53 protein-coding genes (2 of these 53 cut by a window edge) are annotated in these 57,193 nt (G+C 72.7%); 31 read left to right on the top strand and 22 right to left on the bottom strand.

Annotated elements, in window-relative coordinates; all coding sequences use genetic code 11:
- From ABTZ99_RS15680 to ABTZ99_RS15665, 4 genes are all read left to right on the top strand, one after another.
- Positions 1-155, top strand: partial view of a glycoside hydrolase family 6 protein gene (locus ABTZ99_RS15680; RefSeq protein WP_499611876.1) — the 3' end only. It extends 1,186 nt beyond the left edge of the window; 155 of the gene's 1,341 nt are visible here — the last part of the coding sequence; the start codon falls outside the window, past its left edge; the stop codon is at positions 153-155.
- A gap of 52 nt (positions 156-207) precedes the next feature.
- Positions 208-696 (top strand): MarR family winged helix-turn-helix transcriptional regulator, encoded by a 489-nt coding sequence (locus ABTZ99_RS15675; protein WP_499611874.1) that lies wholly within the window; start codon positions 208-210, stop codon positions 694-696.
- Positions 697-769: 73 nt separating this feature from the next.
- Positions 770-2,206, top strand: coding sequence for an MFS transporter (locus ABTZ99_RS15670; protein WP_498772215.1), 1,437 nt, complete (start codon positions 770-772; stop codon positions 2,204-2,206).
- 20 nt (positions 2,207-2,226) lie between these two features.
- The gene (locus ABTZ99_RS15665) at positions 2,227-2,625 is read left to right on the top strand and encodes a pyridoxamine 5'-phosphate oxidase family protein (RefSeq protein WP_498772213.1); all 399 of its coding nucleotides are present in this window, start codon (positions 2,227-2,229) and stop codon (positions 2,623-2,625) included.
- A 52-nt stretch (positions 2,626-2,677) separates the two neighbouring features.
- Here the strand turns inward: ABTZ99_RS15665 and ABTZ99_RS15660 are convergent, their stop codons facing one another.
- Positions 2,678-3,436, bottom strand: a complete 759-nt coding sequence (locus ABTZ99_RS15660; RefSeq protein WP_499611871.1) for a HEAT repeat domain-containing protein — start codon at positions 3,434-3,436, stop codon at positions 2,678-2,680.
- Between the two features lie 156 nt (positions 3,437-3,592).
- Between ABTZ99_RS15660 and ABTZ99_RS15655 the strand changes: the two genes are divergently transcribed.
- Positions 3,593-4,792, top strand: a complete 1,200-nt coding sequence (locus ABTZ99_RS15655; protein WP_499611869.1) for an MFS transporter — start codon at positions 3,593-3,595, stop codon at positions 4,790-4,792.
- A 15-nt stretch (positions 4,793-4,807) separates the two neighbouring features.
- On the opposite strand, the gene ABTZ99_RS15650 is transcribed toward ABTZ99_RS15655, so the two are convergent.
- Positions 4,808-5,311: a hypothetical protein gene (locus ABTZ99_RS15650; RefSeq protein WP_498772207.1), complete on the bottom strand. Its 504-nt coding sequence runs from the start codon at positions 5,309-5,311 to the stop codon at positions 4,808-4,810.
- Positions 5,312-5,512: 201 nt separating this feature from the next.
- Between ABTZ99_RS15650 and ABTZ99_RS15645 the strand changes: the two genes are divergently transcribed.
- Both ABTZ99_RS15645 and ABTZ99_RS15640 read left to right on the top strand, forming a co-directional pair.
- Complete coding sequence (locus tag ABTZ99_RS15645; protein ID WP_499611867.1) at positions 5,513-6,394, top strand: helix-turn-helix domain-containing protein; 882 nt, start codon at positions 5,513-5,515, stop codon at positions 6,392-6,394.
- Between the two features lie 24 nt (positions 6,395-6,418).
- Positions 6,419-6,631, top strand: coding sequence for a DUF397 domain-containing protein (locus ABTZ99_RS15640; RefSeq protein WP_498772203.1), 213 nt, complete (start codon positions 6,419-6,421; stop codon positions 6,629-6,631).
- 50 nt (positions 6,632-6,681) lie between these two features.
- Here ABTZ99_RS15640 and ABTZ99_RS15635 read toward each other — a convergent pair whose 3' ends face one another.
- Positions 6,682-7,503 carry an alpha/beta fold hydrolase gene (locus tag ABTZ99_RS15635; RefSeq protein WP_498772201.1) on the bottom strand — a complete coding sequence of 274 codons (822 nt, stop codon included), beginning with the start codon at positions 7,501-7,503 and terminating at the stop codon, positions 6,682-6,684.
- A 76-nt stretch (positions 7,504-7,579) separates the two neighbouring features.
- Between ABTZ99_RS15635 and ABTZ99_RS15630 the strand changes: the two genes are divergently transcribed.
- On the top strand, positions 7,580-8,617 hold the full coding sequence (locus ABTZ99_RS15630) for a sigma-70 family RNA polymerase sigma factor (RefSeq protein ID WP_498772199.1): 1,038 nt from the start codon (positions 7,580-7,582) through the stop codon (positions 8,615-8,617).
- 2 nt (positions 8,618-8,619) lie between these two features.
- Here the strand turns inward: ABTZ99_RS15630 and ABTZ99_RS15625 are convergent, their stop codons facing one another.
- A complete protein-coding gene (locus ABTZ99_RS15625) occupies positions 8,620-9,144 on the bottom strand; it encodes a hypothetical protein (protein ID WP_498772197.1) in 525 nt (174 codons plus the stop codon).
- Positions 9,145-9,229: 85 nt separating this feature from the next.
- Here ABTZ99_RS15625 and ABTZ99_RS15620 point away from each other — a divergent pair, with 85 nt between their 5' ends.
- The 3 genes from ABTZ99_RS15620 to ABTZ99_RS15610 all read left to right on the top strand — a co-directional run bounded on the left by ABTZ99_RS15620 (position 9,230) and on the right by ABTZ99_RS15610 (position 12,602).
- Positions 9,230-9,673 carry a helix-turn-helix transcriptional regulator gene (locus ABTZ99_RS15620; RefSeq protein WP_498772195.1) on the top strand — a complete coding sequence of 148 codons (444 nt, stop codon included), beginning with the start codon at positions 9,230-9,232 and terminating at the stop codon, positions 9,671-9,673.
- A 10-nt stretch (positions 9,674-9,683) separates the two neighbouring features.
- Positions 9,684-10,094, top strand: coding sequence for a VOC family protein (locus ABTZ99_RS15615; protein WP_498772193.1), 411 nt, complete (start codon positions 9,684-9,686; stop codon positions 10,092-10,094).
- A gap of 117 nt (positions 10,095-10,211) precedes the next feature.
- Positions 10,212-12,602: an ATP-binding cassette domain-containing protein gene (locus tag ABTZ99_RS15610; RefSeq protein WP_499611865.1), complete on the top strand. Its 2,391-nt coding sequence runs from the start codon at positions 10,212-10,214 to the stop codon at positions 12,600-12,602.
- A 55-nt stretch (positions 12,603-12,657) separates the two neighbouring features.
- Here ABTZ99_RS15610 and arfA read toward each other — a convergent pair whose 3' ends face one another.
- From arfA to ABTZ99_RS15590, 4 genes are all read right to left on the bottom strand, one after another.
- Positions 12,658-14,160, bottom strand: coding sequence for an arabinosylfuranosidase ArfA (gene arfA, locus ABTZ99_RS15605; RefSeq protein WP_498772189.1), 1,503 nt, complete (start codon positions 14,158-14,160; stop codon positions 12,658-12,660).
- 7 nt (positions 14,161-14,167) lie between these two features.
- Positions 14,168-15,007, bottom strand: coding sequence for a carbohydrate ABC transporter permease (locus tag ABTZ99_RS15600; protein WP_498772187.1), 840 nt, complete (start codon positions 15,005-15,007; stop codon positions 14,168-14,170).
- A complete protein-coding gene (locus tag ABTZ99_RS15595; protein ID WP_498772185.1) occupies positions 15,004-15,969 on the bottom strand; it encodes a carbohydrate ABC transporter permease in 966 nt (321 codons plus the stop codon). Before ABTZ99_RS15595 ends, ABTZ99_RS15600 begins: the two co-directional genes overlap by 4 nt.
- A 67-nt stretch (positions 15,970-16,036) precedes the next feature.
- Positions 16,037-17,350 carry an ABC transporter substrate-binding protein gene (locus ABTZ99_RS15590; RefSeq protein ID WP_499611862.1) on the bottom strand — a complete coding sequence of 438 codons (1,314 nt, stop codon included), beginning with the start codon at positions 17,348-17,350 and terminating at the stop codon, positions 16,037-16,039.
- Positions 17,351-17,732: 382 nt separating this feature from the next.
- Here ABTZ99_RS15590 and ABTZ99_RS15585 point away from each other — a divergent pair, with 382 nt between their 5' ends.
- The 3 genes from ABTZ99_RS15585 to ABTZ99_RS15575 all read left to right on the top strand — a co-directional run bounded on the left by ABTZ99_RS15585 (position 17,733) and on the right by ABTZ99_RS15575 (position 24,782).
- Positions 17,733-18,761, top strand: a complete 1,029-nt coding sequence (locus ABTZ99_RS15585) for a LacI family DNA-binding transcriptional regulator (protein ID WP_499611860.1) — start codon at positions 17,733-17,735, stop codon at positions 18,759-18,761.
- Between the two features lie 244 nt (positions 18,762-19,005).
- On the top strand, positions 19,006-22,083 hold the full coding sequence (locus tag ABTZ99_RS15580; RefSeq protein WP_499611857.1) for a glycoside hydrolase family 2 TIM barrel-domain containing protein: 3,078 nt from the start codon (positions 19,006-19,008) through the stop codon (positions 22,081-22,083).
- Entirely contained in the window at positions 22,083-24,782 is a 2,700-nt protein-coding gene (locus tag ABTZ99_RS15575) for an exo-rhamnogalacturonan lyase family protein (RefSeq protein ID WP_499611854.1), read from the top strand. The genes ABTZ99_RS15580 and ABTZ99_RS15575 overlap by 1 nt, the downstream gene beginning before the upstream one ends.
- Positions 24,783-24,959: 177 nt before the next feature.
- Here the strand turns inward: ABTZ99_RS15575 and ABTZ99_RS15570 are convergent, their stop codons facing one another.
- A complete protein-coding gene (locus ABTZ99_RS15570) occupies positions 24,960-25,619 on the bottom strand; it encodes a response regulator (RefSeq protein WP_498772175.1) in 660 nt (219 codons plus the stop codon).
- A complete protein-coding gene (locus tag ABTZ99_RS15565; RefSeq protein WP_499611851.1) occupies positions 25,616-26,758 on the bottom strand; it encodes a sensor histidine kinase in 1,143 nt (380 codons plus the stop codon). Before ABTZ99_RS15565 ends, ABTZ99_RS15570 begins: the two co-directional genes overlap by 4 nt.
- A gap of 156 nt (positions 26,759-26,914) precedes the next feature.
- Here ABTZ99_RS15565 and ABTZ99_RS15560 point away from each other — a divergent pair, with 156 nt between their 5' ends.
- Genes ABTZ99_RS15560 through ABTZ99_RS15550 form a run of 3 tightly spaced genes read left to right on the top strand, consistent with a single transcriptional unit; the run spans position 26,915 to position 30,101 of the window.
- Entirely contained in the window at positions 26,915-27,838 is a 924-nt protein-coding gene (locus ABTZ99_RS15560; RefSeq protein ID WP_498772168.1) for an ABC transporter ATP-binding protein, read from the top strand.
- Positions 27,835-29,361, top strand: coding sequence for an ABC transporter permease subunit (locus ABTZ99_RS15555; RefSeq protein WP_499611848.1), 1,527 nt, complete (start codon positions 27,835-27,837; stop codon positions 29,359-29,361). The genes ABTZ99_RS15560 and ABTZ99_RS15555 overlap by 4 nt, the downstream gene beginning before the upstream one ends.
- Positions 29,358-30,101 (top strand): ABC transporter permease, encoded by a 744-nt coding sequence (locus tag ABTZ99_RS15550; protein WP_498772164.1) that lies wholly within the window; start codon positions 29,358-29,360, stop codon positions 30,099-30,101. The genes ABTZ99_RS15555 and ABTZ99_RS15550 overlap by 4 nt, the downstream gene beginning before the upstream one ends.
- Here the strand turns inward: ABTZ99_RS15550 and ABTZ99_RS15545 are convergent.
- A complete protein-coding gene (locus ABTZ99_RS15545) occupies positions 30,098-30,472 on the bottom strand; it encodes a hypothetical protein (protein ID WP_498772162.1) in 375 nt (124 codons plus the stop codon). The two genes, ABTZ99_RS15550 and ABTZ99_RS15545, sit on opposite strands and share 4 nt — an antisense overlap.
- Positions 30,473-30,659: 187 nt before the next feature.
- Here ABTZ99_RS15545 and ABTZ99_RS15540 point away from each other — a divergent pair, with 187 nt between their 5' ends.
- Entirely contained in the window at positions 30,660-31,778 is a 1,119-nt protein-coding gene (locus tag ABTZ99_RS15540) for a glycosyltransferase (RefSeq protein ID WP_499611844.1), read from the top strand.
- Here ABTZ99_RS15540 and ABTZ99_RS15535 read toward each other — a convergent pair whose 3' ends face one another.
- Complete coding sequence (locus ABTZ99_RS15535) at positions 31,779-32,543, bottom strand: response regulator (protein ID WP_499611841.1); 765 nt, start codon at positions 32,541-32,543, stop codon at positions 31,779-31,781.
- Entirely contained in the window at positions 32,540-33,652 is a 1,113-nt protein-coding gene (locus ABTZ99_RS15530) for a sensor histidine kinase (RefSeq protein ID WP_499611838.1), read from the bottom strand. The genes ABTZ99_RS15535 and ABTZ99_RS15530 overlap by 4 nt, the downstream gene beginning before the upstream one ends.
- Before the next feature lie 135 nt (positions 33,653-33,787).
- On the opposite strand from ABTZ99_RS15530, the gene ABTZ99_RS15525 reads away from it, so the two are divergent.
- Entirely contained in the window at positions 33,788-34,972 is a 1,185-nt protein-coding gene (locus ABTZ99_RS15525; protein ID WP_499611835.1) for a serine hydrolase domain-containing protein, read from the top strand.
- Between the two features lie 46 nt (positions 34,973-35,018).
- Here the strand turns inward: ABTZ99_RS15525 and ABTZ99_RS15520 are convergent, their stop codons facing one another.
- Positions 35,019-35,648 (bottom strand): response regulator, encoded by a 630-nt coding sequence (locus ABTZ99_RS15520; RefSeq protein WP_499611832.1) that lies wholly within the window; start codon positions 35,646-35,648, stop codon positions 35,019-35,021.
- On the bottom strand, positions 35,645-36,685 hold the full coding sequence (locus ABTZ99_RS15515; RefSeq protein WP_499611829.1) for a sensor histidine kinase: 1,041 nt from the start codon (positions 36,683-36,685) through the stop codon (positions 35,645-35,647). The genes ABTZ99_RS15520 and ABTZ99_RS15515 overlap by 4 nt, the downstream gene beginning before the upstream one ends.
- Before the next feature lie 104 nt (positions 36,686-36,789).
- On the opposite strand from ABTZ99_RS15515, the gene ABTZ99_RS15510 reads away from it, so the two are divergent.
- The 3 genes from ABTZ99_RS15510 (at position 36,790) to ABTZ99_RS15500 (ending at position 39,745) form a co-directional block, all read left to right on the top strand.
- Positions 36,790-38,148, top strand: a complete 1,359-nt coding sequence (locus ABTZ99_RS15510; RefSeq protein WP_499611826.1) for an alpha/beta fold hydrolase — start codon at positions 36,790-36,792, stop codon at positions 38,146-38,148.
- Positions 38,149-38,191: 43 nt separating this feature from the next.
- The gene (locus tag ABTZ99_RS15505; protein ID WP_499611823.1) at positions 38,192-38,560 is read left to right on the top strand and encodes an RNA-binding S4 domain-containing protein; all 369 of its coding nucleotides are present in this window, start codon (positions 38,192-38,194) and stop codon (positions 38,558-38,560) included.
- 180 nt (positions 38,561-38,740) lie between these two features.
- Positions 38,741-39,745, top strand: a complete 1,005-nt coding sequence (locus ABTZ99_RS15500; protein ID WP_499611820.1) for a hypothetical protein — start codon at positions 38,741-38,743, stop codon at positions 39,743-39,745.
- Here ABTZ99_RS15500 and ABTZ99_RS15495 read toward each other — a convergent pair.
- The 6 genes from ABTZ99_RS15495 to ABTZ99_RS15470 all read right to left on the bottom strand — a co-directional run bounded on the left by ABTZ99_RS15495 (position 39,742) and on the right by ABTZ99_RS15470 (position 47,164).
- Positions 39,742-42,000, bottom strand: coding sequence for a PQQ-dependent sugar dehydrogenase (locus tag ABTZ99_RS15495; protein ID WP_499611818.1), 2,259 nt, complete (start codon positions 41,998-42,000; stop codon positions 39,742-39,744). The two genes, ABTZ99_RS15500 and ABTZ99_RS15495, sit on opposite strands and share 4 nt — an antisense overlap.
- A gap of 594 nt (positions 42,001-42,594) precedes the next feature.
- Positions 42,595-43,329: an ABC transporter ATP-binding protein gene (locus ABTZ99_RS15490; RefSeq protein ID WP_499611815.1), complete on the bottom strand. Its 735-nt coding sequence runs from the start codon at positions 43,327-43,329 to the stop codon at positions 42,595-42,597.
- Complete coding sequence (locus ABTZ99_RS15485) at positions 43,319-44,050, bottom strand: ABC transporter ATP-binding protein (protein WP_499611813.1); 732 nt, start codon at positions 44,048-44,050, stop codon at positions 43,319-43,321. Before ABTZ99_RS15485 ends, ABTZ99_RS15490 begins: the two co-directional genes overlap by 11 nt.
- Positions 44,047-45,069, bottom strand: coding sequence for a branched-chain amino acid ABC transporter permease (locus ABTZ99_RS15480; protein WP_498772137.1), 1,023 nt, complete (start codon positions 45,067-45,069; stop codon positions 44,047-44,049). Before ABTZ99_RS15480 ends, ABTZ99_RS15485 begins: the two co-directional genes overlap by 4 nt.
- On the bottom strand, positions 45,053-45,931 hold the full coding sequence (locus ABTZ99_RS15475; protein WP_499611810.1) for a branched-chain amino acid ABC transporter permease: 879 nt from the start codon (positions 45,929-45,931) through the stop codon (positions 45,053-45,055). The genes ABTZ99_RS15480 and ABTZ99_RS15475 overlap by 17 nt, the downstream gene beginning before the upstream one ends.
- A 6-nt stretch (positions 45,932-45,937) precedes the next feature.
- Positions 45,938-47,164 (bottom strand): amino acid ABC transporter substrate-binding protein, encoded by a 1,227-nt coding sequence (locus tag ABTZ99_RS15470; protein WP_499611808.1) that lies wholly within the window; start codon positions 47,162-47,164, stop codon positions 45,938-45,940.
- 576 nt (positions 47,165-47,740) lie between these two features.
- Between ABTZ99_RS15470 and ABTZ99_RS15465 the strand changes: the two genes are divergently transcribed.
- On the top strand, positions 47,741-49,030 hold the full coding sequence (locus ABTZ99_RS15465) for an acyl-CoA dehydrogenase family protein (RefSeq protein WP_499611805.1): 1,290 nt from the start codon (positions 47,741-47,743) through the stop codon (positions 49,028-49,030).
- A gap of 64 nt (positions 49,031-49,094) precedes the next feature.
- On the opposite strand, the gene ABTZ99_RS15460 is transcribed toward ABTZ99_RS15465, so the two are convergent.
- Positions 49,095-50,024, bottom strand: coding sequence for an EamA family transporter (locus ABTZ99_RS15460; RefSeq protein WP_498772130.1), 930 nt, complete (start codon positions 50,022-50,024; stop codon positions 49,095-49,097).
- Positions 50,025-50,063: 39 nt separating this feature from the next.
- Between ABTZ99_RS15460 and ABTZ99_RS15455 the strand changes: the two genes are divergently transcribed.
- From ABTZ99_RS15455 to ABTZ99_RS15420, 8 genes are all read left to right on the top strand, one after another.
- Positions 50,064-50,594 (top strand): CGNR zinc finger domain-containing protein, encoded by a 531-nt coding sequence (locus tag ABTZ99_RS15455; RefSeq protein ID WP_498772128.1) that lies wholly within the window; start codon positions 50,064-50,066, stop codon positions 50,592-50,594.
- A gap of 142 nt (positions 50,595-50,736) precedes the next feature.
- Positions 50,737-51,993, top strand: a complete 1,257-nt coding sequence (locus tag ABTZ99_RS15450) for an ATP-grasp domain-containing protein (protein WP_499611801.1) — start codon at positions 50,737-50,739, stop codon at positions 51,991-51,993.
- Positions 51,994-52,144: 151 nt separating this feature from the next.
- Positions 52,145-52,981, top strand: coding sequence for a Rossmann-like domain-containing protein (locus ABTZ99_RS15445; protein WP_499611798.1), 837 nt, complete (start codon positions 52,145-52,147; stop codon positions 52,979-52,981).
- Positions 52,978-54,051 carry a PLP-dependent cysteine synthase family protein gene (locus ABTZ99_RS15440; RefSeq protein ID WP_499611795.1) on the top strand — a complete coding sequence of 358 codons (1,074 nt, stop codon included), beginning with the start codon at positions 52,978-52,980 and terminating at the stop codon, positions 54,049-54,051. Before ABTZ99_RS15445 ends, ABTZ99_RS15440 begins: the two co-directional genes overlap by 4 nt.
- On the top strand, positions 54,048-55,079 hold the full coding sequence (locus ABTZ99_RS15435) for a dipeptide epimerase (protein ID WP_499611793.1): 1,032 nt from the start codon (positions 54,048-54,050) through the stop codon (positions 55,077-55,079). Before ABTZ99_RS15440 ends, ABTZ99_RS15435 begins: the two co-directional genes overlap by 4 nt.
- Positions 55,076-56,257, top strand: a complete 1,182-nt coding sequence (locus tag ABTZ99_RS15430; protein ID WP_498772118.1) for an MFS transporter — start codon at positions 55,076-55,078, stop codon at positions 56,255-56,257. Before ABTZ99_RS15435 ends, ABTZ99_RS15430 begins: the two co-directional genes overlap by 4 nt.
- Complete coding sequence (locus ABTZ99_RS15425) at positions 56,254-57,048, top strand: class I SAM-dependent methyltransferase (protein ID WP_499611790.1); 795 nt, start codon at positions 56,254-56,256, stop codon at positions 57,046-57,048. The genes ABTZ99_RS15430 and ABTZ99_RS15425 overlap by 4 nt, the downstream gene beginning before the upstream one ends.
- Positions 57,049-57,058: 10 nt before the next feature.
- Positions 57,059-57,193, top strand: partial view of an ABC transporter substrate-binding protein gene (locus tag ABTZ99_RS15420; protein ID WP_498772112.1) — the start only. The gene runs 1,401 nt beyond the window's last position; 135 of the gene's 1,536 nt are visible here — the first part of the coding sequence; the start codon lies at positions 57,059-57,061; the stop codon falls past the right edge of the window.

Genomic DNA, 57,193 nt, shown 5'->3' with positions numbered 1-57,193 from the left:
GCGAGAACTTCAACCGGGAGTGCGACCCCACCTACGACGGTCGCCCGAACGCCAGCCCGGACCCGACCGGGGCGATGGGCGACTCGCCGTTGGCCGGCCACTGGCACTCGGCGCAGTTCCAGCAGTTGCTGCGCAACGCCCACCCGGCGCTCTGAACTCGGTTTCTTGCGGATAATCCAGTGTTGTACCGGTAGCTAGACTGGGGCCATGTCCGCCATGGCCCCAGCCCGCACCGAGTCCGACCTGTCGTTCCTCCTGGACCACACCGGTCACGTGCTGCGCACCCGGATGGCGGCGGCGTTGGCCGAGATCGGCCTGACCGCCCGCATGCACTGCGTCCTCGTCCACGCCTTGCAGGAGGAGCGCACGCAGATCCAGCTGGCCGAGATCGGCGACATGGACAAGACCACGATGGTGGTCACGGTGGACGCGCTGGAGAAGGCCGGCCTCGCCGAGCGCCGGCCGTCCGGCACCGACCGGCGGGCCCGGATCATCGCCGTCACCGAGAAGGGCGCCGAGCTGGCGAAGCAGAGCCAGGCGGTCGTCGACGGGGTGCACCGGGCCGCCCTGGAGTCACTGCCCGACAAAGATCGAGAAGCACTCCTGCACGCACTGAACCTGCTGGTCAGCGGCCATTTGTCGACCCCGATCCCGGCACCGCAGACGGCCCGTCGCGCCCGCGAGAGCACGAGGTAAGTCCGCGACAGATTGTCTGTAACAAAACTATCCGCTACGGTTCCTCCTGTCCCCACCGGAACAGGAGAGACCCATGTCGTCCTCGCTCGACGCACCGCACGACACCCCGGTCGGCACACCCCGCGCGAACCGCTGGTCGGCGCTGGTCGTGCTGTCCGCCGCGATGCTGATGACCATCCTCGACGGCAGCATCGTCACCGTCGCCATGCCCGCCATCCAGCGCGACCTGGGCTTCTCCCCCGCCGGCCTGAGCTGGACGGTCAACGCCTACCTGATCGCGTTCGGCGGCCTGCTGCTGCTGGCCGGCCGGCTCGGCGACCTGATCGGGCGCAAGGCGGTGTTCCTCGCGGGCAACGCGGTCTTCACCGCCGCGTCCCTGCTGGCGGGCGCGGCCGGCACGCCGGAACTGCTGATCGCGGCCCGGTTCCTGCAGGGCGCGGGCAGCGCGATGGCGTCGGCGGTCGTCCTCGGCATCCTGGTCACGCTGTTCACCGACCCGGCGGAACGCGCCAAGGCGATCGGCGTGTTCAGCTTCACCGGCGCGGCGGGCGCGTCCATCGGGCAGGTGCTCGGCGGCGTGCTGACCGACGCGCTGAGCTGGCACTGGATCTTCTTCATCAACCTGCCGATCGGCGTGGCCACCGTGCTGCTGGCGGTCCGCGTGCTGCCGGCCGACCGGGGCGCGGGCCTGTCCGCCGGCGCCGACGTGCTCGGCGCGGCGCTGGTCACGAGCGGCCTGATGCTCGGCATCTACACCGTGGTCGAGGTCGAGCGGTACGGCTGGACGGCGACCCGCACGCTCGGCCTCGGCGCGCTGTCGGTCGCGTTGCTCGCCGCGTTCACCGTTCGGCAGGCCCGGGCGCGGACGCCGTTGATGCCGCTGCGGATCCTGCGGTCGCGCAACGTGGTCGGCGCGAACCTGGTGCAGGTGCTCACCCTGTCCGCGATGTTCGCGTTCCAGATCATCGTCGCGCTCTTCATGCAGAAGGTGCTGGCCTACAGCGCGCTCGCCACCGGGTTGGCGATGCTGCCGGCGGCGGTCGCGATCGGCGGCGTGTCGCTGTTCGTCTCGGCCCGGTTGAACACCCGCTTCGGTGAACGCGCGGTGCTGCTGGCCGGGCTGGCGCTGCTGGCCGGCGCGATGGTCAAGCTGGCCGCGGTCCCGGTGGACGCCGACTACGCCGCCGACCTGCTGCCCGTCATGCTGCTGATCGCCGGCGGCGGGCTGGTGCTGCCCGCGTTGGCGTCGCTGGGCATGTCCGACGCGAAGCCCGACGACGCGGGCCTGGTGTCCGGCCTGTTCAACACGACGCAGCAGGTCGGCATGGCGGTGGGAGTGGCCGTGCTGTCCACGCTGGCCGCCGCGCGGACCGAGGAGGAGCTGGCGTCCGGCGCCGCCGAGCCGGCCGCGCTGACCGCCGGGTACCACGTGGCGTTCACCGTCGCCGCCTCGCTGCTGGCCGCCGCGTTCGCGGTCACGCTCCTCGTCCTGCGCAAGCGTTCCCGCTGACTTCCTCGAAGGAGATCGACATGACCGTCAACGCAGGCCCCGCGCCCCGCACCCTGACCGACGACGAACTGGTGGCCCTGATCGGCGGGCAGCGGTTCGGCGTGCTCGCCACCGTGAAGCGCAGCGGCCACCCCCACCTGTCCACCGTGCTCTACCAGTGGGACGCGGAGGACCGGGTGATCCGGGTGTCGACCACCGCCGACCGGGTGAAAGCCCGTCAGCTGCGGGCCGACCCGAAGGTGTCGCTGCACGTGAGCGGACCGGACGTGTGGTCGTTCGCGGTGGTGGAGGGCGAGGCGGAACTGGTGGAGACGACGGACGGCCCGGACCTCGCCCCGGACCGCCGCCTGACCATCACGTTCCCCGCGACCCGCCTCTACGGCACCGCGCTGGACGTGGGGCCTCAGACCGGCGCCTGACCGGGGCGGCTGATCAGGGGCAGCGGAGCGGGGCGATCGGTCGGGGCGGCGTTCACACGTCGTCCCGACCGATCCACTGCAGGGTCGCGAACAGGTTCGGCCGCGGCTCCACGAAGGCCGCCTCGACCAACGCGGACTCCCGCGCGTCCTCGACCACCTGCGGCCACGGCTTCCGGACGTCGAGGCGCAGGTCGAGCCCCTCGTGGCTGACCCAGGTGGTGTGCGCGGGGAACACCAGCGCCAGCCTGAAGCCCAGCACCGCCTGGTCGTGGTCGGCCAGGTCGTCGACGACCTCCGCCAGCCGGTCCGACGGCCAGGCCCGGGGCAGGTCGCGCGCCCTCGTCCGCAACGACGCCGTCAACGGCGGCCAGACCTCCCGCCGCGCGCCCAGCCGCGTCAGCGCGCGACGGACCTCGACCGCTTCGCCCCCGTCCGGCGGCCCGCCCTCGGCGCGCAGTCGTTCGCGCGCGGCCGACAGCGCCGGCACCGCCTCCCGGAGGCGGAGCTCGCCGACCGACCAGGTCGACCACCTCCGAACCGCCTCGTCCTCGCTGCCGAGCAGACCGATCAACGCGGGACCGGCGGCGGGGTCGCCGAAGTGGTCGAAGACCTCGATCGCGCACAGCTGCCCGTAGGCGTCCAGCGACCCCACCGCGTCCGCCAGCGGCCGGACCACCTCGCCGCCCATCGAGATCAGCTCGGCCTCCGCGTTCCGGACGACCTCGATCGAGTCGTCGTTCAGGAGCCCGATCAGGCGGGTGATCTCGTCGGTCACGGTCGAGGAGTCTGCCTCGCCGATCGCGGCGCTCACCAGCGAATTCCCGGGCTCGCGGACGCCGCCGTGTGAGCAGTGGCACGCGGTGGCGGGGGTGGGCTCGGCGGGGCGGACCGCTAAAGTCGTTTCGGTAGCTAAGGAATCCACGTCGCGCGGTCACTGTCGACTCGGGACAGCTGACAGGAGCGACGCATGACGGCGACCGTCGAGTCCGCGGTGACTCGTCGTGGCAAGGGCGGCGGGGCGGCGATGTTCGCGCTCGCGCTGGGCGGGTTCGGCATCGGGACGACCGAGTTCGCCACCATGGGCCTGCTGCCGCAGATGGCCGCCACGTTCGACATCTCCATCCCCACCGCCGGCCACGCGATCAGCCTGTACGCGCTCGGCGTGGTGGTCGGCGCGCCGCTCATCGCCGGGCTGGCCGCGAAGCTGCCGCGCAAGGGCCTCCTGATCGCCCTGACGCTGGCCCTGGCGCTCGGCAACGGCCTGTCCGCCCTCGCGCCGAACACCGCCCTGCTGATGACCGCGCGGTTCGTGGCCGGGCTGCCGCACGGCGCGTACTTCGGCATCGCGGCCGTGGTCGCGACCACCCTCGTGCCACCGGAACGGCGTGGCACGGCGGTCGCCCGGATCATGGTCGGCCTGACCGTGGCGAACCTGGTCGGCGTGCCGGTCGCCACCGCCGCCGGTCAGCAGATCGGGTGGCGGGTCGCGTACCTCGCGGTGGCCGCGATCGCGGTCGCGACGGCGTTGGCGGTGGCCAGGTGGCTGCCGCGGGTGCCCGCGCCGAGGGACGCGAGCGTGGCCGCCGAGCTGAGCGCGTTCCGCCGGCCGCAGGTGTGGTTCGCGCTGCTCACCGGCATGATCGGGTTCGGCGGCATGTTCGCCGTCTACTCCTACATCTCGCCGATCACCACCGAGGTGACCGCGCTGTCCTCGTCCGCCGTGCCGTGGGTGCTCGCGGTGTTCGGGCTCGGCATGACGATCGGCGCCACGGTCGGCGGCCGGTTCGTCGACCGCTCGGTCATGGGCACCGTCTTCGGCTCGCTGATCGCGGTGACGGGTGTGCTCGTGGTGTTCGCGCTGACCGCGACCTCGCCGGTGATGGCGTTCGCGACCGTGTTCCTGATCGGGCTCGTGTCGCAGGTGCTGGCCTCGGCGTTGCAGGTGCGGCTGATGGACGCCTCGCCGGACGCGCCGTCGCTGGCGTCGTCGTCCAACCACTCGGCGTTGAACATCGCCAACGGCGCGGGCGCGTGGCTGGGCGGGCTGGCCATCGGCGCGGGCTGGGGCTACACCTCCACCGCGTGGGTCGGGGTGGCGTTGAGCCTGGCCGGGCTGGCGGTGGCCGCCCTGTCGGTCACGGTCGGCCGCACCCGCGTGCCCGCCTAGCGCCGAAGCCGGACGTCACACCAGGCGCGCCGGCTGTCCGGCGTCCTGTCCCGGTGGCTCCTGGGTCGCCGCCCGTGCCGCCGCCATGGCCGTTTCCGCCGCCTCGTCGGCGAACCTCATCGCCTCGGCCGCCGCCTGCACCGCGACCTGGGCCTGCTCGGCCGCTTCGGCCGCGTGCCGGGCGGCCTCGAACGCCACGGTCGCCTGATCGCCGGCACCTGCCCGTTGGGCGGTCTCGGCCTTCTCCCGTGCCAGCACGGCGGCGGTACGCGCTTGCGCACCCGCGTTGTAGACGGCGTCCACCACCCGGTCAGCGGCCTCGACCAGCGCCATGTCGCCCAGCGCCGCCGTCGCCTGGTCCCGCAGCGCGCGCACGTGGGACTCGCGCAAGGTGATCTCGATGCCGTCACCGATCGCCAGGAACGCCTGGTCGTCCAGACCGCCCCGCAGGTCGACCGGCACACCGTCGCCCACGTCCATGCGGACGCTCGTCGCGATCCGGCCCCTCGCCCAGCTCACCACATCACCACCAGGTTCCTCGATCGTGTCGACCACAGGCGTGAGAACCTGTGGCTCACCCACCACTTCCCGGCAGAGTTAAGCACGTACGTACGTTTTCACGGCCGGTTCAAACGGGTGAAGTCGGTGTTCAAATGGGTGCACGTGCGATAAGCACGTGTGGCACGACGGCCGTGTGATGATCACGATGGAGAGTGCGCCTTGGCGACTAAGAACGATGACAGCGCGATCAGCCAACGACGGCAGCTCGGCGCCGCGATGCGCAGCTTCCGCAAGGAAGCCGACGTCGACCGCGACCGCGCCGCCGGGTTGATCGAGGTCACCGGTCCGACGCTGACCCGCAAGGAGTCCGGCCAGTTCAAGTTCAAGCGCCAAGAGGTCGAGACCCTGGCCAAGGCGTACGGCGTGGCGGACGACGAGTTGGCCATGCTGCTCGAACTGGCCCGCGAGGCCCGTGCGAGCACCAAGCGCGGCGAGTTCCCGATGTTCGTGCCGGTGAGGGCTCGCGCGTTCCTGGAGTTGGAGCGCAACGACGCCATCGAGATCATGGCGGTCACCCTCAGCTACGTCCCGCTGTACTTCCAGACCGAGGCGTACATGCGGCAGCTGTGGCTGCGCAACGGTGAACTGCTCTCGGACGGGCGGATCGAGGAGTTGGTCAAACTGCGCAAAGCCCGCCAACAAGTCGTCACCAAGCGCGACGCCCCCATGATCCGCGCGGTCATCCACGAGTTCGCGTTGCGCCTCCCGGTCGGCGGACCGGCGATCATGCGCGAACAACTCCTGGCCCTGGCGGCTGCCTGCGAGCTGCCCAACGTCGAGATCCAGATCCAACCGATCGCTTCCGGGGCTTACCCGGGCCTGGATTCCACCTTCACGCTGCTCCGGTTCCCGGTCGGGGCGACGGGCGACGTGGTCCAGATCGACAGTCACGTGGAGGCGTTCTATCGCGACCGCCGGACTGCCACCGAGGCCTATAGGGTCGCATGGGACCGCCGCCGGGTCGCAGCGCTGGACTTGCAGGCGTCTCGTGCCCTGATACTGGACGCAGCGGCCTCCTTCGGCCCGGATCCGGCCAGGTAACCGACTACTCAGGCGAGATGAGCGATGACCGAGCACCTGACGTGGCGCAAGAGCAGCTTCAGCAACGGTGAGGGCGGCGGCAACGACTGTGTCGAGCTGGCGGCGCTGCCTGACGGCGGCGTGGCGATGCGCAACTCCACGCTCGGCGACGCCGGCCCGGTCGTGACCTACACCAAGGCCGAGCTGAAGGCCTTCCTGCTCGGGGTGAAGGCCGGGGAGTTCGACGACCTGGCCTGACCTGATCACCGGCACTCGGCTCCGGACGCCGGAACCGAGTGCCGGGACGCTCAGCCCTCCCCCAGCACCTCGCGCAGCCGGACGGCGAACCGGTCCGGGTCGTCGGCGAAGCCGATGTGACCGCCCGGGAACCTGGTCGGCTCGATGCCCAGGCCGGCGGCCAGCGCCTCCGAGGTGCGCTCGCACAGCTCGCCGCCCGAGTCCTCGCCGATGCCGACCACGATCCGGCTCGACGCCGAGCGCAGCACGTCGAAGTCGGGTTCCCACCGGACGGTCGGCCGCAGCATGTGTTCGTACTGGAACCGTTCGTCGGCGAGGTCCTGCGGGTCGCGCTCGCCGCCGAACATGTGCTCGACCACCTCGTCGGGCATCTGGATGTTCGCGATGGCCAGGAACTGCCGCCACGCCCCCAGCGCGTCGCCGGCCAGGTAGGTGGCGACCATCTCGTCGGTCCGCCGGAGCAGGTCCTCCCGGTCCGGCACGAGCTGGTCGAGCGGCGGCTCGTGGGCGATCACGGTGTGCGCCAGCCCGGGGTTCGCCTGCGCCAGCGCCAGCACGCTGACCGCGCCGCCGCTGGAACCCAGCACGGTCGCCGGGCCCGCGTCCACGTGCCGGATGAGCCTGGCCAGGTCGTCGGCGCGCAGCTCCGGCGTCGCGTCGCGGTCCGGGTCGTCCACCTTGCTGCGGTTGATGCCGCGCGGGTCGGTGGTCAGCACGGTGTGGTCGGCGGCGAGCAGGTCGGCCAGCGGCTCGAACGCCCTGGCGTCCATCGGCGCGCCGACGAGCACGACCAGCGGTCCGCGGCCACGCACCTCGTAGTGCAGCAGCGCGTCGGGCACCCGCAGGGTGTCGGTGGTGGCGGTCTTGGTCATCGCGGATCCTCCTGGAACTCCTCTGAAGTGCTCGTTCGTCGGTAGTGACCGTCCACGTGAGGCAGAATCGTCGCTCGTGAGCGAAGTTCTTGCGACGAGTTCCGCGACCGGTGTCGAGGAGCCCGACCTGGCCCGGGCCCGGGAAGGCGACGGTGAGGCGTTCACCCGCCTGGTCGAACCGCTGCGCCGGGAGCTGCACGCCCACTGCTACCGCATGCTCGGCTCCACCCACGACGCCGACGACGCCCTCCAGGACGCCCTGCTCCGGGCGTGGCGCGGGCTCGGCCGCTTCGAGGGACGCAGCTCACTGCGCTCGTGGCTGTACACAGTGGCCACCCGCACGTGCCTGGACACCGCGGCGAGCCGTGGCCGGCGCGCGCTGCCGGTGGACCTCGGGCCGGCCAGCGAGCACGCGGTGGTCGACCAGGCGCCCGTGACCGACGTCGCCTGGCTCGGGCCGTACCCCGACGAGGGCCTGGGCGACGGCGGGCCGGCCGGGCGGTACGCGCGGCGCGAAGCCGTCGAGCTGGCCTTCGTCGCCGCCCTGCAACACCTGCCGGGCAACCAGCGGGCGGCGTTGCTGCTGTTCGAGGTGCTCGGGTTCTCCGCGGCCGAGATCGCCGCCATGATGAACACCTCGGCCACGTCGGTGAACTCCGCGCTGGCCCGAGCCCGCCGGGTGGTCGCCGAGAAGGTGCCCGAGCGCACCCAGCAGCAGAGCTTGCGGCTCATCGACGACGCGCGCCTGCGGCAGGTCGTGGCCGACTACGCCGGCGCGCTGGAACGCGGCGACGCCGACACCATGGTCGCGCTGCTGACCGAGGACGTCACCTGGTCGATGCCGCCGTTCCCGCACTGGTACCGCGGCATCGACGCGGTCCGCGACTTCGTCACGCGGGTGCCGATGGGCGACTGCCCGCCGTGGCGGCACCTGCCGACCGGCGCCAACGGCCAACCCGCCGTCGCCTGCTACCTGTGGGACGACGGCGCGGGCGCGTACGCGGCGTGGGCGATCAACGTGCTGACGCTGCGAGGCGACCTGATCCGGGAGGTCACGTCGTTCGTCGGCGCGGAGCACTTCCCGGCGTTCGGCCTGCCCGCCTCACTGCCGTGACGTCACCAGGCGGCGGCGCGCACCACCTCGTGCGCGATCTCCTCGACGGACCGGCCGTCCGTCGGGACGCGGACGGTGCCGGGCGGCGCGTCGGCGTCCAGCAGGCGTGCCATCGCCAGGCTCCGCTCGATGTGCGGCGCGAGCTGTGAGCCGATCTCACGGCGCGCGAGGCGTTCCCGGATCGTCGCCTCCGACGCGGTGAGCAGCACGAGGGTGGAGCGGACGTCTCCCTCCCCCAGGGCACGCCGGATCATCGGCTCCTCCAGCACGCTCACCGTGTTCGTGTAGACGAGCCGGTGCTGACCGAGCGCGGCGTAGTTGGCCCACACGGCGGCCAGGTTGCGCTCGGTGATCCCGGTGCGGTGCGGGTCGTCGGCGGGTGCGGGGTGGACCTGGTCGAGGAAGTCGCCCTCCACCAGGCAGTGCGCCGTCCCCCGCTGCCGGAGCACCTGGGAGACCTCCCACCCGACGCTCGACTTCCCCACACCGGCGCCGCCGCCGATCAACATCAGCTCACGCGTGGTCACGTCGGCCAGACTGCCACGATCAAGGGCCCGCGTGACACCGGGTTTCCGCCTGCTCCACGCACCGTCATGTGGCACGATCGCGCACGTGACCAGCACCTCCGCCGCGACGCAGCACCTGCGCGACCTGGCCCGGTTGCGTCGCGTCCGCGACCGGATGGACCGCGAGTTCGCGCAACCGCTGGACGTGGAGGCGCTCGCGCGCGGCGTGAACATGTCGGCCGGGCACCTCAGCCGCCAGTTCCGGCGCGCCTACGGCGAGTCACCGTACTCCTACCTGATGACGCGGCGCATCGAGCGCGCGATGGCGTTGCTGCGGCGGGGCGACCTCAGCGTCACGGAGGTCTGCTTCGCGGTCGGCTGCTCGTCGCTGGGCACGTTCAGCACGCGGTTCACCGAGCTGGTCGGCGTGCCGCCGAGCGAGTACCGGCGCGAGGCGACCGGCGAGACGGTGGGCATGCCCGCGTGCGTGGCCAAGCAGGTCACCAGACCGGTCAGGAATCGAGAAGCGTCCGCTTCGGACCCCACCTAGCGTGACCGCCATGGACATCAGCATCCACCAGACCTTCCTCCCGCAGGACGACCCGGACGCCGCGCTCGCCTTCTACCGCGACACCCTCGGCTTCGAGGTCCGCAACGACGTCGGCTACGAGGGCATGCGCTGGATCACGGTCGGTCCCGTCGGCCAACCCGACACGTCGATCGTGCTGCACCCGCCGGCCGCCGACCCCGGCGTCACCGACGAGGAGCGCCGCACCATCGTCGAGATGATGGCCAAGGGCACCTACGCCGGGATCAACCTGGCCACCAAGGACCTCGACGGCACGTTCGACAAGCTCCAGGCCGACGGCGCCGAGGTCGTCCAGGAGCCGACCGAGCACCCCTACGGCGTGCGCGACTGCGCGTTCCGCGACCCGGCGGGCAACCTGATCCGCATCCAGCAGCTGCGCTGACCCGCACGTCCCAGCGAGTGCCGCCCCCGCTCCGACGCCCGCAGGAGCGGGGCGACCGCACCCACCCGCCTACGCACCCAACCGCCTACGCGCCCGGCACCACCGGATGGAGACACGATGAGCAAGGCCACCAGGACGCAAGCGCAGTCGCCCGAGCCGTTCCTCGCCGACCGCCACGACCTGATCCGCGTGCAGGGCGCGCGCGTGAACAACCTCAAGGACATCAGCGTCGAGATCCCGAAACGCCGGCTGACGGTGTTCACCGGGGTGTCCGGCTCGGGCAAGAGCTCGCTGGTGTTCGGCACGATCGCCGCCGAGTCGCAGCGGATGATCAACGAGACCTACAGCGCGTTCGTGCAGGGCTTCATGCCCACGCTGGCACGGCCCGAGGTCGACGTGCTCGAAGGGCTGACCACGGCAATCATCGTGGACCAGGAGCGGCTCGGCGCCAACCCGCGCTCGACGGTCGGCACGGTCACCGACGCCAACGCCACGCTGCGCATCCTGTTCAGCAGGCTCGGCACGCCGCACATCGGCCCGCCCAACGCGTACGCGTTCAACGTGCCGTCGGTGAAGGCCAGCGGCGCGATCACGGTCGAGCGGGGCGGCAAGACCAAGGCCGAGAAGGCGACGTTCAACCGCCTCGGCGGCATGTGCCCGCGCTGCGAGGGCATGGGCGCGGTCAACGACTTCGACCTGACCGCGCTGTACGACGACAGCAAGTCGCTCAACGACGGCGCGCTCACCATCCCCGGGTACAGCATGGACGGCTGGTACGGCCGCATCTACCGCGGCTGCGGCTTCTTCGACCCGGACAAGCCGATCCGCAAGTACACCAAGCGGGAACTGCACGACCTGCTCTACAAGGAGCCGACCAAGATCAAGGTCGACGGGATCAACCTGACCTACTCCGGGCTGATCCCGCAGATCCAGAAGTCGTACCTGTCCAAGGACGTCGACGCGATGCAGCCGCACATCCGGGCGTTCGTGGAGCGGGCGGTGACGTTCACGACGTGCCCCGAGTGCGACGGCACGCGCCTGGCCAAGGAAGCCCTCGCGTCGAAGATCAAGGGCCGCAACATCGCCGACCTGTGCCGGATGCAGATCAGCGACCTGGCCGACTGGGTGCGCGAGCTCGACGAGCCGTCGGTGGCGCCGCTGCTGGTGAACCTGCGGCGGGCCCTGGACTCGTTCGTGGACATCGGGCTGGGCTACCTCTCGCTCGACCGGCCGTCGGGCACGCTGTCCGGCGGCGAGGCGCAGCGCACCAAGATGATCCGCCACCTCGGCTCGTCGCTCACCGACGTCACCTACGTCTTCGACGAGCCCACCATCGGCCTGCACCCCCACGACATCGAGCGGATGAACGCCCTGCTGCTCCGGCTGCGGGACAAGGGCAACACGGTGCTCGTGGTCGAGCACAAGCCCGAGGTGATCGCGATCGCCGACCACGTGGTCGACCTCGGGCCCAAGGCGGGCACGGGCGGCGGCGAGGTGGTGTTCGAGGGCACGGTCGAAGGGCTGCGCGGCTCCGACACCCTCACCGGGCGGCACCTGGACGACCGGGCGTCGTTGAAGGACTCGGTGCGGACGCCGTCGGGTGCGCTGGAGGTGCGCGGCGCCGACACCCACAACCTGCGCGACGTGGACGTGGACATCCCGCTCGGCGTGCTGTGCGTGCTCACCGGCGTCGCCGGGTCGGGCAAGAGCTCCCTGGTGCACGGCTCCGTGGCCGGCCGCGAGGGCGTGGTGGTGATCGACCAGGGCGCGATCCGCGGCTCGCGGCGCAGCAACCCGGCGACGTACACCGGCCTGCTCGAACCGATCCGCAAGGCGTTCGCCAAGGCCAACGGCGTGAAGCCCGCGTTGTTCAGCTCGAACTCCGAGGGCGCCTGCCCCACGTGCAACGGGGCCGGCGTCATCTACACCGAGCTGGGCGTGATGGCGACCGTCGAGTCCACCTGCGAGGACTGCGAGGGCAAGCGGTTCCAGGCGTCGGTGCTGGAGTACACGTTGGGCGGCAAGAACATCGCCGAGGTGCTCGCGATGTCCGCGATCGAGGCGGAGTCGTTCTTCGAGACGGGCGACGGGCGGGTGCCGGCCGCGCACAAGATCCTCGACCGGCTCGTGGACGTCGGCCTCGGCTACCTGTCGCTGGGCCAGCCGCTGACCACGCTGTCCGGCGGTGAGCGGCAGCGGCTGAAGCTGGCCACCCAGATGGCCGAGAAGGGCGAGGTCTACATCCTCGACGAGCCGACCACGGGCCTGCACCTGGCCGACGTCGAGCAGCTGCTCGGCCTGCTCGACCGGCTGGTCGACTCGGGCAGGTCGGTCATCGTCATCGAGCACCACCAGGCGGTCATGGCGCACGCGGACTGGATCATCGACCTCGGTCCCGGCGCGGGCCACGACGGCGGCCGGATCGTCTTCGAGGGCACGCCCGCCGACCTCGTGGCCAAGCGCGCCACGCTGACCGGCGAGCACCTCGCGGACTACGTCGGCGCCTGAGGCGCCGCACCGGTCAGGCCCCCGTTCCCGGTGGGCCTGACCGGTGTCGCCCGTGCTACGCCTTCGCCAGCCGCACCGCGGTCCACGAGACGGGCGGCAGGACGACCCGCAGCTCGCCGTCGGCGATGTCGGCGGTCTGCGGCTTCGGCACCACGCGGTCCGGGTCGGTCTCGGTGTTGGTGGCCGAGCCGTCCGGGTCGTGCACGGTCCACGCCTCGGCCACCTCGACGTCGCCGAACGCGGCCAGCGCGACCTTCAGCTCGACCGGCTCCGTCCGGTGCCGGTTGACCACGAACACCACCGTGTCGCCGGTCTCCTCGTCGTGCGTGGCGACCGAGTCGACCACCGGGACGTCGCCGAAGCGCTTGGTCTGGTACGTCGGCGAGGACGTCTCCACCCGCAGCACCTGACCCCGCGCCAACCGCGAGGTCAGCGCGAACGGGTGGAAGGTCGTCTGCCGCCACGCCGGGCCGCCCGGCTCGCTGCGGATCGGCGCGATCACGTTCACCAGCTGCGCCTGGCACGCCACGGCCACCCGGTCGCTGTGCCGCAGCAGCGAGATCAGCAGGTTGCCGACGACCACGGCGTCGGTGACGTCGTACTGGTCCTCGATGACCCGCGGCGCGACCTCCCACTCCGTGCGCGGCTCGGCCTGGAACCGCTTCATGTACCAGACGTTCCACTCGTCGAACGAGAGCGTGATCTTCTTCTTGCTCTTGAGCCGGGCGCCGACCGCGTCCGCGGTGGCCACCACGCTGTCGATGAAGTGGTCCATGTCCGCGGCGGAGGCGAGGAAGCTGTCCACGTCGCCGTCGATGACCTCGTAGTAGGCGTGCAGCGAGATGTGGTCCACCTCGTCGTACGCCAGCTCCAGCACGGTGGACTCCCACTCGCCGAACGTCGGCATGGACGAGCTGGAGCTGCCGCACGCCACCAGCTCCAGGTCCGGCTCGGCCTGCCGCAGCGCGCGGGCCGTCTCGGCGGCCAGCCTGCCGTACTCGTGCGCGGTCTTGTGGCCGAGCTGCCACGGGCCGTCGAGCTCGTTGCCGAGGCACCACAGCTTCACGCCGTGGGGCTTCTCGGAGCCGTTCTGACGGCGCAGGTCGGAGAGGTGCGTTCCGCCGTCGTGGTTCATGTACTCGTGCACGTCGAGCGCCTCGGCGACACCGCGCGTGCCGAGGTTCACCGCGTACATGACCTCGACGTCGGCCTTGCGCGCCCAGCGGACGAACTCGTCGACGCCGACCTCGTTGGTCTCGAGGCTGTGCCAGGCCAGCTCACGGCGCACGGGTCGCTGCGAGGCGGGGCCGACGCCGTCCTCCCAGCGGTAGCCGGAGACGAAGTTGCCGCCGGGGTAGCGGACCAGCTCCACCCCCATCTCACGGGTCAGCTCCAGCACGTCGCCCCGGAAACCGTCCTCGTCGGCGGTCGGGTGGCCGGGTTCGTAGATGCCGGTGTAGACGCAGCGGCCCATGTGCTCGACGAACGACCCGAAGAGCCGGCGTCGCACGGGCGCGATGACGTAGTCGGGGTTGAGGGAAAGGGAGGCGTTGAGCACGATGCTCCTACTTCAGGGCGCCTGCCGTCGCACCGCTGCGCCAGAAGCGCTGCAGCAGGACGAAGGCGACGATGAGCGGGACGATGGCCAGCAGTGAGCCGGTCACCACGAGGTTGAACAGCATGCGGGTGCCTGCCTCCTGCTGCGCGGTGTTGAACCAGGTGGTCAGGCCGACGGTCAGCGGGTAGAGGTCGGCGTCGCTGAGCATCACCAGCGGCAGGAAGTAGTTGTTCCAGGTGGCGACCAGGGTGAACAGGAAGACGGTGACGATGGCCGGCCGCATCATCGGCACCGCGATCTGCCAGAAGATGCGCAGCTCGCCCGCCCGGTCGATGCGGGCGGAGTCGATCAGCTCGACCGGCACGCTCTCGTCCACGTAGACGCGGATCAGGTACGCGCCGAACGGGCTGAGCAGCGACGGCAGGATGACCGCCCACATCGTGTCGACGAGTTCCACTTCGGACAGGATAAGGTAGGTCGGCAGCACCAGCGCGGTGGCGGGCACCATGATCATGCCCAGCAGCGCCGTCTCGAACAGCCGCTTGCCCGGGAACCGGAACCGCGCCAGGCCGTAGCCCGCGGCCGCCGCCAGGGCCGTCGCGCCCAGCGCGCTCAGGCCCGAGTACAGCGCCGTGTTGACCAGCCACTTGCCGTACGCGCCGTCGTCCTCGCGGAACAGCAGCCCGATGTTCTCGAACAGGTTGAACTCGGCGAACCACAGCGCGGGGCTGTCGAGCAGGTCCGGCTGGCTCTTGGTGGCCGCGACGAGCACCCACAGCAGCGGGACGAGGAAGTACAGGATGCCCACGCCCATCAGCAGGTGCGGGAGCCGGGTCTTCACCTTCATGCGCGCTTCCCCCGCCGGCGGTTGTTGACGAACACGAACGCGTAGGCCACCACGAACACCAGGAAGCCGAGCGCGAAGGACAGCGCGGCGGAGTAGTGGAAGTCCGAGTAGGCGAACGCCTGGTTGTAGGCGTAGAGGTTCGGCGTGTACCCGGCCGAGATCTGCGGCGCGAACCGGGCCATGATCTGCGGTTCGGTGAAGAACTGCATGGTGCCGATGACGGTGAAGATCGCGGCCAGCGAGATGGCCTGCTTGATCGCGGGGACCTTGACCCGCAACGCGATCTGCACCGGCGTGGCGCCGTCGATCACCGCGGCCTCGTACATCTCGCGCGGCACGCCCTGCAGCGCCGAGTACAGGATGATCATGTTGTAGCCGGTCCACGCCCAGGTCACGATGTTGCCCAGCGACACCAGCAGCAACGAGACGCTGAAGAAGTCGATCGGGTCGCCGCCCACCAGCGTCGGCAGGTCGGCGAACGGGCCGAACGTGCGGCTGTAGAGGAAGCCCCACATGAGCGCGCCGACGACGGCGGGCACCGCGTAGGGCATGAACGCGATGAGCCGGAACGCCACGGCGAACTTCGTGGTCACGGCGTCCAGCACGAGCGCGCCCGCCAGCGCGATGCCGAGCATGATCGGGATCTGCACGAGTCCGAACAGGACGACCCGCAGCAGGCCGTCGAGCAGCAACGGGTCGGTGAACGCGCGCACGTAGTTGTCGAGGCCGCTGAACCGGGTGCCGAGGGCGAGGCTCTTGCTGGACAGGCTGAGCCAGAACGCGTAGCCCAGCGGCACGACGAGGAACGCGACGACGACGAGGAAGAACGGCAGCACGAACAGCGCCCCGGCCACCGGGTGCGCGGTGACCCGGCGTGACCGCTGACGCGCCCGGGATTCGACCGGTGCGGCGGCCGGCGGGTGGTCGGCCTCGGGCGCCGCGATCGGCGTGGACCGCGTCACGGTGAACCTCCTGACTTGGCCTGGGCCCGCCGCGGCGTCGAGCTCGCCGCGACGGGCCGCCGGAGCGTTACTTGCTGACCTTGAAGCCCTGCTGCTCGGCGTACGCGACGACGTTCTTCTGCGTCTCCTCCAACACCGTGCCCCACGGCCTGCTGCCCGACATGGCCTCGGCGCTGCGGTCGTTCAGCTCGCCGTACACGAAGTCCTGGAACGGCGTGAACTGGAAGTCGCCCAGCTTCTCCGACACCGGCACGAAGATCTCGTTCACCTTCTGGCCGTTGAAGAAGTCGTAGGCCTTGCCGGTGAACGCCGGGTCCGCCGCGACGTCCTTGACCAGCGGGTAGAGGAACGCCTTGTCCAGGCCGATCTGCCAGGCCGCGTCGGACTTGCCGAACAGCTCGCGCGCCACGGTGGTGGCGGCCTTCGGGTTCTTGGCCTGCTTGGTCACGGTGAACGTGGAGCCGCCCCAGTCGCCCTGCTCGTCGGCGCCCGCGGTCCACTGCGGCATCGGCGCGACCGCCCACTTGCCCGCGGTGTTCTTCAACGAGCCCGCCAGGTAGCCGGGCGTCCAGCCGGCCGCGGCCCACGTCCAGTACTTGCCGGAGTCCAGCGCGGCGGTGGCGTCGGCGGTGAAGAACGGGTCCTTGGCCATGAGGCCCTTGTCGACCAGGTCGCCGACCAGGTCGACCACCCGCTCGCACTCCGGCGCGGTCAGGTTGATCTTCACCTGGTCCTTGGCGGTGGTGTGCGAGTAGCCGTACGGGCGGCAGCCGGACTGCCACATCAGGCCGTTGAGCCAGCCGCCGTCGCTGCCGAAGCTCGCGATGTGCGCGGCCGGGTCGATCGCCTTGATCTTCACGGCCGCCTCGGCGTACTCGGCCCACGTGGTCGGCACGCCGATGCCGTGCTGGTCGAACAGGTCCTTGCGGTACATCAGCGCCATCGGGCCGCCGTCGACCGGGATCGCGTAGACCTTCTCGCCGTCGGTGGCCTGCTCCCACGCCCAGTCGGCGTACAGGCCCTTGTCCTCGTTGGCGCCGTGCTCACCCATGTCCGCCAGGGCGTCGAGGATGATGAACGTGGGGATCTGCTGGAACTCCACCATCGCCACGTCCGGCGCGCCCTTGCCCGCGGTGATCGCGGTCTTCAGCTTGGCGTAGTGGTCCGCCCCGGTGCCGGCGTTGGTCCACTCGACCTTGATGTCGGGGTGGCTGGCGTTGAACGCCTCGACCACCCCCTTGAACTCCGGGTACCAGGCCCAGACGGACACCGTCACGGGTCCGCCGTCGTCGCCGCCGGCCCCGCCGCACGCGGCCACGGCGAGCAGGCCGCAGGCGGCGAGCCCTCCTCGGAGTTTCGCCAACCAGGTCGTGCCGAGCATGAGTGCGCCTTTCCGTCGCGGCATGCGCCAGTGCATGCGCGACCGCGATCACGGTGCGTGAGCGAGACGTACAAGGTGTGCGTCGACCCCGCGAGGTGCGATCCGACGCCCTCGGGGTCGTGGTCCGGGTGTCGCGCCACGGCCGGCGGGTTCGGGGGAACCGACCGTGTTGCCACCGTGGCACCGGTATTGCTGCGCTGCAAAGCACTATGGACGGCGTTTTGCCGCGCTGCAAGACCTCACGTGAACTTAATCCAAACGAGATTTGAGACGGTTGTGGATCATCGGGCGGTCGGGGCTTGTCGCGGCGTTGGTCGGCGTGCACACTCCTTTGCAGCGCTGTAGCGGTGGGGCCGCCGCGCCGGTCCGACGGAGGAGAACGATGCGCGATGCCACGCTCCGTGACGTAGCAGAGCTCGCGGGCGTGTCCGCGCGGACGGTCTCGAACGTGGTCAACGGCTACGCCAGGGTCACCGAGCGGACGCGCGAGAAGGTGGAGCGGGCGATCGCGGAGCTGGGCTACCGGCCCAACGTGCTGGCCCGCAACCTGGCCAACGGCCGGTCCGGGCAGATCGCCGTGGTCGTGCCCTACCTGGACACGCCGTACTTCGCGGAGCTGTTGCAGGCCATCATCCCCAGGGCGCGCGAGCGCGGCTACAACGTGCTGATCGACCAGACCGACGGCGACCCGGCGCACGAGCGCGAGCTGATCCGGCGCGGCGCGCGGGCGCTGCTGTTCGACGGCATGATCTTCAGCCCGCTCGGGCTGGCCCAGGAGGACCTCGACGAGGGCGACCCGACGTTGCCGCTGGTCGTCCTGGGTGAGCGGTCGTCCAACGGCACGTTCGACCACGTGGGGATCGACGACGTGGCGGCGTCCCGCGAGGCCACCGCGCACCTGATCGGCCTGGGCAGGCGTCGGATCGCGGCCATCGGCGACCAGCCGTACCCGACCGGCGAGGCGGCGCAGCTGCGCACGCTCGGCTACCGGCAGGCGCACGCCGAGGCCGGGTTGCCGGTGGACGAGTCGTTGATAATCCACACCCCGAGGTTCAACCGGGCCGACGGCTCCGGCGCGATGCGCGTGCTGCTCGACCGGGACGACCCGCCGGACGCCGTGTTCTGCTACAGCGACCTGGTCGCGCTCGGCGCGCTGCACGAGGTGCTGGAACGCGGGCTGCGCGTGCCCGAGGACATCGCCCTCATCGGGTACGACGACATCGAGGAAGGCCGCTACTCCAACCCGACGATCAGCACCATCTCGCCGGACAAGGTGACCATAGCGACCACGGCGGTGGAACGGCTGCTCGCGCGCATCGACAGCACCGGGCCGTTGCCGGGCATCGAGGTGCGCGCCGCGCACAAGCTGATCGCCCGGCAGAGCACCCTGGGCCGCACTCCCCACCCCTGACCCGAACGGCGGACCCGGGGGGACCTGAGCGTTCGACACGCGGTCCCCGAGTCCAGGTCGCGCGGGTCCTGCGTTCGGCTGCCCCGAGTTCAACGCCCGGGTTGATGGGCGCGGCGGAAGAAAGCGCTTTCCCGAAGGGTTGACACCCGCCGTCACGGGGCGGCAGCATCCTGTGTCGTTCTGTTGCTCTGCGCACTTCTCTGATCGGTGTTGTCGATTCACGACGCGTGGAACCGGGGTCCAGGTGGACAGACACAGGCGTGTGCTCGCGGCGGCGGTCGTCGCGCTCCTGCTCGGGTCGGGCCTGGCGCCGGGCCCGGCGGCGGCGTCGGGTGAGCCGGCCGCCCACCCGACGCGCGGCGAGAGCTTCGACGGGTCGTGGAAGTTCGCCCTGGCCAACACCACCGGTGACGACGAACCGGCGTACGCCGACGCGGACGAGCCCGGCTTCGACGACTCGGCGTGGCGGGTGCTGAACCTGCCGCACGACTGGTCGATCGAGCAGCCGATGACGCCCGGGGCCGGCAGCGGCACGGGCTACTTCCCCGGCGGCCTCGGCTGGTACCGCAAGACGTTCACGTTGCCGCGCTCGACCGCCGACAAGCAGGTCTCGCTGGAGTTCGGCGGCGTCTACATGGACTCCGAGGTCTACCTCAACGGCGCGCTGGTCACCGCGCACCCGTACGGCTACACGGGTTTCGCGGTCGACCTGGCCGCGGCGCACAAGGACGGCCGGACGCCGAACGTCGTCGCGGTGAAGGTGCGCAACAAGCTGCCGAGCAGCCGCTGGTACTCCGGCAGCGGCATCTACCGGCACGTCGACCTCGTCGTCACCGACCGGGCGCACGTCGCCCGGCACGGCACGTTCGTGACCACCCCGGACGTCGAGCGCGAAGTGGCCTCGGGCCACGCCACCGCGCACGTCCGCACCGACGTGGTCAACGGCCGCGCCGCCGAGGACGTCGCCGTGCGGTACCGCGTCAAGGACTCCGACGGACGCGTCGTGGCACGTCACCACACGGCGGTCACCGGCACGACCGTCGAGTCCGACATCCGCGTGCCGGAGCCGACCCTGTGGTCCATGGCGGACCCGCACCTCTACACGCTGGAGACCGAGGTGACGGTGGCCGGCCGGCGCGTGGACGCCACCAGCACCCGGTTCGGCTTCCGCTGGGTCCGGTTCGACGCGGACGAGGGCTTCTTCGTCAACGGCGAGTACCACAAGATCCAGGGCGTCGACCTGCACCACGACCAGGGCGCGCTCGGGTCCGCGGTGAACCGCGACGCGCTGGAGCGGCAGCTGCGGCTGATGAAGGGCATGGGCGTCAACGCCTTCCGCACCTCGCACAACCCGCCGTCGCGCGAACAGGTCGAGCTGTGCGAGGAGCTGGGCATCGTGATGATGGTGGAGGCGTTCGACACCTGGCGGCGGCCCAAGATCGCCTACGACTACGGCCGGTTCTTCGACGCCAACAGCTCCGCCGACATCAAGGAGATGGTGCACGCGGCGAAGAACTCCCCCGCCGTGGTGCTGTGGTCGGTGGGCAACGAGATCCCGGACTTCTGGAACGTCCCGTTCGGCCCGGACACCGCCCAGCGCCTGGCCGCCGACATCCGCTCGATCGACACCAGCCGCCCGGTGGTGTTCGGCTCGGACGCCTACCGCCGCGTGCCGGCCACGGGCTCCGGTCCGGACCGGATCCTCGGCGCGCTCGACGGCCTGGGCCTGAACTACAACACGGCGGGCGCGGTGGACGCGTTGCACGCCAAGTACCCGGACAAGTTCATCTTCGAGTCCGAGTCGTCGTCCTCGACCTCCACGCGTGGCTCGTACCAGGACCCGTTGCTGGTCAACACCGGCGAGAACCACACGCCCGGCAAGCGCGAGGTCTCGTCGTACGACAACAACATGGCGTCCTGGACGTTGAGCGGCGAGTACGGGTTGAAGAAGGACCGGGACCGCAAGTTCTTCCTCGGCCAGTTCCTGTGGGCGGGCATGGACTACATCGGCGAGCCCACGCCGTTCGACGGGGTGTTCCCGGTGCGCACCTCGCACTTCGGCGCGATGGACACGGCCGGGTTCCCCAAGGACCTGTACTACCTGTTCAAGAGCCAGTGGACGACCGACCCGATGGTGCACGTCGCGCCGATGGGCTGGACCGGCCACGAGGTGGGCGAGCCGGTGCAGGTCTGGGCCTACGCGAACGTGGACACCGTCGAGCTGTTCCTGAACGGCACGTCGCTCGGCGTGCGGAAGTTCGACCGCAAGAAGACCACGTACGGCAAGGAGTACCTGGAGACGACCGAGCCGTCCAACGACGACAAGAACGTCACCACCGGGCCGTTCCCGGGCAGCTACACCAGCCCGAACGGCAGCGCGGGCAAGCTGCACCTCACGTGGACCGTGCCGTTCCAGCCGGGTGAGCTGGTCGCGGTGGCGCGCGAGGACGGCAAGGAGGTCGCACGGGACGTGGTCCGCACGGCCGGTGCGGCAGCTGCGGTGAGGCTGACGCCCGACCGCGAGGTCGTGACGGCGGACGGCCGGTCGCTGACCTACGTCACCGCCGACGTGGTCGACCGCGACGGCGTGGTCGTGCCGAGCGCGGCGGACAGGGTCACGTTCTCCGTGACCGGCGGCCGGCTCGTCGGCGTGGACAACGGGCGGCCGGAGAGCGTGGAGCCGTACAAGGCGGACGGCATGACCGCGTTCCACGGCAAGGTGTTGGCGATCGTGCAGTCGGACGCGCGCGGCGGCCCCATCACGATCCGGGCGACGGCGCCGGGCCTGCGGTCCGGCCGCACGTCCGTGCTCGCCATCCCTCGCGGTCCCAAGGGACCCGGCGGGTTGACGGCGGTCGGGGCGGCCCCGCCGATCGCCGACGGCCCGGTGGTCGACGCGAGCTACAGCGGCCGGGCGACCACGCTGCCGGCGGCGATGGTGGACGGCGACCTGACCACGCGGTGGTCGAACTCCTACGCCAAGCAGGCGACCCAGGTGCTGCCCGCGGTGTCGTCGGCGCACGCGAGCGACTGGGTTTCGGTGGCGTGGCCGCAACAGCGGCAGGTCGGCGGGCTGGCGTCGCACTTCGCCGTGGACGCCGCTCACCAGCTGCCCGCCTCGGTCCGGGTGGCGCACTGGGACGGCCGCGCGTGGGCGCCCGCGTCGAACGTCCGCGTCGACTGGGGCGCCGGCGGGCCGAGCCGCATCACGTTCGATCCGGTGACCACGACGCGGGTCCGGATCACCATGACCAGCCGTGCGCCGGGCACGTCGACCGGCTTCCTCGGCATCGACGAGCTCCAGGTGATCGGAGGCCCGTGATGGCACAGGTGAACCGTCGGACCTTCCTGGGCGGGGTGGCCGCGGCCTACGCGCTCCCGTTCGGCGCGGGCCAGGCGCAGGCGGCGCCGGAGCCACCGCGCCAGGCCGCGCTGACGTGGCTGGAAGGCGGTGCGCCCGCCACCCACGCGGGCACCACCTGGGGTGTGCCGTGGCCACGCGGCGCGTTCGCCAAGGACCAGGCGTTCTCGCTGGTCACGGCCACGGGCGAGCAGGTGCCGGTGCAGTCCTGGGCGACCGGCGTGTGGCCGGACGGCTCGCTGAAGTGGAGCGCGCACGCGATCAGCGGACCCACCGCCGCCGACGGGTACCGGCTGGAACCGGGTCCGGCCCGGGCGCCGGCGCAGGCCGTCACGGTGGAGGACAGGGCGGAGCACGTCATCGTCCGCACCGGCGTGATCGAGGTGACCGTGCGCAAGAGCGGCGCGGACCTGATCGAGCGGATCACGCGCGGCGGTGAGCCGGTCGTGCGGCGCGGGCACCTGGTGTGCCTGCGCCAGGACCACGACGAGGACGAGGACACCGGCGGCGCGAAGCGGGAGAAGTTCGTCAGCGCCGTCAAGAACGTCATCGTGGAGCAGAGCGGTCCGGTGCGGGCCGTGCTGCGGGTCGACGGCGTGCACCGGGCGAAGCGGCGCGAGTGGCTGCCGTTCACCGTGCGGTTCTACTTCTTCGCGGGCACGGACAGCATCAAGATGACGCACACGTTCGTGTGGGACGGCACGGAGGACGACTACCTGCGCGGCCTGGGCATCCGGTTCGCGGTGCCGATGCGGGACGAGCCGCACGACCGGCACGTCCGGTTCGGCGGCGAGGAGGGCGGGTTGCTGCGCGAGGCCGTGCGCGGCATCACCGGCCTGCGACGCGATCCGGGCGCGGCGGTGCGCAGCGCCCAGGTGGCGGGGCGGAAGCTGCCGCCGGTGTCCACTTGGGACACCCGCGTCAGCGGCAGGCTGAACCTGATCCCGACGTGGGGCGACTACAGCCTCAGCCAGCTCACCGCGGACGGTTACGCGATCCGCAAGCGCACCAAGCCCGGCCACACGTGGGTGGACGTGGACGCGGGACGGCGGTCGCCCGGTTTCGGCTACGTCGGCGGCGCGAGCGGCGGCCTGGCGTTCGGGCTGCGCAACTTCTGGCAGCTGCACCCGACGCAGCTCGACGTGCGCGGCGCGGCGGGTGAGGAGGCCGAGGTGACGGTGTGGCTGTGGTCGCCGGACGCGCGGCCGATGGACCTGCGGTTCTACCACGACGGCCTGGGCATGGACACGTTCCCGGAGCAGTTGGAGGGCCTCCAGATCACCTACGAGGACTACGAACCTGGATTCGGCACCGCGTACGGCGTGGCGCGCACCAGCGAGCTGACGTTGTGGGCGGTCGGCTCGACGCCGGACGACGCGAGCCTGGTCGCCATGGCGCAGGCCGTGCAGACGCCGCCGTTGCTGGTCGCGCCGCCGCAGCACCTGCTGGCGGCGGGCGTGTTCGGCGACTGGTCGTTGGTCGACCGCTCGACGCCGGCGCGCGCGGCGATCGAGGACCGGCTGGACTTCCTCTTCGACTACCACCGCGACCAGGTCGAGCAGCGCCGCTGGTACGGGTTCTGGAACTACGGCGACGTGATGCACACCTACGACTCCGACCGGCACCAGTGGCGCTACGACGTCGGCGGGTACGCGTGGGACAACTCGGAGCTGTCCACGGACCTGTGGCTCTGGTACGCCTACCTGCGCAGCGGGCGGGCGGACGTGTTCCGGATGGCCGAGGCGATGACCCGGCACACCGGCGAGGTCGACGTCTACCACCTTGGCCAGTGGAAGGACCTCGGCACCAGGCACAACGTGCTGCACTGGGGGTGCAGCGCCAAGCAGCTGCGCATCAGCACGGCCGCGAACCGGAGGTTCTACTACTTCCTGACCGCCGATGAGCGGGTCGGCGACCTGCTGCGCGAGCTGGTGGACGCGGACCGCACGTTCGTCGCGCTCGACCCGTTGCGCAAGATCCGCACCGAGCCGTACACGCCCGATCCGAAGGCGCTCGCGGTCGGACTCGGCACGGACTGGGGCGCCTTGGCGGCGGCGTGGCTGACGGAGTGGGAACGCGGCGGCGACCCGGTCGCGCGGCAGAAGCTGCTGGGCACGGTCGAGGACATCGGGGCGCTGAAGAACGGCTTCGTCACCGGTGAGGCGCTCTACAACCTGGAGACTGGCCGGTTCGCCACCGATCGGGTGCAGGTGAGCGTGTCGCACCTGTCGGCGGTGTTCGGGTTGGCGGAGATCTGCAGCGAGCTGATCGACCTCCTGGACCGGCCCGCGTTCGAGAAGGCGTGGGTGCAGTACTGCCGGTTGTACGGCGCGACCAGGGAGGAGCAGCAGGCCGAGGTCGGCGGCTCGTGGAACGTCGGCTTCCGCCAGATGCACTCCCGCCTCACCGCGTACGCGGCGGCGCGGACCGGTGACGAGGCGTTGGCGCGGCGGGCGTGGGACGAGTTCTTCGCCGGCCAGGACGGGTACGGCCCGGGGCTGCCGTGGCGGTCGACCAGGGTCGAGGGCCCGAACGCGCTGCGCCCGGTCGACGAGGCGGTGTTCGTGTCGACCAACGCCTCCGCCCAGTACGGACTGGCCGCGATCCAGAACCTCGCCCTGGTGGGCGACGCGCTGCCACCTCAACGGGTGGACCGCTGACCGCTCGGCCACCGTGCCCCGGGGTGCGCTGGGAACACACCCGGAGCACGGCCGGCCGCGGCACCCGCCTGACCGCCGCGTCGCTCGTGCTGCCCGCCGCCGACGCCTGACGGCGGGCGCCCGACGACGCTGACCTCGGGTGCCCGACGACACCGGACCGCGGGCGTCCGGCGACACCTAGCCCCGGGCGCGCGGCACGACCAGGCCCGATTCGTAGGCCGCGACCACCGCCTGGGTGCGGTCGCGCAGGCCGAGCTTGTTCAGCACCCGGCTCACGTGCGTCTTCACCGTCTCCTCCGTGACCACCAGCCGGGCCGCGACCTCGGTGTTCGACAGGCCCTCCGCGATCAGCCGCAGCACCTGCGTCTCCCGCGGCGTGAGGGTGGACAGGGCGGTCCCGGACGTGGCCGGCTCGGGGCGCAGCCGGGCGAACTCGCTGATCAGGCGGCGGGTCACGGTCGGCGCCAGCAACGCCTCGCCGGCCGCGACCACCCGCACCGCGTCGAACAGCTGCTCCGCCGTCACGTCCTTGAGCAGGAAGCCGCTGGCGCCCGCGCGCAACGCGTCGTAGACGTACTCGTCCAGGTCGAACGTGGTCAGGATCAGCACCCGCGGCCCGTCGGCGAGCCGGCGCGTGGCCTCGATGCCGTCCACGCCCGGCATCCGCACGTCCATCAGCACCACGTCGGGTGACAGCTCGCGGCAGACGCGCACCGCCTCCCCGCCGTCGGACGCCGTGCCGACGACGGTGAAGTCGGGTTGCGTGTCGAGCAGCGCGGCGTACCCGGTGCGGATCACCTGGTGGTCGTCGGCGACCACGATCCGGACGGCGCTCACCCGGCCGCCCCCGTCGGCAGGCTCGCCTCGACCAGGAATCCGCCCACGGCCGTCGTGCCCGTGTGCAACCGGCCGCCGACGGCCGCCGCCCGTTCGCGCATGCCGGTCAGCCCGTGCCCACCGGACGGCGCCGCGCCGCGTGGGCCGGGCCCGTTGTCCCTGATGCGCAACCGCAACGCCTCCTCGGTGTAGTGCAGCTCCACGTCGACCGCCGCGCCGGGCGCGTGCCGCCGCGCGTTGGTGAGGGCTTCCTGGACGATCCGGTACGCGGCCAGCTCCACACCGGGGTCCAGCGGGCCGGGCGTGCCGGAGACGATGAGCCGCGCGCCCGCGCCGGACGTGTCGCGCACGTCGTCGAGCAGTTCGTTGAGCTGCGGCAACCCCGGCTGCGGGCGGCGGTCCGCGACCTCCTCCGGCGCGTCGGACCGCAGCACGCCCAGCAACCGCCGCATCTCGGTCAGCCCGGCCCGCGCGGTGTCGCCGATCTCCGCCAGCCGCTGCGCGCCGGCGGCGGGCATGCCGGGCGTGGTCAGCCGGGCCGTCTCCGCCTGCACCGCGATCATCGAGATGTGGTGCGCCACGACGTCGTGCAGCTCGCGCGCGATCCGGGCCCGCTCGCCGCGCGCGGTGTGCTCCAGCAGGCTCCCGGCCACGGCCTGCCGGGCGGCCCGGTGCACCAGCGCCTCGCCGCGCGCCCACCGGGCGACCCCGACCCACCCCGCCGCCAACGCCGACGACGCCGCCAGCACGGTCATCGCGTCCGCGTCGCGCACCAGGGCCAGCACCGGGTACGGCACGGCCAGGCAGGTCGCCAGGACCTGGCCACCGACCCGTCCCAGCCGGTACAGCACGATCAGCTGCGCGCCGAGGCCCGCCGCCGTGAGGCCGTGGAACAACCCGAGCGACAGCACGGCCGCCGCCGTCACCGCGACCGCGGCGGGCGCCGGGCGCAGGAACGCCGCCGGCGCGGTGGTCGCCAGGGCCAGCACCCCGAGCACCAGGACGAGCTGCGGGTCGGCGCCGCCGGTCACCGCCCGCGCCACCGCCTCGCCCACCGCGCCCGCGCCCAGCAGCGCCACGACGCCCCCCGGCACGCGCGGGCCGTCGGCCAACCGCCGGGCCCACCCCTCATCGCTCACCGGGTCATTGTCGTCGCCGACCCGCGCCGACGCGTCACCGCAGGTGGTGACACCGGCATCCCTCTCAGGAGGGATGCGCCTCCCCCGCGTCGGCGAGGCGGAGACGGCTCTCCCGCGTGACGACCCGACCCGGGCCGCGCTCCTAGCCTTCCCGGCATGGAAGCAACCATCGAAGTCTCCGGGCTGCGCAAGCGGTACGGGCCGACCGTGGCGCTGGACGGGATGACGTTCACCGTCGCACCGGGCAAGGTCACCGGCTTCGTCGGGCCCAACGGCGCGGGCAAGTCCACCACGATGCGGGTGATCCTCGGCCTCGACTCGGTCGACGAGGGCCGTGCGCTGGTCGGCGGCCGGCCGTACCGGACCCTGCGGCACCCGTTGCGACAGGTCGGGTCCCTGTTGGACGCGTCGGCGCTGCAGCCCGGTCGCACCGGCCGCAACCACCTGCTGTGGCTGGCCCACTCGCAGGGCCTCGGCGCGCGGCGGGTGGACGAGGTCGCCGAACGGGTCGGCCTGACCTCGGCGATCCGGCGCAAGGCCGGCGGCTACTCGTTGGGCATGCGGCAGCGGCTCGGCATCGCGGCGGCGCTGCTCGGCGACCCGCCGGTGCTCGTGCTGGACGAGCCGGTGAACGGCATGGACCCCGAGGGCATCCGGTGGGTGCGCGGTTTCCTGCGGTCGCTGGCGGCCGAGGGCCGGGCGGTGCTGGTGTCCAGCCACCTGATGAGCGAGTTGCAGGACACCGCCGACCACGTGGTGATCGTCGGCCGGGGCAAGGTCATCGCCGACGTCGGCGTGGCGGAGCTGATCGAGGCCGCATCCGGCGAACGGGTCACGTTGCGCACCAGCGCCCGCACGCCGGCGACGACGGTGCTGGCACGGGCGGGCGCGACGGTCGCCGTGACCGGCGCCGACACGCTCACCGTCACCGGGCTGTCCGGTGAACGGGTGGTGGCGCTGCTGGGCGAGCACGCGGTGCCGTTCTCCGAGGTGTCGGCGCACCGCGCGTCCCTCGAAGAGGCCTACATGGAGCTGACCAGGGACGCGGTCGAGTTCCACGCGGCCGAGGGCGCGCGATGAGCGGGCCGGACGGGTTCGGGCACGTGCTGCGCGCCGAGTGGACGAAGCTGCGCACCGTGCGCGGCTGGGTGCTCGGCCTGGTCGCGGCGGCGCTGGTGATCCTGCTGATGGGGCTGTTCGCCGCGGCGGCGAGCAACTTCTCGTGCAGCGGCCCGAACGGCGCGCCGTGCGCGGGCAGCACGCCGCCGACGGGTCCGGGCGGCGAGCCGGTCGTCGACAGCTTCTCGTTCGCGCACCAGGCGCTCACCGGCGACGGCAGCATCACCGCCCGCGTGACGTCGCTGACCGCCGTGTCCTCTTCGGACGGTCAGGCGCCGGTCGAGGACACGCAGCCGTGGACCAAGGGCGGGATCATCGTCAAGGCGAGCACCACGCCGGGATCGCCGTACGCCGCGTTGATGCTGACGGGCGGCCACGGCGTGCGGTTGCAGCACAACTTCACCGGCGACGTCGCGGGCACGCTGCACGCGACGCCGAGCTGGCTGCGCCTGACCCGGTCGGGCGACACGATCACCGGCCACGAGTCGCCCGACGGCGCGACCTGGCACCTCGTCGGCTCGGTCACCCTCCCCGGGCTGCCGTCGACCGTGCGGGCCGGGCTGTTCGCGGCCTCGCCGCACCACGAGGTGATCACCGAGTCGTTCGCCGGCGCCAGCGGCGAGAGCTACCCGACGCGGGCGACCGCCGAGTTCGACCGGATCGGGCTGGAGGGCTCGTGGCCGGACCGGAAGTGGGTCGGTGAGGACGTCGGCGACCTGGGCGGGCCGCGCGCGGGCGCCGGGGCGGGCACCGGGTTCGAGGAGACCGCCGACGGGGTCGCGGTGAGCGGGTCGGGCAACATCGCGCCGGTCGTGGCCGGGCGCGGTGGGCTCGGCAAGACGGTCGAGGGTCGGCTGGTCGGCGCGTTCGCCGGGCTGATCGCGGTCATCGTGGTCGCGGCGACGTTCATGACCTCGGAGTACCGGCGCGGCCTGATCCGCACGAGCCTCAGCGCCAGCCCGCGGCGCGGTCGGGTGCTGGCGGCGAAGGCCGCGGTGATCGCGGCGGTCACGTTCGTCACCGCGCTGGCCGCGGCCCTGATCACGGTGCCGTTGGTCCGGGCGGTGGAGGTGGACAAGGGGTTCTTCCTGTTCACCGTGCCGACCGCGACCGAGGTGCGGGTGATCGTCGGCACGGCGGCGTTGCTCGCGGTGGCGGCGGTGCTCAGCCTGGCCGTCGGCACGGTGCTGCGGCGCAGCGCGGGCGCGGTGGCGGTGGTGATCGTGGCGATCGTGCTGCCGTACGTGCTGGCGATCGCGTCCGTGCTGCCGACCGGGCCGTCGGACTGGCTGCTGCGGGTCACGCCGGCCGCCGCGTTCGCCGTCCAGCAGAGCTTGCCGGAGTACCAGCAGGTCACGGCGAACTACGCCCCCGCCGACGGCTACTTCCCGTTGAGCCCGCTGGGTGGGTTCGCGGTGCTGTGCGGCTACACGGCGGTCGCGCTCGGTGTGGCGTTCTCCGTGCTGCGGAGGAGGGACGCGTGAGGGAAGCGCTGCACGTGGAGTGGACGAAGCTGCGCACGGTGGCGGGCACGGCGTGGCTGCTGGCCGGGGTGGTGCTGCTGACCGTGGCGCTGGGGGTGGCGGCGTCGGTCGCCTGCGCCGACACGGGGTGCGGGGACCCGGCGAAGACCAGCCTGACCGGGATCGCGTTCGGCCAGGCCGTGGTCGCCGTGCTGGCCGTGCTCGCGGTGGGCGGCGAGTACGGCACGGGGATGATCCGGGTGACGTTCGCCGCGCTGCCGCGCCGGTCGACCGTGCTGGCGGCGAAGGCGGCCGTGGTCGGCGCGCTGGTGCTGGTGGCGGGCGGGGCGGCGGTGCTCGTGTCGGTGCTGGCGGGGCGGGGCGTCCTGTCGGGGGTCGCGGTGCTGTCGCTGGGCGACGGGCCGGTGCTGCGCGCGGCCGTCGGCTCCGTGCTCTACCTGGTGCTGGTCGGGCTGCTGAGCCTGGGCGTGGCCGTCCTGGTGCGTGACGCGGCGGCGGCCATCGGAGTGGTGCTCGGGCTGCTGTACCTGTTCCCGGTCGTGGCCGCGGTGGTGTCCGACCCCGACTGGTTCAAGCGCTTGCAGCGGATCAGCCCGATGACGGCGGGGCTGGCGGTGCAGGCCACCACGAACGTCGAGGGCCTGCCGATCAGCCCGTGGGCGGGTCTGGGCGTGCTCGGGCTGTGGGCGGCCGGCGCGCTCCTGGTCGGCGGTCTGGCACTCCGGCTGCGTGACGCCTAGGGCTTCGTCGGCCGGGGCAGCAGCAGGTGCACGGCGAAGCCCGCCAGCGTCGTCAGGACCACCTGGTAGAGGATCGAGAGCCGCGGGTCGCTGCCGACGGTGAACACCGCGTCCAGCCCGGTGGTCGCCACGCCGGCGAGGGTGAGCAGGCCGGTCACGTGCCAGCCGAAGAAGCCCGCCGCCCAGGCGACCAGCGGCCAGCGGTTGCGGTCGGGGCGGCGCAGGACCAGGTAGGTGGAGAGCGCGGCGCCGGCGTTGAAGAGCACGCCGACGACCGTGAGCTCGGCCAGGTCGCCGGACAGCAGCGTCGACAGCGTCTGAGCGACGACGAGCGCGATCATCGACCAGCATCCGACCCGGGTCTTGTCCACGGCGCGGATGCTAGGGCACCGGCCCGGACCCGGACGAGGTGACGTGGTCCCGATCAGCTCGGCCCCCCTGACGCGGGTGGGGCCGGCTGCCCGGGCTTTGCTCGCCGTCGTCCGGGCCGGCGCCCGGGTCGCAGTCGCCTGAGCCGCCGTGTCCGGGCCGTCGTCGGGTGATCGATAGGCTGGTCGGATGCGCGTGTTGTTCACCTTCATCGGCGGGTTGGGCCACTTCCAGCCGTTGGTGCCGTTCGCCTCGGCCGTGGTCGCGGCCGGGCACACCGTCGCGGTCGCGGCCGGGCCGAACCGGTGCGAGGCGGTCGAGGCCGCCGGGTTCACCGCGCTCCCGGTGGGTGAGGGAGGACGGCCCGAGCCCTCGGAGGTCGGGCCGCTGCTCGCGCCCGACCGGGAGCGGGACGACCAGGAGCTGCGGGACGGGTTCGTGCGGCGGGGTGCGGCCGAGCGGGTGCCGTTGTACCTGGAGCTGTTCGAGCGGTGGCGGCCGGACGTGGTGGTGTGCGAGGAAGTGGACTTCGGCAGCGTGCTCGCGGCCGAGAAGCTCGGCCTGCCCTACGCGAACGTGCAGGTCATCGCGTCGGGCGCGTTCGTGCGGCCGGCGGTGGTCGGCGAGCCGATCGGCGAGCTGCGCGCCGGCCTCGGCCTGCCGCCCGACCCGGACCTGGAGATGCTGCACCGGCGGCTGCTGCTGTCGCCGTTCCCGCCGAGCTTCCGCGATCCGGCGTTCCCCTTGCCGGGCACGGCTTTCCCGATCCGCCCGCCGGTCGGTCCGATCGGCCGGTCCGACCCGCCGACCGCGTACTTCACCCTGGGCACGGCGTTCAACGCCGAGTCCGGCGACCTCTTCTCGCGGGTGCTGGCCGGGCTGCGCGACCTGCCGGTGGACGTGATCGCCACGGTGGGCAGGCACCTCGACCCGGCCGCGTTCGGCCCGCAACGGCCCGGCGTGCGCATCGAGCGCTACGTGCCGCAGGAGACGGTGCTGCCGCACTGCGACCTGGTGATCTCGCACGGCGGTTCGGGCAGCGTGATCGGCGCGTTGGCGCACGGCTTGCCGACCGTGCTGCTGCCGTTGGGCGCCGACCAGCCGCAGAACGCCGACCAGTGCGCGCGGCTGGGCGTGGGCCGGGTGCTGGACCCCGTCGCCGCCACGCCGCAGGACGTGCGGGCCGCGGTCGCGGAGGTGTTGGCCGATCCGGGTTACCGGCAGGCAGCGGAGCGCGTGCGGGCGGAGATGCTCGACCTGCCCGAGCCCGCGCGGGCGGTGCCGTTGCTGGAGCGGCTGGCCGGCTGACTACCCGATCCGGTCGCGGTTGCCGGTCGGCACGATGAGACCGCTCTCGTAGGCGACCACGACGGCCTGCGCGCGGCTGGCCAGGGCCAGCTTGCCCATCATCCGCTTGACGTGCGTCTTCACCGTCGCTTCGCTGAGCACGAGGCGTTGGGCGATCTGGGCGTTGGTCAGGCCGTTGCCGACCAGGCGGAGCACCTCGGTCTCCCGCGCGGTCAGGGCGGCCAGCTGCGGCGCGCCGACGGCGGTGGCGCGGTGGTGCTGGGCGTAGGTCTCGATCAGCCGGTGGGTGATGTGCGGCGCGATGAGGATGTCGCCGGCGGCGATGGTGCGGACGGCGGAGATGATCCGCTCCGGCGGGGTGTCCTTGACCAGGAACCCGGACGCGCCCTCGCCCAACGCGGTGTAGACGTACTCGGGCAGGTCGAACGTGGTCAGCACGACGATCCGGGGCGGGTCCTCGCGATCGCGGTCCGGCTGCCGGCTGTCGGGCTCCCGGTCGCGGTCGTGGTCGCGGTCGCGGTCGTGGTCGCGGTCGCGGTCGTGGTGGGCGGCCAGGATCTGGCGCGTGGCGGCGATGCCGTCCAGGACGGGCATCCGGATGTCCATCAGGATCACGTCGGGCGAGGTTTGGGCGGCCATCGCCACCGCCTGACCGCCGTCGGCGGCCTCGCCCACGACCTCGAAGCCCGGCGCGGCGGTGAACAGGGCGACCAGGCCGGCCCGGATGAGCGCCTGGTCGTCGGCGATGAGCACGCGGATCGTCACCGGGCCGCCACCTCGCCCATCGGCAGCCGCAGGACCACGCCGAACCCGCCCTCGGCGATCGGGCCGGCGGTGAGCACGCCCCCGTACAGCTCGGCGCGTTCCCGCATCCCGCGGATGCCGTGCGGCTCGTGGTCCGGGCCCGACGCGCCCGGCGCCGCCCGGCCGTCGTCGGTCACCTTCAGCACCAGCGTCTGCTCGCCGTACTCGACCTCGATCCGCGCACGCGCCCGCCCCGCGTGCTTGAGCACGTTGGTCAGCGACTCCTGCACCACCCGGTAAGCGCACAGGTCCGGGCCCGGCCGCAGCTCGCGCACCTCGCCGCTGATCACCACGTCGACCGGCAACCCCGCGCCCCGGGCCCGGTCCACCAGCTCCTCGAGAGCCGCCAACCCGGGCTGCGGCCGGTAGTCGTCGTCGTGGTCCACGCGCAGCACGTCGAGCAGGCGGCGCATCTCGGTCAACGCCTCACGGCTCGTGTCGCCGACCGTCGTGATCGCCTTGCGCGCGGTCGCCAGGTCGGTGTCCAGCACGTACCCCGCGACACCGGCCTGCAAGGAGATCACCGACATGTGGTGCGCGACGATGTCGTGCAGCTCGCGCGCGATGCGCACCCGCTCGTCGGCCACCGCCCGCGCCGCCTCCTCCGCCAGCCGCTCGGCCCGCTGCGCCCAGCGCTTCGTGCCCTCGCCGAGCATCCACGCGCCCGCCACGACCAGCACCGACTGCGCCACCTCGGACCACGAGCCCGCGGCGACGCCCAGGAACGCCAGCACCACGACCGCCGCCGTCGCCGCGAACGTCACCGCGGCCGCGAGCCGGGACCGCAACGTCGCCACGGTGAACATGCCGACCAGCGCGCCGACGCCGCCACTGGGCAGGCCGCCGAACCCGACCAGGCCGTAGCAGGCCAGCGCGCCCAGCATCACCACCATCGTGGCCACCGGCGCGAGCTGGCGCAGCGCGATCGGCGCGACGGTCAGCGCGGCCACCGGGTACGCCGCCCAGTCGGACCCGCCGCCGGTCTGGCTCACGGCGGTCGCCACGGTCAACGTCGTCAGCACCACCGCGAGCAGCAGGTCGAGCCGGATCGGCTTGATCGTGGCCAGCACCAGCCCAAAGTAGTCGCGCGCCGGGGCGCCCGTCGCCACCCCGTGGGCGGATTCCCCACTACCCCCACGGGGGTAGGTCGAGATGCCGTCGTGGGGCGACGACGCCGACCGCCGCGAGCCCTAACGTTCGGTGACATGAAACGACTCTGCGCGACAGCGGTGGTCGGGGCGCTGGTCCTCGCCACCGCGGGCACGGCCCACGCCCGCACCGACACCACCACCCTCCAGCGGCACGCCGACGCGTTGCTGGCGCAGGGCGCGCCCGGCGTGCTGGTCGAAGTGGACACTCCGCGCGGTGACGTGCGGGTGCGCAGCGGCCACGGCGACGTCGACCGGCGCACGCCCGTGCCGTGGCGGGCGAAGTTCCGCATCGGCAGCTACACCAAGCCGTTCGTGGCCGCGACCGTGCTGCAGCTGGTCGGCGAGGGCCGGGTGTCCCTGGACGACACCGTCGAGCGGTGGCTGCCCGGTGTCGTCGCCGGCCACGGCAACGACGGCGCGAAGATCACCGTGCGGCACCTGTTGCAGCACACCAGCGGCCTGGTCGACTACGTCGGCCAACTGCCGGAGCTGTTCCTGGAGGACGAGTTCGAGGACGTCCGGTTCCGGACCTACCGGCCGGAGCAGCTCGTCGCGCTCGCCGTGCGGCAGCGGCCGGACTTCCAGCCCGGCGAGCGGTGGAAGTACTCCAACACCGGTTACGTCCTGGCCGGGATGATCATCGAGCGGGTCACCGGCAACACCTGGCAGCACGAGGTGCGCACCCGCCTCGTCGAGCCGCTCGGCCTGCGCGACACCCACCTGCCGGGCACGTCGCCGTTCCTGCCCCGGCCGCACGCCACGGCGTACGAGCGGTTCCCGGAGAAGGGCCTGGAAGCCGACCCCGAGGACCCGCGGTACGGCCGCGCCCTCGACGTGACCCACTACAACCCGTCCTGGGGCGGGGCGGCCGGCGACATGATCAGCACCACCGAGGACGGCAACGAGTTCCTCAAGGCGCTGGTCGGCGGCAAGGTGCTGCGGCCCGCGCAGCTCGCCGAGATGACGAGGACCGTGCGCGCGCCGGACCTGGACGAGGGGTGGGCGGGCGCCGCGTACGGGCTCGGTCTCATGTGGATCCCGAACGCGTGCGGCGGCTACTGGTCGCACGGCGGCGACATCCCCGGCTTCAAGACCCGCAACGGCGTGACGGCCGACGGCAGGCGCAGCGTGATGGTGTCGATCAACACCGACTCGATGGTGGCCGGGCCCGGCGCGCCCGAGCTGGACCAGGACGTCACCAAGGACCTCGTCGACCACGCGCTCTGCGGTCTCAAGTAGACCCGGGGCGGCGGTGGGGCGCCCGCGTGGTTGCCCCGCCGCTGCCTCACGTCCGCGAGGCGTCCCGGACCAGCAGGGCCGCCTGCACCCGGTTCTGACAGCCCAGCTTGGCCAGGATGCGGCTCACGTACGTCTTGATCGTGGCCTCGCTCATGTGCACGCGGCGGCCCACCTCGGCGTTCGACAGGCCCTCCGCCACCAGCGCGACGACGTCCGACTCGCGCGGCGTGAGCGCGGCGAGCCGGCGTGCGGCGTCCTCGTCGCGCCCGTCCACCGCGACCATCCCGAGCACGTGCCGCGTCACGGCGGGCGACAGGTAGGCCTCACCGGCGTGCACGGCCCGCACGGCGCGGATCAGCTCGTCCGGCGCGCAGTTCTTCAGCACGAACCCGTCGACCCCCTGCCGCAGCGCCAGCCGGACGTTGGCCTCGTCGCCGAACGCGGTCAGCACCACGACCCGCGGTCCGCTCAACGCGGCGGCCGCGGCCAGGCCGCCCATCACCGGCATGGCGAGGTCGAGGAGCGCCACGTCCACGCGGTGCCGGCGGGCGGCGTCCACGGCTTCGCGGCCGTCGGCCGCCACCGCGACCACGTCGAGGTCTCCCGCCGACTCCAGCACCGCCCGGATGCCCGCGGTGATCAGCGGTTCGTCGTCGGCGATCAGCACCTTGATCACGACACCGCCTCCACGCGGTCCGGCACGACGGGCAGCATCGCGGTCACCCGGAACCCGCCCGGCTCCTCGTGCACGCGCAGCAGGCCGCCGGCGGCCCGGACGCGGTCGGCCAGGGTCGCCAACCCCGTGCCCCGCGCGTCCCGGACGTGGCCGCGCGTCGGGTTGGCCACGGCGAGCAGCAACGCGTCGGGCTGCCAGTCCAACGACACGACCACCGGCTCGCCGGGCGCGTGCCGGGCGGCGTTGGTCAGCCCTTCCTGCACGACCCGGTAGGCGGCGTGGCCCGCGTCGCCGGTCGCGAGCGGTCGGGCGGTGCCCGAGCGCTCGACGGTCACCGCGACGCCCGCACGGCGGAACTCCGCCACCACCTCGTCGACGCCCGCCAGCCCCGGCGAGTCGCGCAGGGTGGCCACGACGGCGTGCAGCTCGTCCACGGCGGTGCGGGCGGCGTGCGCGAGGTTGCGCGCCACCGGGCGCTGCTCGGCCGGGAGCGGGGCCACCTCCAGCGCCGCCGCCTGCACCGAGACCAGGCTGAGCCACCGGCCGAGCGAGTCGTGCATGTCCACCGCGATGCGCAGCCGTTCCCGCAACCGCTCCCGCTCGGCGTGCAGCCGCCGTTCCCGGCGCAGCCGCTCGGCCTGCCTGGTCAGGTGCACGCCGGCGACCAGCGGCAACGCCACCAGCAGCACGACGCGGGCCAGCGCGGGCCACGGCTCGGGCTCCAGCCGCTGCGTCGGCACCAGCAGCACGGCGGGGTAGGCGAACGCGGCGACGACGGTCAGGGTCAGGTCCCGGCGCGAGGCGACGTGCCGCCCGGCCTCGTGGCTCGTGCACGCCAGCAGGGCCAACCCACCGCCCGTGACCAACGCCGACGTCACCGCGATCGGGAACGCCACCAGCGGTCGCCGGGCGGCGAGGAGCATCACCAGCGCGGTCAGCGCGGCGTGGGCGGCCAGGCCACCGGCCGACATGCCCTCCAGCCACCCCAACGCGGTGTCGGCCACCACCACTGCGAGCAGCAGCGCAGTCCTCGCCATGGCCGCCACCCTAGCCGGCCGCGCCGCGCCGTCCACTTTCGTGGACACCGCCGACGACGATCGCGAACAGCGGCCGGCGGCCCGGTCTCCCTAGCGTCGGCGGCGTGATCAAACTCCTGCTACCGCTGCTGCTCCTCGTGCCGCCGCACGCCGACCGGCCGCCGGAGAACCTCGACTGGCAACCCTGTCCCGGCGACAGCGCGGTCGCCGCCGAGTGCGCCGACCTGCCCGTGCCCGTGACCTCGACCCGGACCGCCACGTTGAAGCTCGCCCGCCTGACCGCCACCGGGGTCCGCAAGGGCACGGTCATGGTCAACTTCGGCGGACCGCAGGGCGACCAGATCGCCATCATGCGGTCCAGGCCGGGGATCTTCGACCGGATCCGCGAGTCGATGGACGTGGTGACCTGGGACCCGCGCGGCTACCCCGGCCTGAGCGGTCCGGTCCTGAACTGCGACTGGCGACTGCTGCGCACGCCGCGCTTCCCCACCGACCCGGCCGCGTTCGACCGGCTCGTCGCCGACAACCGCGCGCGGGGCGACCGGTGCCGCGACACCGACCCCGACCTGTTCGACCACATGGACTCGGGCAGCGACGCCCGTGACGTGGAGGCCATCCGGGTCGCGCTCGGCGAGCGGCGGGTGAACTTCATCGGCACCTCGTACGGCGGCGTGATCGCGCAGGCCTACGCCCGGCGGTACCCGCACCGCGTGCGCACCGTATACGTCGACGGCACCGGCAACCACAGCGCGCGTGACTGGGACCGCGAGCTCGACGCCATCGCCCGGGACAACGAGGCGTTCGCGAGGCGGTTCCTGGACTGGGCCGGGCCGGGGGTCGAGCAGCGGTGGCAGGCGCTGGTCGCCAAGGCCGACGCCGAGCCGGTCCCCGCCCTCACGGTCGGCGTCGCCTACGACGGCACGCAGTTGCAGGCGCTCGCGTTCGGCAATCTGCGGGGCGGTCCCGACCGGTGGGCCGAGGTGTCCCGGGCCATCGCGGCGGCCGAGGCCGGTGACGCGTCCGGTTTCGCCCCGCCGCCGGGCCGTGACCCGTACCCCGGGCTGCCCGGCGGCGGGGTGAAGGAGTGCCTGGACTTCCCGCACTCCGACTTCCGGCAGGTCACGCGGACCGTCGAGCGGCTGCGGCGGATCGCGCCGAACACCGGCGCGTCGTTCCCCCTGGCCTGGCACCTGCCGCTGACGTGCACGGGCTGGCCGACGCCGACGGCCAACCCGCCCGCGCCGCTGCCGGCGGGGCTGCCGCCGTTCCTCGGCGCGGGCACCTGGATGGACCACGCGCCGACGAAGCGGGTCACGGACCAGGTCGCGGGCAGCCGCACGATCTTCCACGACGGGCCGGGTCACAACCTGTTCGCGGCGATGATGAACCCGTGCGTCGTCGAGCACGTGAGCGCCTACGTCACCGACCGCCGCCTGCCGCCCGCGAACGCGACCTGTCCCTGACCGCGCCCACCGACCGGGCCGCGGACAGGCCATGATGTACGGCGTGGAGTCCACCCGTGTGGACCGCTGGCTGTGGGCGGTCCGGCTGACCAAGACCCGATCCGACGCCGCGGCGGCGTGCAAGGGCGGGCACGTGCGCGTGAACGACCGGCCGGCCAAGCCCGCCACGGCGGTGTCACCCGGTGACGAGGTGCGTGCACGAGTGGGTGACACGACCCGGATCGTGGAGGTCGTCCGGGTGATCCAGAAACGCGTCGGCGCGGCCGACGCGGTCGGCTGCTTCATCGACCGGACCCCGCCGCCACCGCCGCCGACGGAAGCGCCCGCGCAGGTCGCCCGTCGTGACCGCGGCGCGGGCCGGCCGACCAAGCGCGAACGCCGGGTCCTGGACAAGTTCCGCACCGGCCAGTGATGAGGCCACGGGTCCGCCACCGGGTGGCGGACCCGTGCGTCGGCCGGATGGCGTTCAGCGGGCCTGGACTGTTCGGGTGAATCAGGCGACATCCGTCTAACGGGCTACCCAGTCGAAGCGATCAAGGAAAGGACGGCGTGCTCGCGTGGGGCGGCCCGCACCGCCGCGGTGGGAGGTGCGGTGGACCGGAAGCGGCGGGACGAGCGGAACGCACGGGTGGGGCTGGCGCGGTGGCGGCTGCGGGAGGGCGACTCGGCGGTGATCGCGGGCCGGTTCCCGGAGGCCGCCGACCTGTACGCCGTCGCGGGCTACGAGCTGGCCGGCCTCGACCGCCGCGACCGCGAGGTCGCCGTGCTGCTGGCCCAGGCGCTGGCCGGGCACGGGCGGATGGACGTGGAGCTCGGCAACCCGCGGCGCGCGCTGGAGACGTTGGCGAACGCCCTCGACCTGGTCGAGCAGGCCGAGCCGAACGGCGTGCTGCACGCGAAGGTGCTCGCCTGCCGCGGGTGCGCCCTGCGTGACACGGGAGCGCTGGACGAGGCGGTCACGGCGTTCGCCGGGGCGTTGGCGATCCAGCGGAACGTGGACCGGACCGGCGAGACGGTGGTGTGCACGCTCGCCGAGCTGTCCCACGCGTTCCGGCTCCAGGGCGAGGGGCGTGCCGCCGAGCAGGCCGCCCGGGAAGCCGTCGCGCTGGCCGAGCGGATCGAGCCCGGCGGCCTCGCGGCGGCGGTCGCCCACCACACCCTGCGGCAGGCGTTGGACGACCTCGGGCGGGTGGACGAGGCCGAGGCGCACCTCACCCGCAGCATCGACCTCCTGCTGCGGCACGCGCCCGACGCGTCCGTGACCGCCGACGCCGTCGACCGGTGGTGCGAGGTCGTGCTGGCGCGGGAGGGACCGCACGACGCGCTGCCCGGCATCGACCGGCACCTCGCCGTGATCGAGCCGCGGGCGACCGGCGCGCCCGTGGTCGGCGTGCTGCGGCTGTGGCGCGGCATCGGCCTGGCCTCGCTCGGTTCCGACGAGGCCGACACCGAGGCGTTGCGCGAGTTCGAGACCGCCGAGCGCGTCCTGTCCGGCCGGCCGGACCAGGCCGAGCGGGCCGCCCGCGCCGAGGCCAAGCGGACGGCCCTGCTGTCGTGGCACCAGCGCCCGGAGTCCGTCGAACGCCCGACGTTCTAGCGCCGCGTGAACCGGCGGTGCTGCGCGGCCACCACCTCCGCCGACGCGGCGACGTCCAGGAACATCAGCGAGTCCACCCGGCAGGTGCACGGGTTCCGCTCGGCGGTGTCCTGCGGGAAGCTGCCGCCCACCTTGATGCCCCTCGGGTCGGTGGCCGACGTGCCGGTGCCGTCGACCTGCCAGGGGTCGCCGGGCACGGTGTAGGAGCCGGGCAACGGGCGTCCGTCGCGGTAGAGCGCCATCCGGCCCGTGGTGAAGTCGAACGTGGCCGCCAGGTGCACCCAGCGGTTCGGCGGCAGCACCTGCTGCCAGTCCGCGTCGGCGGCGTAGGTCTGGGACGCGCCGCCGTCGGTCCGGCGGCCGAGGGCGACCAGCCGGAGCCTGCCGTCGACCTCGAACGCCTCGATCAGCGCGCGGACGGCGTGCCCTTCGGAGTCACCGCTGAGCAGGCCCGCGAGCCCGACCGCGCCGTGACCCGGGCTGGGGTTGGCGCCCGTCTGCTTGAACCAGCCCATGATGGTGATCCCCTCGACACCGTTGAACGCCCGCAACGACTCGGCGCCGTCCTCGTCCCACACGCCCGCTTTCCAGTCGTCGTTCGCGCCGGGTTGCGGTCGCAGCTCCAGGGCGTGGCCACCGCCGGGGAACGCGGCGTCGCGGGTGCGCATCCGATCGCCGCCGTTGACGAGCCGGAACAGGGTCCGCGACCGGCCGAGGTCGATCTCGCGGCCGTCGTCGACGGGGAACGGGTGCTCGAAGTCGTAGTGCGCCACCAGGTCGCGCGCCACCTCGGGCGTGACCTCGGACCTCGGGCCCTCGCGCGTGCCGACGACCCGCCAGATCCGGCCGTCCGCCTTGGCCAGCAGGTACAGCTCGCCGGCGGCGTCCGTGCCGAAGCGCAGGTCGACGCGTCCGTCGCCGACGAGGTCGGCCATCCGCCGCTCGGTGCCGTCGGTGTCGAACACCTTGAGCTCGTGCAGCGGCGCCGGTGGCTCGCCGCGCCTCATCCGCGCCACGTCGGTGGCGAAGACGCGGCCGTCGACCAGGTCGCCGAAGACGTACTTGCCCCGCAGGCCCGGCACGGCGCTGCCCCGGTAGACCTGGCCGCCGGAGATGGCGTGGCCGCTGTCGGTGGTGCACGGCCAGCCGGCGGGCCGGTCGTGGTCGTAGGCGGCCACCGGGTAGACGTAGCCGCGGCCGGGGTCGTCGGCCGGGAGCGGGTAGACGTGGCACTGGTCCTCGTGGCGGTAGGCGAACGCGCCCTCCCGCCTGCTCCAGCCCAGGTTGTCGCCCGCGCGGACCTCGTACACGGCCTCGATCGAGTGCTGGCCGATGTGCCCGACGTACAGCGCGTGGTCGCCGCCGCGGTCCCACGTGAACCGGTGCGGATCGCGCATGCCGTAGGCGAAGATCTCGCCGAGCGCGCCGGGGCGGCCGACGAACGGGTTGGCGGCCGGGATGCCGTACCGCCCGCCGGGGCCGTTCGTGCCGGCCGGGTCGATGCGCAGGATCTTGCCCGCCGGGTTGCCGAGGTCCTGGGGCACGTCGGAGGTCACGCCGATGCCGCCGTCGCCGACGGCCAGGTACAGCAGGCCGTGGTCGGGGTCGCCGGGGCGGGCGGTGGGGTTGAAGTCGATCTGCTGCACGGCGTGGACGTAGGTGGCGAAGCCGTAGCGGAAGAGCTCGCGGCGCGTGCCGGTGAAGACGTCGGCGGAGGGGTCGGTGGCCGTCCACTCCGACACCACGCTCTGGACGACCGCGTTGGGCTGGTTGGGATAGGTCGGCGTCTCGGTGTCGATCGCGCCCTCGCCCTCGGTGTGGACGGTGTAGAGCTTGCCGTTGCGGGCGAAGTCGGGGTGGAAGGCGACGAACCCGAACCCGCTGCCCATGCCGCGGCCGGAGAAGAAGTTCGGGAAGCGCGCGGCGAAGTCGAGGTAGACGTGCCGGGTGTCGCCGTCGAGCAGGTGCAGCGGCCCGTTGAGGTCGGGCACGTACCGCCGCCCCGACCCGTCCGGCACCTCACCGACGAAGTTGATCCGGTTGTGCCGGTTGAGGCGGGTGTCGGTGGTGGGCGGGGTCGGTGTCGAGGCGGGCAGCCGCGCCACCTCGTCGAGCACGAGCCCGAGCCGCGACCGGATGGGGTCCTGCGGGATCGGGTCGGCTATCGGGTCGTCCGGCGAGCCTCCCGCCGGCACCGCAACGGAGACCACCACGGCCACCGCGAGCACCACTGCCCACCACCTGCTCTTGCCCATCGCTGACCTCCCGACAGGGCCCGGAACTGTCGGACCCCTTGGATAGAATCGAATCCAGGGTTCCCCTGGGCGGCGACCCCTGCGAAGCACTGCGGTTGCCGGGTCAAGGGCGCGACCGTGGCGAAGCGCCGCGGTCGCCCGGCGGAGCCGATCCCGCCGACGGTGACGTGCGACGCGTCGAGCGGCACGAGGGTCGAAGGCGGAGGACGCGAGCCGGTCCTGACAGCAGTCATCGAGCTCGGCCGGCGGCTGCGGAGGAAAGGCTGTCACGTCGGCATTCCTTGGCCTCCTCGCGCCACTCGTGGGGCGCGGCGCCGAACTCCTCGCCCGGACCGCCGAGGCGGAGCTTCGCCTCCGGTTCGCGCGCACGGCGGCTGAACCGACGCGATCGGGTTGGCAGCGGAGGTCGCCGGCGCGCCCACTTCCGCCGCTCGCGCCACGTCCGCCTGCCCGCCGAGGGTGGAAGCGGCGGCCTCGTCCAAGCTGACGAGCGACTTGCTCCGGTCCGGGTCGGAAGCGGACCGGGTCGGCTCGCGGTCGGCGGGAGTGCGGCGGGTGCTCGTGGGGTGGTCGGGGCGGAGCGGGAGGGGGCGTTCACGGCTCGGTCCTCGCGCGGCCGAGGTAGAGGTCGCCCAGGCGGTGGTCGGCCAGCAGGGTGGGGGCGGGGCCCGCGAGGTGGACGCGGCCCAGGTCCAGGACGCAGCCCAGGTCGGCGATCTCCAGCGCACGCCTGGCGTTCTGCTCGACCAGCAGCACGGCCGTGCCCGCGTCACGCATCCGCGCGATCTGCTCGAACACGGTCGCGGTGGACTTCGGGTCCAGGCCCATCGACGGCTCGTCCAGCAGCACGACCCGCGGCCGGACCATGAGCGAGCGGGCGAATTCCACCTGCTTCTGCTGACCACCCGACAACGCGCCCGCCAACGCGTCCCACCGCTCGCCGACCACCGGGAACAGCGACCGCACGAAGTCGACCCGCTCGGCCACCACCGCCTTGTCCCGCACGGTGTACGCGCCGAGCACGACGTTCTCCCCCACGGTCATCTCGCGGAACACGCTGTGCCCCTGCACGACGTGCGACAGGCCGTCCGCCAGCAACGACCGCGGCCCGCGCCCGGTGACGTCGCGACCGTCCAGCACGACCCGGCCGGCACGCGGCGCGAGCAGCCCGCTGGCCACCTTCAGCACGGTGGACTTGCCGGCGCCGTTCGGACCGACCAGGCACACCACGGACGCCGGCGGCACGCGCACCGTCAGCCCGCGCAGCACCAGCGCCGCCCGGCCGTAACCGGCCTCGACGTCCACGAGCTCGAGCAGGTCAGCCGCCAAGGTAGGCCGCCAGCACGAGAGGGTCGGCACGCACCACGTCCGGCGGCCCCGAGGCGATCGGCCTGCCCCGGTCGAACACGACCACGTGATCGGACAAGCTCATCACCACGTCCATGTTGTGCTCCACGATCAGGAACGTCCGGCCTTCGCCGTTGAGCGAGCGCACCAGCTCGCCGATCCGCTCGATCAACGCCGGGTTCACGCCGCCGGCGGGCTCGTCCAGCAGGATCGTCTCCGGCTCCGCCATCAGCACCCCCGCCAGCTCCAGCAGCTTCTGCTGCCCGTAGGACAGGTCACGCGCCTCGACGTCGGCCAGGTGCTCGATGCCGACCCGGGTCAACCACCCCATCGCGCGGTCCACATCGGACTTGCGGCGGGCCGGCGCCAGCGCGCGCAGCACGGAGCCGGGCCGCACCGCCGCCAGCAGGTTCTCCACGGCGGTCAGGCGCGGGAAGACCCGGCACAGCTGGAAGCTGCGGCCGATGCCCGCGTGCGCGATCTTGTGCGCGGGCCGTCCGGTGAGGTCGCGGCCGTGGTAGGTCACCGTGCCCGCGTCCGGCCTGACCATCCCGGTGACGCAGTTGAAGAACGTCGTCTTGCCCGAGCCGTTCGGCCCGATCAACGCGTTGACCCGGCCGTGCCGGAACCGCACCGAAGCACCGTCCACCGCCCGCACCCCGCCGTAGGACTTGGTCAGCCCCTCGACGCGCAGCCCCTTCACCGGCGCACCTCCTCGGCCAGCTCCTCCTGCGTGACCTCGCGGATCGACGCCTGCCCCGGCCGCAGCCGCGCCACCAGCCCGCGCAACGCCGGGATGATCCCGTCCGGCAGGAACAGCACCACCACCGCCAGCAGCACGCCCATCGCGACCAGGTGCAGCTGCGTGTCGCCGTACTGCGCCTTGAAGAACTCCGTGGCATAGCCGACGACGACCGCGCCGACCAACGGCCCGAACAGGCTCCGCACGCCGCCGAGCAGGCTCATCAGCACCATGTTCGAGCCGACCAGGATGGAGAACTGGAAGATCGGGTCGAGGAAGCCGAACCACAGCGCGTACAGGCCGCCGCCCAGCGCGGTGAAGAACGCCGACACCACGAACGCCGCCAGCTTGTACCGGACCGTCGGCACGCCGAGCGACCGCGCCTTGTCCTCGTCCTCGCGGATCGCCTTGAGCCCCATGCCGAAGCGCGACCGGTCGACCAGCCACCAGCACAGCAGCATCACCGCGAGCAGCACGGCGTGCAGGTGGAAGAACCGCTGGTGCTGCTCGGGCCGGAGCACCTCCGCGCCGAACGGCCGCGGCACGCGCAGCCCGTCCGAGCCGCCCGTCACCGACTCCCAGCTCTGGAACACCAGCAGCAGGACCAGCACCACCGCGATCGACACGATGACGAACGACGCGCCGCGCACCCTCAGCGCGGCGATGCCGATCGGCACCGCGAGCGCCGCCACGACCACCCCGCCGAGCAGGAAGGCGAGCCACGGGTCCACGTCCGCGCGCAGGACCAGCAGACCGGTGGCGTAACCGCCGAGGCCGGAGTACGCGGCGTGGCCCAGCGAGATGTAGCCGGTGAACCCGCCGACGAAGTTCCACGCCGTGGCGAGCACCGCGTAGCTGATGATCACCACGCCGACCGAGAGCACGAACGGGTCCGACGCCAGGCTCGGGAACGCCACCAGGAACGCCGCGAGCACCACCAGCCCGACGGCCTTCAGCACCACCTCAGAACCGCTGCGCAAGGCGGCCTCCGAAGAACCCCCGCGGGCGCAGGATCAGCGTCACGAACAGGGCGGCGTAGAAGAACGTCTGCGCCCACGTCGTGCCCAGCGGCAGTTGCAGCAGGTTCTGCCCGACGCCCAGCAGCAGCGCCGCGACGGCCGCCCCGCCGACGCTGCCGAGCCCGCCGACCACGATGATCGCCATCAGCGGCCCGATCCAGTGCCAGTGCAGCGACGGGTAGATCGTGGCGTCCAGCGCCAGCGCGGTCCCGCCGACGGCGGCCGTGGCCAGGCCCAGCCCGAAGCCGTACCCGGCCACCCGGTCGGTGTCCACGCCGAGCAGGCGCGCCGCCTCGCGGTGCTGCATCGTGGCCCGCAACGCCTGGCCGAACCGGGTGACCTTGAGCAGCACGTGCAGGCCGGCCAACGTCACCACCGCCAGCCCGAACGCGATCAGCTTCACCACCGCCACGCTCGCGCCGAACAGCTCCAGCCGGGCGCCCGAGTAGGACAGCGGCACCCGCCGGTGCGTGCCGCTGAACACCAGCCCCAGCGCGCCCTCCACCACCAACGCCACCGCGAACGTGAGCAGCACCGACATCATCGTCAGCGTGGCCGGCCGCAGCCGGGCCACCAGCAGCCGCTGCACCGCCACGCCGACCACGAAGAACAACGGCACCGTGGCCACCAGCGACAGCATCGGGTCGAGCCCCGTGCCCACGGTGAACGCCCACGCCAGGTACGCCGCCAGCACCAGGAACGCGGAGTGCGCGATCATCACCACGCGCATCACGCCGAAGTAGAGCGTCAGGCCGGCGGCCAGCAGGGCGTAGAGCCCGCCCATCAGCACGCCGAGCACGAGGCTCTGGAAGACGAGGGACACCCGGCCTCACCACGCGGGCTTCGGGTAGACCAGCTCGGCTTCCCGGGCCTCGGCGGGCAGCACGATGCGGATCTCGCCGCCCACGTACTGCTGGATCAGGTGTGCGCCTTGGGGCCGACCGGCCGAGTCCCACCGCAGCGGACCGACGACGGTGCGCACCTCGTTGCCGTGCAGCCAGTCGATCATCTTGCGCTGGCACGACTCGGACGGGTCGGCGCAGCCGGCGGCCGTGACGGCGGCGGCGACGACCTGGCCCGTGGTCCAGGCGTTGGCCTCGTCCTCGGTGGGCGCGGCGCCGTGCTCGCGGGTGTAGAAGTCCACGAACTCCTTGTTGGACGGGTAGTCCGCCTCGGGCGTGTAGCCGGTCGGCGAGAGGATGCCCTCGGTCTGCGCGCCGATCGCTCTCGGGAACTCGGGGTTGGTGGGCGCGGTGGAGAACGCGGCCAGCTTCGGCTGGTAGTCCAGCTGCCGCAGGGCGACGATCAGGTTCACCGCGTCCTGGTACTGCGTGCCGCCGACCACGACGTCCGCGCGCGAGTCGGCGATCTTGGCCGCGATCGAGCCGAAGTCGGTGGTGTTGGGCGGGTACACCTCGTCCACCACGGTCCGGATGCCCGCCGCGGCGAGCTTCTCCTTCAGCCCGTTGGCCGTGCCCTGGGCGAACGGGTCGTCCATCGCCGCGTACGCCGCCGTCCTCGGCCGGGTGGCCTCGGGCATCGCGATGATCGCCTCGGCCAGGTGGTCGTAGTGGTCCTGCGCGACGGCGGGCGCGGCGTAGAACAGGTTGTCGAAGCCCTGCTCGAAGACCTCGCGCGCGGCGCCCGCCGGTTCGACGAACAGGAAGCCGTAGTCGCGGGCCACCTGCGCGGCCGGGATGACCAGGCGGGTGGAGAACGGGCCGAAGACGAGGTCGACGCCGTCGGAGTTGATCAGCTTCTCGTAGTCGGCGGCCACGCGGTCGGCGTTGGACTGGTCGTCCAGGACGATCAGCTCGACCTGGCGGCCGAGGAGCCCGCCGTTGGCGTTGACGTGCTCGGCCCACGCCTCGTAGCCGCGCTGCACGCCCTTGCCCGGCTCGGAGAAGTCGCCGGTGAGCGGCAAGGAGACGCCGACGCGGATCGGACCCTGGGCGCCCGCTCCGCCCTCGGCCGGTCGGCCGCCGAAGCACCCGGAGACCAGCAGCGCCACGGCCGCGCCGAGGGCGGCGATCCGGAGCCCGTGAGCGATGTCCATCGTCCACCCGTCGTCGAGGGATGAGGTAAGCGCTTTCCGAGCATAGGAAGGCCGCAGTGATGTGACAAGGACCCGAAATAATTCCACGCGACCCATAATCGTTCCGCATTGTCGAACCGCACTTCCCCCAGTTCCACGTGAGTGACCCTCATGATGTGTCCGAATGTCGTAATACTTCCGGACCACCAATCGAAACGTGCCCACAAAGGCAGCGGGGACATACGCCGTTACCCACCGTCACCGCTTTTGCCCATCGCGCACCGCGATCCGCGCCTGGCCCGGATCCGCGATTTCCGCAGCCTCGGGGCCGTTCATGGTCAAGGTTGTGACCAGGAGTGATGCAAAGGTAACACTGTCTCGATCACCGGCCGTGGCGATCGGGACCCATGCCTCACACGCGCATTTCACACGACCGCCGACACGCAGCGGCGGAAGCCCGAAGCGACCTGGTACAACGGTATTGCCGACCCACTCCACCGAGTGTGTGATGGGCGCGAAATCGTGGCAGGCCGCACAACGCACCGGGAATCCGTGCTGCCGGAAAAACCGGCGAAATACAAACATGGGGGAACACCAGTGAGCTTCGCCGCCCGGACGACCAGCTACTTCACCACCCCGCAGCACGAGCGGCTGCGCGCCGAGGTGCGCGCGTTCGCCGAGGCGGAGGTCGCGCCGGCGGTGGCCGGCATGGAGGAGTCCAGAGCCGTCCACGTCGAGTTGTCCCGGCTGATCGCGCGGCAGGGCTGGCTCGGCGTCACCGTCGAACCGAGGTACGGCGGCATGGGTCTGGGCCACCTGGCCAAGACCATCATCATCGAGGAGCTCTCCCGCGTCAGCGGCGCGATGGGCGCCATGGTGCAGGCGTCGCAGCTGGGCGTCGCGAAGATCGTGCACTTCGGCGACGAGGAGCAGAAGCGGCACTGGCTGCCGCGGGTGAGCGACGGCCGGTGCCTGCCGACCATCGCGGTGACCGAGCCGGAGGCGGGTGGGCACGTGCTCGGCATGGCCGCCACCGCCGAGCGCGTGGGCGACGAGTACGTCCTCAACGGGCGCAAGGTGTTCGTCGGCAACAGCCACGTCGGCGACCTGCACGGCGTGGTGGTCCGCACCGGGCCCGGCTCGCGCGGCCTGTCCGCGTTCCTGGTGGAGGCGACCGCGCCGGGCTTCTCGCTGGCGCCGCACCAGCCCGCCCTCGGCCTGCACGGCTTCAGCTTCGGCGAGCTGGTCTTCGACGACTGCCGCGTGCCGGCGGGGAACCTGCTGGGCGCCGAGGGTGACGGCCTCGCCGTGGCCTACTCCTCCAGCGTCCTGTACGGGCGGCCCAACCTGACCGCCGTGTCGCTCGGCATCCACCGCGCGATCGTGGAGCAGACGGTCGAGTTCGCGAGCAGCCACCGGCGCTACGGCGAGCCGCTGTCCGAGCTGCCCACCGTGAAGCAGAAGCTGGGCCAGATGCAGTCCCAGCTGATGACCGCGCGGCTGGCCGCGTACTACGCCGCGCACCTGCTCGACCAGGGCGTCCCGTGCGACGCGGACCTGATCAGCGCCAAGCTGCTCAACGTCGAGTCCTCTTTGGACTCCGCGCGCACGGCGATGGAGGTGCACGCGGCGTACGGGCTCGATCCCGGCCGCACCGTCGAACGCCTGCTGCGCGACGCCAACCACATCTACTCCCCCGCCGGCACGTCGGACATCCAGCGGCTGCGGCTGGCCGAGGTGGCCCTGGGCACCTACCGGGACCAGTGGTCCGCCCGGCTGTCCGACAAGCTGCGCGCGAGCAGCGCGGGGCTGGAGCGGATGACGCTCGTGGCGGGCGAGCCGGTGAACCTCCCGATCGGTCAACCCGCGGTCGCGACGTCGCACTAGCGCCGGGGTCGCACTGGTGCCGGGGGCCTCCGGGACGTTCCGCCCGTCCCGGAGGAGCCCGGCACTAGCGCGGCTCGCCCAGCTTGACGGCCACCACGCCGCCGAGGATCAGCGCGCCGCCGGCCAGCTGGACCGGGCCCGGCGCCTCGCCGAGCAGCAGCCACGCGAAGAGCAACGCCATCACGACCTCGGTCAACGCCACGAACGACGCCAGCCGCGAGCCGAGCCGCCTGGTCGCGGCGATGCCGGCGACGTACGCGAGGGCCGCCGTCACCACGCCGAGCGCGAGCACCGGCAGCCACCACGCCACGGTGAACCCGTCGAACGCGACCGGCGCGGCCGACACCGCGAACGGCACGACCCCGACCGCGCCCGCCAGCAGCAGCACCACACCGCCCAGCAGCAACCCGCCCGCGGCCAGCACGGTCCCGGGCAGCCCTTCCGCGTCACGCGCGTTGAGCACGAAGTACACCGCCGCGCCCACCATCGCGGCCAACGCCCACAGCACGCCGACGACGCTGACGTGCGCGCCGGACACGACGTCGAGCACCAGCAACAGCCCGAGCAGGCCAAGCACGCCGCCGAGCACCGTCAGCCGGGTCGGCCGCTGACCGTGCCGCAGCCACAACCAGCCGACCACGGCCACCGGCGCGGTGTACTCGACCAGCAGTGCGACACCGACCTCCATGTGCGCGACGGCGTTGAAGAACGCCAGCTGGCAGCCCGCCACCGCGACCAGCCCGTACGCCGTGATCAACGGGGCGATGCGCCGCAGCAGGCGCCACCGGCCGCGCAGCTGCACGACCGCGATCGGCGCGAGCACCGCCGCGGCCAGCAGGACGCGCACCGCGACCGCGGCGGCGGAGGACCAGCCCGCGTCCATCAACCCGCGCGCCAGCGGCCCGGACAACCCGAAGGACGACGCGGACAGCAGCGCGAACCCCAACCCGGCCCGCAGGCCGCCCACCTGCACGTCATGTGTCATCGTCGCCATGACCCATGACGCTATGGACCTCGGGAGTAATCTGTCAACATGCTTTTCACCCATGACACGACCGCGTCGCTCGTCGCCGCGGTCGCCTTGGTGAACTCGGCCGAGGAGCCGGACACGATGACCGACCAGGCGCAGCTGGACGCGTTCTTCGCCGAGCACGGCTACACCGGCTCGCGCGCGCACGACGCGGCGGAACTGGAGGCGGTGCGAGCGCTGCGCGGCTCGTTGCGGCGACTCCTGACCAGCGACCGCGACACCGCCGCCGGGATCGTGAACGACATCCTGGCCACGCACCGGGCCGTGCCGCGGCTCGTGCGGCACGACGGTTTCGACTACCACCTGCACGCCACCGACCCCGCGACGCCGCTGGCCGACCGGATCGCCGTCGAGACGGCCATGGCGATGGTCGACGTGATCCGCGCCGACGAGCTGAGCCGCCTCTCCGTCTGCGCGGACGAGACGTGCGGCGGGCTCGTGCTCGACCTGTCGCGCAACCGCTCGCGCCGCTATTGCAGCACGACGTGCGGGAACCGGATCGCCGTCGCGGCTTATCGCGCCCGCCGGAACTGAGACCTTTTCGCACTTCGACCTCGAAGGAGAGCACTAGGCGAATCCAGTGAGCCACATCACTCGATTGGCGGCCTCGCCACCGGACTGATAATGATTACCATTCCCTCAGTCCCGGTCCGACGCCCCCTTCGGAGGAGCACGCGTGGCGCACTTGTTGATGATCGAGAGCTGGGTCGGCGCGATGAGTTCGTTGCTGCCACGGGCGATCCACGAGTCCGGCCACCGGTTCACCTTCCTCACCCGCGACCTCCAGCACTACCTGCGCGCCGCGCCCGCGCACCCGCACCCGTTGCTGGCGGCGGACAACGTGCTCACCGCCGAGACCAACGACGTGCCGTCGCTGCTGTCCTATGTGGAGCGACTTCACGGGGTGCTGGCGTTCGACGGCGTGATCTCCTCCTGCGACTACTACCTCTCCACCGTCGCCACCGTGGCCGCGCACCTCGGCCTGCCCGGCGCGGACCCGAAGGCCGTGGAACGCGCCTACCGCAAGGACCTCACCCGGGCGACCACCTCGGCGGCGGGCGTGCCCGGTCCCCGGTTCGCGCTGACGCGGGACTGGCCCGCGACCGCGAAGGCCGCCGCCGAGCTGGGCTACCCGCTGGTGGTCAAGCCGGTCGACCTGTGCGCGGGGATGCACGTGCGCGAGGTGGGCGACGAGACCGCGCTCCGCGAGGCGTACCTGGCGCTGGAAGCGTTCCCGGTCAACGCGCGGGGTCAGGAGCGGGTGCCGACCGTGCTGCTGGAGGAGTTGCTGGTCGGCCCCGAGGTGAGCGTAGAGACGGTGACCGCGGCCGGCACGACCTACGTGATCGGGGTGACCGACAAGAGCCTGGCCGGGCGGCCGTGGTTCGTGGAGAGCGGCCACATGTTCCCGGCCGCGGTGAGCGAGGCCGACCGGGACGCCGCCGTGGACACCGCCGTGAGCGCGATCGACGCGCTGGGCCTGGACCACGCGGTCGCGCACACCGAGGTCAAGCTGACCGCCGACGGCCCCCGGCTGATCGAGGTCAACCCGCGCCCGGCCGGCAACCGGATCACGGAGCTGGTGCGCCGCGTGACCGGGGTCGACCTGCCGTCGGTGTTCGCCGAACTCGCCGTCGGCCGCCAGCCCGACCTGCGGGCCCGGGAGACCGGCGTGCGCAGCGCGGCCGTCTCGTTCCTGCTGCCGCCGCGGGCGGGCGTGGTGGCGGGGATCGACGGTGCGGAGGCCCTGGCCGCGAACCCGGAGGTGGTCGACTGGGCCGCGAAGCCCGCCGGCCACCGCGCCGGCGAGCCGACCAGCAACAACAGCTACCTGGGGCACGTCATGGTCACCTCCCCCGACACCGACGCCCGGGCTCGCGCCGAACGCGTCGTCGGCACGCTGGACGTCCGCTACGCGGAGGACCTCGCGTGACCGGGCAGGCAGACCGAGTCCCCGGCCGCCGCCACACGACCGGACACCGGGCAGCCGCGCGAGCAGGCCGGGTCACCAGCAGTCCCGACCTCCGACACCCCGCCGGACACCGCGCAACCGCCCGACCCGACCGGACGCCGGGAGGAGTGGCGTGACGGCGCAGGCAGACCGGCGTCCCCTGTCAGGCGTCACCGAGCTGGTCGCGCTGGCGCGAGCGGGCGCGGTGGGGCCCGACCCGGCCGACTGCCGGGTCAGCGTCGCGTTCACCACGAGGCAGGGCGCGCGGCACGTGTCGCGTGGCCAGGTGTACCGCAACACCGTGGTCAGCGTCCGGGTCGGTGACGCGGTCGGCTCGTGCGCGGTCGAGCCCGAGGGCGCGGACGACGCCGCGGTGACGGACTGCGTCGGCGAGACCGTCGCCGACCTGCTCGCCCACCCCGACACCGCGATCCGCACGGCGGTGCTGGACGCGTACCTCATGCACGCGCACCCGCACCACCTCTCCGCCGCGCGGCACGTCGTGATCGGCGCCGGCGACTCGCTCACCAAGTCCATGGCCCGCGCCTCGGCGGTGGTCGACCTGCTGGACGCCGCGCCGGGACAACGCGTGCTGGTCGTCGGCGTGGTGAACTCGCTGCTGCACCACCTGCGCGCCCGCGGCGTCGAGTACGTGCCGTGCGACCTCAAGGGCGGTCGCACCGAGTGGGACGAGCCGATCGTGACCAACGCGCTCGCCGCCGTCGCCGACTGCGACCTGGTGCTGGCCTCCGGCATGACGGTCGGCAACGGCAGCTTCGAACCGCTGCTGCGCGCGACCGCCGCGACCGACCGGCCGCTGGTGGTGTTCGCCCAGACCGCGAGCGCGATCGTGCCGTGGTTCCTCGGCTCGGGCGTCACGGCCGTGTCGGCGGAGCCGTTCCCGTTCTTCTGGCTGCACGGCGGCCCGACCACGGTGCACCACTACACCGCCCCGGGACGGGCCCGGTGACCGTGCTTCCCCGATCGGGCATACGCAACCCCCACCTGTTCGACCTGCTCGGCAACACCCCGGTCGCCCGCATCGACACGCCGCTGCCCCACCGGCACGGCGGGTTCTGGGCGAAGCTGGAGTGCCTGAGCGCGGGCGGGATGAAGGCCCGGTCGGCGGTCGCGATGCTGTTAGCCGCACGGGAGCGCGGCGAGCTGCGCCCCGGCGCGGTGGTCGTGGAGTCGACCAGCGGCACGCTCGGCCTCGGGTTGGCGTTCGCCGGCCAGGCGCTGGGCCACCCGGTCGTGCTGGTGGTCGACCACGAGCTGGAGCCGTCGATGCGCGCCCTGCTGCGCGCGCACGGCGCGCGGCTGGAGGTCGTGGACCGGCCGCACCCCACCGGCGGCTGGCAGCAGGCCAGGCTGGACCGGCTGCACGCCGTGCTGCGCGGGCTGCCCGGCGCGTACTGGCCCGACCAGTACAACAACCCCGACAACCCCGCCGGGTACGCGGGCCTGGCGCGGGAGCTCGCGGCCCAGCTCGACCACGCGGACGTGCTGGTGTGCAGCGTCGGCACGGGCGGGCACAGCGCCGGCGTCGTCACGGCCCTGCGCCGGCACTGGCCGGACGTGCGGCTGATCGGCGTGGACACGGTCGGCTCGACCATCTTCGGCCAACCCGCCCGGCAACGGGTCATGCGCGGGCTCGGCAGCAGCATCCACCCCCGCAACGTCGCCTACGAGGAGTTCGACGAGGTGCACTGGCTCGGTCCGGTCGAGGTGGTCGACGCGTGCCGCCGACTGGCGCGGGACTGCTTCGTCACCGGCGGCTGGAGCACGGGCGCGGTCGCCCTGGTGTCGGCGTGGGTGGCGCGCGTCGAGCCGGGCGCGACCGTGGCGACGATCTTCCCGGACGGCCCGCACCGCTACCTCGGCACCATCTTCGACGACGACTTCTGCCGGTCGCGGGGCCTGCTGGGCACGCCGGAGGACCGGCCGGTCGAGATCGCGGACACCGGCGAGGTCGAGGTCACGAGCTGGGCCCGGTGCCGGTCGGTCTACGCGCCCAAGGCCGTCGGGGTGCCGGCGTGAAGCTCGACTGGGCGGTCTACGGGCTGGAGCTGCGGTCGCCGTTGCGCATCTCGCGGTCGGTGATGGCGCGTCGTGACGCCGTGCGCGTGGTCGTCGAGTGGGACGGGGTCCGCGGCCACGGAGAGGTCGTCACCAGCCAGTACTACGGGCTGGACGTGGAGCGGATCACCGGTCTGCTGCACGCCTTGGCGCCGGTGGTCGACTCGTGCGCCGACCCCGACGAGCTGCGTGGGCGCTTGCCCGAGCTGCCGCCGGGCGTGCTCGCCGCCGTGGACGCCGCGCTGTGGGACCTGACGGCGTTGCGCGCCGGGGTGCCGGTGCACGCCTCGGTCGGCGTTCCACAGTGGACGGACGTGCCGACGGCCCGCACGATCGGCATCGTCGCGCCGGACGACGCCGCCGCCGAAGCCGCGGCGCTGGCCGCGCGGGGGTTCACCGTGCTGAAGGTCAAGGTCGGCTCGGCGGACGACGTCGCCAGGGTCTCGGCCGTCCGGTCCGCCGCGCCCGAGGTCCGCCTCATCCTCGACCCGAACGGCGGCTGGACGGCCGAGGAGACCGTGCGGGTCGTCGACCAGCTCACCGGTGTCGACGCGGTGGAGCAGCCGCTCGCGCCCGGCCGGTGGGACGAGCTGGCGTGGCTGCGCGAGCGGTGCGCGGTGCCGTTGATCGCGGACGAGGACGCCGCCACCGTCGCCGACGTGCGGGCGCTGACGGGTCTGGTCGACGGGGTGAACGTCAAGCTGGCCAAGTGCGGCGGGATCACCGCGGCCCGGGAGGTCGTCGACGTCGCGCGCGGGTGCGGCCTGGACGTGATGCTCGGCTGCCTGGTCGCCAGCTCGCTGGGCATCGCGCCCGCCGTGCACCTGACCGGCTACGCGCGGTGGGTCGACCTGGACGGCCACCTGCTGCTGGCCGACGACCCGTGGACCGGCATCGGCGGCGAGGACGGCACCCTGCGCCTGGCGGGCGTGCCCGGTCTCGGCGTGGCGCCCGCCACCACCGCATCGGGCGGGGTCGTGCGCCGATGAGGCGGTTCCCGCTGTCCGTGCGCCTGCTGCTGGTCAACCAGTTCGGCGTGAACACCGGCTTCTACCTGCTGATCCCCTACCTCGCCACGCACCTCGGCGACCTCGGCCTGTCGGTCGCGGCCATCGGCGCCGTGCTCGGCGTGCGGACGTTGAGCCAGCAGGGGCTGTTCCTGTTCGGCGGCTCGGCGGCCGACCGGCTCGGGCCCCGCCGGGTCATCATCGCGGGCTGCGCGGTCCGGGCCGTCGGGTTCGGGCTGTTCGCGGCGGGCGAGTCGGTGGCGGTGCTGCTGGCCGCCTCCGTCCTCAGCGGACTGGCCGGCGCGTTGTTCAACCCTGCCGTGCGCGCGTACATCGCCGACGAGTCGTCCGACCGGGCGGGCGCGTTCGCCCTGTTCAACGTCTACGGGCAGGCGGGCGCGCTGACCGGGCCGCTGCTGGGCGGCCTGCTGATGCTGTGGGACTTCCGCGTCGCGGCACTGGTGGCGGCCGGGATCTTCGCCGCGCTGACGGTCGCGCAGGCCGTCGTGCTGCCCGACCGGCAGGCGGCGCCGCACCGGGGCACGGTGCTCGACGACTGGCGCGAGTGCCTGTCGGACCGGCGGTTCCTGGCGTTCACCGGCGCGCTCACCGGCATGTTCGTGCTGCAGAACCAGCTGTACCTGGTGCTGCCGCTGGAGGCGCGGCGGCTGTCCGGCTCGTCGTTCGCCGTCGCGGCGCTGTTCCTGGTGTCCACCCTGGCCACGCTGCTGTTCCAGGTGCGCATCACGCGTGCGCTGGACCGGCTCGCGCGCGGTCGGGCCATCGCGCTCGGGCTCGCCGTGATGGGGCTGGGTTTCGTCGCCACGGCGGTGAGCCACGTCGGCCCGCTCGGCGGCATCACGCCCGTGCTGGTCGCCGCGCTGCTGCTGTCGGTGGGCGTGATGATCGCGCACCCGTTCGTCTACGAGCTGATCCCCGCGTTCGGCCGCACCGGTCTGGCCGGCACGTACTTCGGCGTGTTCTACCTGGTCTCCGGCCTGGCCGCGGCCCTGGGCAACGCGGCGATCGGCTGGGTGTTCGGCCGGTCGGCCCCGGTGGCGTCGCTGCTCTGCGTCGGCGTCGGGCTCGGGTGCGCGGCGGCCGTGGCCTGGCTGCACCGCCGTGGCGCGCTCACCGTGAAACGAGAGGTGGCCCGATGAGCGAGAACCTGCTGACCGACAACCCCGGCCTCTACGAACGGCAGTTCCCCGATCCGGACCACGTCGCCGCCCGCTTCGCGCACGACGTGGTGACCAGGTTCGGCGGGGGGCGCACCCTGCTGGACGTCGGCTGCGGCACCGGCCGCGACGCGGGCCACCTGGCCGGGCTCGGCTACGAGGTGGTCGGGCTGGACAGCTCCGAGCGCATGGTCCAGCACGCCCGCGCGCACCACCCGGCGGTCGGGTTCGTGCTCGGCGACATGCGGTCGTTCGCGCTCGGCCGGCGCTTCGACGTGATCACGTGCCTGGACAGCGCGCTGCTGTACTGCCACACGAACGCCGACCTGGACGAGTTCCTGCGCCGCTGCCGCGACCACCTCGAACCGGGCGGCCTGCTGGTGGCGGAGATGCGCAACGGCGCGTTCTTCCTGGGCAACACCGAACTGCTCGACGGCGTCCGCACCCGCACGGTCGTCTGGGAAGGCGTCTCCTACACCTCCCACACGAGGCTCTGGATCGACCACGCCGCCCAGCTGCTGCGCCGCCGCCGCGAGTGGTGGTGGCCCGGCGCGCAGCCGCTCGTGCAGCGCTCGGCGTGGCGGCTGCTGTTCCCGCAGGAGCTGCGGCACTTCCTCGACCACGCCGGTTTCGACGTGCTCGCCCTGTTCGACGCGCCGGGGCCGCGCACCGAGCCATCGTGGGCGCCCGACGAACCGGGGACGGCCGACGTCGAGTTGAGCGAAGCCCTGTCCGGAGACCGCCTGCACCTCGTCGCGCGCCTGCGCCACTGAAAGGAACGACATGCACCCCCTCAACCGCCGCGGTTTCCTCGGCCTCACCGCCGGCCTCTCGGTCGCCGCCCTCACCGGGTGCGGCGCCGCCGAACCGACCTCCTCCGCGTCCACCCCGCGCGACGGCGGCCGGCTGCGCGCAGCG

Origin of the sequence: Actinosynnema sp. NPDC002837, assembly GCF_040295345.1 — a bacterium.
In the GTDB taxonomy this organism is placed as follows: Bacteria; Actinomycetota; Actinomycetes; order Mycobacteriales; family Pseudonocardiaceae; genus Actinosynnema.
Note: the sequence above shows the minus strand (reverse complement) of the source record. Positions and strands in the feature narration are given on the sequence as shown.

Bases quoted from the DNA above. Each gene is read 5' to 3' on its own strand.
- ABTZ99_RS15610 (WP_499611865.1), top strand. From the start codon at position 10,212: ATGAGCAAGGCCACCAGGACGCAAGCGCAGTCGCCCGAGCCGTTCCTC.
- ABTZ99_RS15540 (WP_499611844.1), top strand. From the start codon at position 30,660: ATGCGCGTGTTGTTCACCTTCATCGGCGGGTTGGGCCACTTCCAGCCG.
- ABTZ99_RS15615 (WP_498772193.1), top strand. From the start codon at position 9,684: ATGGACATCAGCATCCACCAGACCTTCCTCCCGCAGGACGACCCGGAC.
- ABTZ99_RS15495 (WP_499611818.1), bottom strand. From the start codon at position 42,000: ATGGGCAAGAGCAGGTGGTGGGCAGTGGTGCTCGCGGTGGCCGTGGTG.
- ABTZ99_RS15425 (WP_499611790.1), top strand. From the start codon at position 56,254: ATGAGCGAGAACCTGCTGACCGACAACCCCGGCCTCTACGAACGGCAG.
- ABTZ99_RS15460 (WP_498772130.1), bottom strand. From the start codon at position 50,024: ATGGCGACGATGACACATGACGTGCAGGTGGGCGGCCTGCGGGCCGGG.
- ABTZ99_RS15655 (WP_499611869.1), top strand. From the start codon at position 3,593: ATGACGGCGACCGTCGAGTCCGCGGTGACTCGTCGTGGCAAGGGCGGC.
- ABTZ99_RS15600 (WP_498772187.1), bottom strand. From the start codon at position 15,007: ATGAAGGTGAAGACCCGGCTCCCGCACCTGCTGATGGGCGTGGGCATC.
- ABTZ99_RS15515 (WP_499611829.1), bottom strand. From the start codon at position 36,685: ATGGCGAGGACTGCGCTGCTGCTCGCAGTGGTGGTGGCCGACACCGCG.
- ABTZ99_RS15560 (WP_498772168.1), top strand. From the start codon at position 26,915: ATGGAAGCAACCATCGAAGTCTCCGGGCTGCGCAAGCGGTACGGGCCG.
- ABTZ99_RS15665 (WP_498772213.1), top strand. From the start codon at position 2,227: ATGACCGTCAACGCAGGCCCCGCGCCCCGCACCCTGACCGACGACGAA.
- ABTZ99_RS15635 (WP_498772201.1), bottom strand. From the start codon at position 7,503: ATGACCAAGACCGCCACCACCGACACCCTGCGGGTGCCCGACGCGCTG.
- ABTZ99_RS15675 (WP_499611874.1), top strand. From the start codon at position 208: ATGTCCGCCATGGCCCCAGCCCGCACCGAGTCCGACCTGTCGTTCCTC.
- ABTZ99_RS15455 (WP_498772128.1), top strand. From the start codon at position 50,064: ATGCTTTTCACCCATGACACGACCGCGTCGCTCGTCGCCGCGGTCGCC.
- ABTZ99_RS15430 (WP_498772118.1), top strand. From the start codon at position 55,076: ATGAGGCGGTTCCCGCTGTCCGTGCGCCTGCTGCTGGTCAACCAGTTC.
- ABTZ99_RS15555 (WP_499611848.1), top strand. From the start codon at position 27,835: ATGAGCGGGCCGGACGGGTTCGGGCACGTGCTGCGCGCCGAGTGGACG.
- ABTZ99_RS15640 (WP_498772203.1), top strand. From the start codon at position 6,419: ATGACCGAGCACCTGACGTGGCGCAAGAGCAGCTTCAGCAACGGTGAG.
- ABTZ99_RS15585 (WP_499611860.1), top strand. From the start codon at position 17,733: ATGCGCGATGCCACGCTCCGTGACGTAGCAGAGCTCGCGGGCGTGTCC.
- ABTZ99_RS15525 (WP_499611835.1), top strand. From the start codon at position 33,788: ATGAAACGACTCTGCGCGACAGCGGTGGTCGGGGCGCTGGTCCTCGCC.
- ABTZ99_RS15470 (WP_499611808.1), bottom strand. From the start codon at position 47,164: ATGGACATCGCTCACGGGCTCCGGATCGCCGCCCTCGGCGCGGCCGTG.
- ABTZ99_RS15590 (WP_499611862.1), bottom strand. From the start codon at position 17,350: ATGCTCGGCACGACCTGGTTGGCGAAACTCCGAGGAGGGCTCGCCGCC.
- ABTZ99_RS15575 (WP_499611854.1), top strand. From the start codon at position 22,083: ATGGCACAGGTGAACCGTCGGACCTTCCTGGGCGGGGTGGCCGCGGCC.
- ABTZ99_RS15670 (WP_498772215.1), top strand. From the start codon at position 770: ATGTCGTCCTCGCTCGACGCACCGCACGACACCCCGGTCGGCACACCC.